Below are 57,671 nucleotides of genomic sequence, written 5' to 3'. Positions count from 1 at the left end.
GTTACATGTTCTATTCCAAGTTCACTGACTAACTGTGAAAGTCTTCTGAATGCTTCCTCAGTAAAAACCTCCAGATGAATTTCTGCTATAGGTAAAGGACCGGGCTGCCCATTACGTGCAAGAAACTCAAATATTTTGGTAGACGGGATGCCCACCTTTGAAGCGTACATCAGAATTTGTTCAAGAGTCATTGCTGTCTTTCCTCTTTCCCAGCGCGAGATTCGACTCGAACTAACTTTCAGAATAACAGACAGATACTCCTGCGAATAACCATTTTTCACTCTTGCTGACTTCAGCATTTCCAATAACTTTTTCATACTTATAAAGTTACTAAAGCACCGTTACAAGAGCAACCCGCCACATGCAAATGTTTGCACACTATGCAATCCGTCTTGCAGACGGTGCAAGTTTGTTTGTTAGTAGCGGAATACACAGTGTACCAATAAATATAACGAACTAAATCTAAAACATTTTATTACTCTTATATCTTTGTATAATTATTATTGTTTTGTAAAACTCCAGTGCAAGGTGCAAGTCCCTTTATATATAAGGGCTTGCACCTTGCACTGGAAAATGTAGCAGTAAAATCTCTAAATATTTATGGCACAAAGATTTGGAGATATAAACAAAAAGATCTAACTTTGTACTCCGAGAATGGGAATGAGCGTGCTTTCAACAGATAGTCAAAATAGCGGTCATAAACCAGTCAGTTTGCTGCTACATTTCTGCTACAGAGACTGTCAGTACAAAAAGGTAAATATTTAGCTAACAGCGATAAGGACATATTGTGGATTAGTTCAGGCTGGTCCACAAAGGGAAAAGAAGAGCTTTACACTATGCTGTAAGGCTCTTTTTTATTGGTAATCAAGTAGTTTCATCAGTAGGTTATGATGACTATAACGATTCATTTGTTGTAAAATCCCTCTATCTTCTCCTTAGTTTAGAACGCACATATCACGCTATTTTGAGCAAAATTTCAGCTAATTTACCCACTTGTTGACCTCCTGTTGACCTATTGTTGACCCGAGGTTGACCTCAAAACGAGAGATTATGCTGACAATTAAAGCAGAGATTCAGAGAGACAAGTTAAGGCAGGATGGCAGTTACAACGTCCGCATCAGGTTTACGAAAGACCGTAAGGTAAAACGTATTTCCACAAGTCTGTTTGCAACAAAAGCCGATTTAACTGACAGGTTTACTATCAAGGAAGATTCTCTTATCAAGCAGGAAGCGGACATACTTATCCTTCATTACCGTAAGATGTTTAACGAAATGCACTTAGAAACAGAGACGCTTGATGTAAACGAGATTGTAGATCGACTGAACAGCAGGGACAAAAGCGACAAACCAGTAGATTTTATCCAGTTCGCTAAGGAATGGATTGCCAATTCCACGTTAAAGGGAGCAGTCAACTACACCTCCGCACTTAACAGCCTCATCCGATTCAACAAAAGTGAGAAGCTGTACACGCATCAAATTACAAGTGAATTCCTGCAAGAGTTTATGGCATTCTTACTCCATGAAAGTAAGGAACGAGCGGAACAACTGAAGAAGAAAGGCAAGCGTGTTCCCTCTACTCGCAGCACCTCCCTTTACTTGATGAGCATTCGTAGATTGTTTAAGGAGGCTGTAAAGCAATACAACAAGCCAGACCAAGGGCTAATCCGTATCAAGAATACCCCATTTGCTTATTTCCAAATCCCCAAACAGGAATCAACACGAAAAAGAGCTATCACAGCAGAATTAATCCGTAAGATAGAGCAGTTACCGTATCAGACTGTTTATAAAGGCATACACCACACCAACCGCTTCAATCTCGCAAAGGATTGTTTTATCCTCTCATTTTGCATGATGGGAATAAACTCTGTGGATTTATTTAACGCAACCGAATATGATGGTAATACGCTTACTTACTATCGTACTAAGACGAGAGACAGGAGAATGGATAAAGCTAAGATGATAGTAACAGTTCCTAAGATATTGCATCCTTTATTTGAGAAGTACAAGGATACAACAGGCAAACGGATATTCAATTTCTACCAGAATTATGTCAATGAGAAAGCCTTTAACAAAGCCATCAACAAGGGATTGAAAGAGATTGGTAGTATTCTTAAAATTGAGGATTTAGAATATTATGCTGCACGCCATTCTTGGGCTACCATTGCCCTTAACAAGGTCGGAGTAAGCAAATACGTGGTACACGAAGCCCTCAATCATATTGACGAATCTATGCGAGTAACCGACATTTATATTGAACGTGACTTCTCAAATGAGAACAAGGCAAATGCAAAAGTCGTAAAATACGTGTTTGGGAAATAATGTGACAGAATATAACGAAAAAAAGTTTTATACCCCTTGTTTAGAAAATGTCACCCAAAGAAAACTCCATCGGCTCTAATGCAGGTGGAGTCTTTTTATTACCTTTGCAGGGTATCAAAAGATAAAGGATATGACATTTGAGATTAATAAAACAGAATATATTGCTGTTATAGCAGGAATGGACTGTTTACCACGTACCAATGAGGACGAAATTATAGATCCCTCATATATCGAACTGGCTCAAAAGGCAGCGACAGATCATTTTGCTAATAGATTTTCCAAGTTATTCAAGGATAATCAAGAAAAGTACGAATTATTCCTTGGAAATAATCATATTCAAAAGCAACTTTCGAAATGGCAACTTGACCCTATCAAATTCTGGTATCTACATTTGTTTATCATCGATTATGCAACAGATGCCTTTAGAAGTGTCACCATATTTGAGGAACTAAGCACAAAGCAGTATATTGAAAAACTTATCAAATCCTTAGAAAAAACAGATATAGAGAAATTCTGTCTCGATATAAGGATTAATAAAGAGAAGTTGTCAACTCGAAATCCTTGGGTAGGTGTAGCCTTACTTTCTGCTCTAAAACAAGATTTCCCATTTGACTGGGTAAATAATAATACGTTTGTTTCTAAAGATATCAAAGAGGATATAGAACGCTACACAACTGCAAGAATGAAATTTTCCACAGAATTATACAGCCACTTCTTTGATCAATATCTTCACAAATCACAACGAGGTAGAAAGTCCTTTATAGGTAAATTCCTTTACTTGGCTGATTTGACAAGGGATGAACGTTATTGGTATGGATGTAAACCAACATTAGAGAAATACTGTAAGAAATACGAAATTGCCCAATATCAAAAGATTATGGTTGAGGGAGTAGAATATATTGCCATACCATTTGATGTGGGAAAGGATTTATCAGACCACATAAAGAAATGTACCATGATTCCCCAATTACGCCATTCTTTCTACTTTTCTCCAGTTGACGAGTAAGTAACTATCATCCATTATTTTAGGTTTTAGGGAATTTTCCATTGTAAAAAATTCCCTAAAGCCCTCAAGCCTTCTTTACTTTCTTTCCCCTTAATTTCCCCTTACCTTTGCATCGCAATTACGAGACAAGCGCGCTGTCTAAGTGATTGTGAGGTAACTGGCTCACCTCTTAATGTAAGAGCCGTAATATAATAAAAAAATGAAGAATAACAATGCTAATAAGAAGGTTAAGAACGCAGAGGTATCTGCAAGTACAGGAACTCAAAACAAAGAAAGCATGAGAGAAGGTACATTCACGTTACCAACTTTACAGGAAGCACAAAACCAGTATGACAACATCGGAGCTTACAACCAGCTCCAAGCAATGATGAAAGCAGGGCAGAAGTTATCTGTCAAATTCTATACAGGAAAGGACAACAAGCCATGTGCTTGGATTGAGAGTAAGCAAGTGGCAGGATTTAGGTACGAACTTAAAGACACAAGTTTTAAAGGTTTGATGAACTACCTCATATCAGGTGAGGTTACTGATTTTGACTCTTCGCCTATGAAAGTTCAGCCTTTGAAAGAGGGAACCAATTATGCCCTCTTTGTGTTGAAGCTGATGCTGGAACAGCATTGGGGTATCCAGTTCACACCTCTTTTCAGAGGAAGGTCTAACTACATTACAGCTCAAAAAGTGTTGTGGAAAGGAAAAATATATTTCCAAATTCCAAGGACGGAAGAAAATATAGAATTACTACGAGATTACAATGTAGCCATCTAAACAGGAATAGAAGGAGGGCTTAAATTCCCTCCTCCATAATAAAAAATTAAATATGGAGAAGAAATTTGAAATCTCAGTGAGTTACGGCAAGGTACAACATCTTTCAGAAGTCCTGCCATTGATTCCAACAAATACAATCCTTTGCAAGACACTTACTGGCATAGGAGCAACTTACGGAGAAATTCGGTCTGCCAGAAACTCTATCATCATAGAGCCGAACAGACCTGTTATATATGGGAAGTGTCGTGCCCCAAAACATAAAAATGACAATCTGTTTGGAGTTTACGAGGGCATCTATACCCAAGACATTGTTAACTACATCATAAAATCTCAAGACATGAACAAGAAGATAAAGATACTGACCACTCCCGAGAGCTTCTACAAGGTGAGAACAGCATTTGAACAGATGGGGATAGATATTCGGACAGACGGTTATTTCCTATTGTTCGATGAGTGCCAGAAGATTGTTAAAGACTGTGGCTATCGTAAAAACATATCACTGCCAATGGATTTCTTCTTTGAGTGTCAAGACAAAGCTATGGTTTCTGCTACACCTCCATCAGAGTTTGCAGACTCACGGTTTGAGAATTTTGATATTCTCATCATCCATCCCGACTTCAACTACAAAAAAACGATAACGGTTTGTACCACCAACAATGTACTGGAGAGAACACGGCAGTTGTTACTACAACTGGACGAGCGACCAGTTTTCTTTTTCGTAAACTCCACGGACATTATCCTTGCTATGATGGAACAACTTGGATTAAGGGATCAATCAGCGGTGTTCTGTTCTGCCGACAGTGTGGATAAACTGAAATCACAGAAGTTTAGCAACGCACACGAAAACTGGGAGAAGAAATACATGGCAAAATACAACTGGATGACAAGCCGTTTTTACAATGCTATGGATATAGAGTTGAATGAAAATCCAAATGTTGTGATGATTACCGATTGTTACACCGCTGATTACACAATGATAGACCCTTATATGGATGCAGTGCAGATAACAGGGAGATTTCGTAATGGAACTAACGCCATCTACCATATCAGTAATTTCGATAAAAGAATCCCAATAAAAGACAAGAAGAGCATTATCATACGGTATCAATGCGATAAGGAAATATATGAGAACTTTAGAACATTCAAGAACTGTGAAACAGATATCAACCGAAGGGCGGCTTTCAATGATGCTATGAATGTGTTGCCTTACAATAGATTCCTTAACGATTACAGCAAAGAGGATGCTTTCAAGATAGACAACTATATCCACGAAGAATTGGTAAGGGTGATGTACCATGATTATACACGTCTCTATCAAGGATATAATGAATGTGGATATTTTGAAGTAACCACCTCAAACATAACTTATAGATACGGTGATTATGATCGATTGAAAATTACAAATAATACTTTGCCTATCAAAGATATACGGAAACGAATTGTAGACCAGTTGGAAGCTCTAAAAGAAGACGAGACAGAAATGGCAATGCAATTCCGAGATGAACTTCGTCACATAGATTCTTTCATAGTAAAAGCATGGGAGGTGTTAGGGAAACAGACGATTGAGGAACTTAATTATAATTCTAAATTAATTAGGGAGAAGATAATACTTACCTTACATGAGAAGAAGGCTAAATCTTCAGATGTAATTAGAATGGTCTATAATTCGTTTACTTCAAGGCATTGGTATGCTTCTTCTTTTATAAAGCAAGAGCTGAAGCGGATACACAATTCATTAGGAGTTCCCAAGAGTAAAGCTATCACTGCAAAAGATATATGTCAATACTTCGAAGCTACAGAGAAACGGAAAGCAAAAGAAAGAGGTTATTACCTCATCAGTCTGAAATTTACTACAGAATGAAAACTATTAGATTAAGATTACTCTTTATAAAGAAACTATCATCCAAATACAATGTGCTCCCTCACATTAAGGATAGATAGAATCACATTGAACAAGAAGAGATTATTACAAAGATTATGGTAGAGCCTATTATAGGTTTTGAAACATCTGAATTTACAGAATTTGCCAGAGAATACAACTCAAAAGGTTAACATAGAAAATAGGTGATAAAATGTCTAAAAGTGTACAAAGAGATTAGTAAAGTCAAGATAAGGAGAAATACACAGAGGTAGTTCAAAAAGGCGTAAGTAGCCAACAAGTGAACAGATATAGATCAGATTCAAAAAGGACTTTTATGATCTTGCAAACCAAGTTCGTTACTAAATCTATATATAGCTAACAAACGAAAACACCCCTCCTTATCCTCTAAAATATAGATGCTGCAATAAAGGGGATATCCCACTATATACGCCATCTTAAAATACCTCTCCATCAATCGCTAAGTTCTTTCCTATTATCGAAATACGAGAGAATTATTCACCAGTCAATTCTAATGAGAAGATACGCACAAGGGCATACCCACTTTGCATCCCCTCCACACAATACAAAGGGAAAAGAAAAATAGCAGAGGTCTCTACAGTGAAAAATAGGCTATGAATAAACCTCTATATAATCTTAGGGGATTTAGATGTGTAACAGGCTGGAAGTTGGAGTAATCCGCTTTCGGTCTGTTCTCATTTATACCTATTTTCAATCAATATTCACTTAATCATTTACAGTTATGAACAACGTAACATTAATGCCTGATGTTGTGGCACAGAACAACAGAAACTTTGATTTCAGTAACATTGAAGATGCTGTAATCGTTGATGAAACATCAACTAACAACAGTAGTGTTTCTTTCCTTGAAGCCAATACCAATGCTATCTCACTTGATGAACTTGTCAGTACATGTGTCGTACCAACTTGGGGTAATCAAGAACTGACCATTGCACATCAAGACTTTATTAACTGTGTACATGATGCTGCCAAAGACTTCTATCATGGCGAGCAGATAAATAATCCTGCTATCCGTGTTTCTCATATAGTAAGAGGTAGAACACCTAACGCATTAGGCAAGAAAGCATCTGAACTTTTAGAATGTGAAAAGACACAGTTCTATCAGCGTATGGCGTTTGCTTTTACTATCCCAACTATTTATGAAACCTTGAATGGTCAGAAACTTGAACTTTGTGTGGGTGGAGTGCGTAATTACAACGACCTCAACCTTTATAGGGCAAGTAAAGGTGTAGAGAAGTTCTCTATTTTTATAGGCTGGAGAGTAAACGTGTGCAGTAACCAAGTGCTAACAGGTGATGGTGTCAAACTATCTATCGAGGTCATGAGTATTCGTGACTTATATAAGAATGTGATGGAGTTACTCTATCAATTTAATCCAGCTAAGGATATACACCTAATGCAGACTCTCTCAAATACTTCTCTCACAGAAACACAGTTTGCACAGATAATAGGCAGAATGAGAATGTACCAAGCCTTACCGCAAGGATATACCAAACAGATACCACGCTTGCTGATTACGGACAGCCAAGTGAACAGCGTATGTCGTGGCTATTACAGCAATCCTGATTTTGGTGCCAACGACGACAGTCTGTCTATGTGGGACTTCCACAATCTGCTTACGGAATCCAACAAGGGAAGTTATATTGACACCTACTTGCAGAGAGCGGTAAATGCCACGGAGGTAGTGGTTGGCATCAACAATGCCCTACATGGTGATGAGAAATATAAATGGTTCATTGGATAAGTGAACTGTTGATTGAGAGCAGGGAGACATTCTGCAATGGGTGTCTCCCTTTTTAATTGGTAAACTATACACACAACACGATGAATAAAGAGATAGACAAGGCTCTACACCTTATATATACTTTACAGGAGCAGTTATGCAATATGCCACACAGAGAGGGCTGCCTTAAAATGCTATACCAGATAAGAAGCCTTATGGAGGATTTCGACAGTATGCTGACACCAGACCAACGCAAATACGGTATATACAGTAATGCTTATAAGGAGATATTCGCTAATGGCACAGGTCTTTCGCAATACGACAAGGTTTGTGCAACCATCTGCGAGGAAGAATATGCAGAACTGCCATTTTAACAACAACTTATTCATACATTACAACTATGGACATGGATTTCAAGGTAGCAGAGGTAACGCTACAATACAAACCGACCTGCAAAAAACAAAGCAAGGTTTTTGGTTCAGAGGAAGCATATAATATCTTACTTCCTACATTCAAAGAGGGAACAATAGAGTACAGGGAATATGCTAAGGTGTTATATCTCAACCAAGTAAATGAAGTTATTGCTTATAACACGATTTCAGAGGGAGGACGGACAGAAACTGCCGTTGACCTGAGGATAATACTACAAGGGGCTTTACTGACCAATGCCACGCAAATAATATTTGCTCACAACCATCCAACTGGTAACTTAAGGCCCAGCCCACAGGATGATATGCTTACAAGAGAACTGCAGAAAGTTTGTCAGATTATGAGGATACGTTTTACTGACCATATAATCATATCAGTAGATAGCTATTACAGCTATCGTGAAGAAGGGAGGATATTGTGATGGAAACTAATTATGTCGTAATTCTTGATCTCAGTACAGCAACTGTGATTAAGATACACCTATCGAAAGAGCAGATTGAAGAATCCTACAAATATAATGACTTTGAAGAGTTCCTCTTTACACTTGAACCCAAATATGGCTTTCAAGTAAAAGACTGCTGTTGGATGACGTGTGAGACATTGAAAGAGGAAAACTACCTCTGATTATATTCACTAATAGAGAAAGTGAATGTTGTTCTGATAATCAACCACTTAATAAAAATACTGTCAGAATAATGTTCACTTTCCTTATAAACCCAACATAAAAGAATATTATTATGAGTTTGAAATATAGCAACACAACGGCAGACTACCTTGAATGGTCAGAAGCCATGAACTTAATACATAAGCTGACAAAAGACAAGAACTATAAGATTTCGCTTCTTATAGCGATTGGTTGTTTTACAGGATTAAGAATATCTGATATTCTAACCTTACGATGGAAGCAGATACTTGGTGTTTCAGAGTTTACTATAACCGAACGTAAGACAGGTAAGCAACGAACTATACGCCTTAACAAAGAACTGCAATTGCATATTAAAGACTGTTACGAGCATATCAATCCTCTTGGCATTGCAGCTCCTGTCCTTGTTAGTCAGAAAGGTACAGTTTTCACCGTGCAACGCATCAACGTAATACTCAAAGAACTCAAACAGAGGTACAGACTGAAAATAAAACATTTCAGCTGTCATAGTTTGAGAAAGACATTTGGAAGACAAGTTTATAACATGAATAGTGACAATGCAGAACTGGCACTGATCAAGCTAATGGAGCTTTTCAACCATTCATCTGTAGCTATTACCAAACGGTATCTTGGATTACGTAAGGAAGAAATCTTGGAAACCTACGACTGTCTTACATTCTAAGCAATGACATTTTTTAGAGAATAATTCTTTTATACACCCCATACTAAAAATGTCATCACATGCTGAATAACAAACAAAACACCTTAAAAATAAAAAATCACTCTGTTATACAAACTTTTTGCAAGAAAGAAACATTTAATAAGAAAATTTATCTATCTTTGCAGTGGACTTTCAGTACATCTGTGTGCAGATGTGCGTTATAAAGAGTTCAACTTTTAAAAGAGCGTTTTGATATTATCCTGTTGAGAAATCTGGACAATTTCTGTAACTGGGGATAGTGGCAATAACGCTCACGCTTGGGATTATTGTACCCTTAACTAAGGGAATAATATACCTCAATGCGTGGGCTATTGTTTATTATTCAGTTACAGGCAGTCCAGAGCCTCTCGACAATAATAACAATAGTTCCCACGCTTTTTCCATTTACCTAAATATTAACCGCTTACTTCTGGGAAACAGTGAGCACAAGATACAAAATTATGAAGTGGTTGACTACCATTATTGTTGTAGCTATCATTGCTGGAATCTTAGGTGCACTAAACTCCAAGGATGGAGAAAAAGGAGAAGGATTCTTTTCTGGTGCTCTTGCTGGAGGAATGGGCTGTGGTTATGTTATCTTCGAAATATTTTTAGTCGTAGGTGGATTGATACTTTTATTTAAACTCTTCGGCTTTTTATTTGGATAAACAAATACAACAATTTCCTGCTATGAAAAAAGGGATATTTAACTTACTATCTATGAGTATATTATTCTTTGCCAACCAAGGGTATGCTCAACAGATTAATTCACATTTACAAGCTAAATCCACCTTACAAAATCATGTCAGTTCCATTTTAAAGGAGAATATCAAAAAGATAGATGCTATTAATGGACAGATAATAATAATGGATTGTAAGTCTGGAGAGATTAAGGCAATGGTAAACTTGATGAATACTAAATCAGGAATCAAGCCAGCAATAAGACAATTGTCAGAACCAACTGCCTTAATGCGTACAGTTTCATTATTAGCAGTATTAGAACAAGGTAAGGTAAACCTGAATGATAGTATTGATACTAAAGCAGGAATGCTTGATATAAACGGCTATCTGCTAAAAGATTACAACTGGCTTAGAGGAGGAAATGGAAAGACAAGCGTACAGCAAGGCTTTTTGTTATCATCAAACATCGCTACATACTTAACAGTTAAGCAAGCATTTGGCAAGGAGTATGACAGGTTCTATAAAGCCATTACTAATATGGGCTATGGTTTACCACAAAATAGCTTCAAAGCAATCTTACCAAGTCCCTACAATGACATTTCTCTTGCCGAGTTTGTAAATGGAAAGAATCAGCAGATATTACCTTTACAGATACTTACATTTTATAATGCCATAGCCAATAATGGTAAGATGGTAAAGCCCACTTTTCATAAGAGGGATACTACCATTATAAAAGAACAAATAGCAAGCAAGGAGAATATTGCCACTATCCAGCAATTACTTATACAAAAAAGACTTACTACCAAAGTCTTCTCTGATAAAATCCCCATTGTGGGAGAACAAGGAGTTGCCATTGTAAAGGAAGATGGAGATAACACAGTTTACTGCTTACAGTTCTGTGGCTACTATCCATCAGACAATCCACAATACAGCATCATCGTTTCTTTGAATAAGAAAGGATTATCAGCAAGTGGTGGAATGGCAGGAGAAATAACAAAACAAATAGTAGAAACAAACAACTTTTTTTGATAGTATGAATATCTATTTAATAAACCCTAAGTGGATTGATTCCACTAAATTTCATAGTTTTCTTGAGATATTAAAGGTAAAAACAATAATCAGTTTTATAAACGAGGAAGATTGCACTAAAAATTTACTGCCCAAATATACAGCAATAAAAGTTCTTGATTTCGCTAAGACTCCATTAAGGATGTATGGTAATAACTTTGAGTATAACAAAAAAATAGTTGATGAGTTCTTACAGCAGGCTGTATATGAGTTTATTAGCCCATTCTCCCAATTAGCGAAAGATACTAAAGGGAAGATTTCAATATGCAAAGTAAACGATGCATATAAGCAAAGCACATTTAATAACCCTATCTACAATATTGAAAAACTTAATGATCCTAATATGTTGATTCTTTATAATAGTTATAAAAATGCGCATCCTTTGTATCGTGCTGTAGCAAGATTCAAAAGATATGCTTTTAGCATACTTAACAAATATTGTCCACAATTTGATTATAAACATAGAATCGCATTCGTCAGTTTTGATGAGTTCTTATTTTCTAATAGTGTATTCTCTAATAGTGTAGGAAATTCAGATTATTTCTTTAGGACAAAGTATTATTCTATATATTCAGCAAATAAAATAGATGATTTATTCTGTCCAATGCTTGTTTATCTAAATCTGAAGGCAAATCAAACCCACTATAAAGAACAAACACTACAAGAACTTTTCTTGCGGGATGGTGCGAAACGAGCTATGGAGAAATTTGTTATTGAAAGCCGTGATGCAGAATTACTAAGCAAAAGTTGTAGTTATGATTGCGATGATTCTAACGATTGGGGACAAGAGGGTGAGTTAGAATATATATATGAGAATGGCGGAGATTGGATATTAGATTAACAAATAATATAAAATATATGAAAAAGATAGAAACGCAAGAAGGTGTTTACATCATTCAAGAGAGGGAACACTATGGCATCATCAACGAAAATAATACCATAATAATTCCTTGCATATATGAGTCTATAGAATATATTCCTACTGACAACATATATCTTATAAGATTAAATAAAAAGTATGGTGTTCTGAATACCAATTTTAAGACTATAGTTCCACCTGTTTACTCTGGATTATACCTATGGGGGAAAAAGTTTATTGCAATCATTGCTGATGGACTTTCTGAAAACTTCAACTGGCTTTGGATTTATCAAAAAAGAAAAAGTTACAACGCTTTTTATAATCCTAAATATTCACTGTTAGATAAAGATGGACAAGAAATCTTCCATCCACGCTATGACGCAATTACTCCTGTTGACGAATCATTTGCTACAGTAACACTTGGAGATTATATTGGCTTGATAAATAGTTGTGGAATAGAAATTATCCCTCCTATATATGATATGGAGAAAGATTCTATGATAGAAAAAATAGCAAATGGAATCGAAGAACTAAAGGGTCGAATTCATAATAAAAGCAATAGATATTATCGCTGGGAACTTACCGATGGAAAAATAAGAGAAAAGAGAATATTTTGTTTTTCCCAAGGGAATACTTTATACGTCATGGATGAAGAAGGCACTGTTTTTGGTAGTCAACAATACTTAATCATCCCAAGGTTTGATAAGACTGATAGTATTTGTAATAAAGACATCATAAATTTGTTAAGTAACAATGATACAGAAAAAATACGCAAACAGGATTTTGATTTTAGCAACATAGAACTATTCCGATAAGGATCTCCCAATTAAGAGGGTTATTTGCACCATTTGAGCAATCATTTGGTGCTTTTTATTTTATTCTCTTGCAACTCTCAAAAGAAAAGATTATATTTGCAATATAAACGAAAAAAAAGAGGACTAGTAATGAGTACAAATAACACCACAACAAGCACATCCTCTTTGGAAATCTCAAAGTGGTATCTTGCTTTAACTCACTCATGAAGAGCTCATAACCTACAAATATGTACTTGAAGCCAATAAGCAACAGCGTGTCAAAAATATGATAATGTTGATAAATTATTTGCTTCCTTATAATGGAATATAGGTTTAACACAATTCTAGTTTTGCCAACCTATTATTTCAACATAAAAGGAAATAAGGTAACACAAATATTGTTGGGAATGTTTTAATATAAACCTTTAGAGAAAAATGTCTAAGCAAAGAGTTTCAATTACAGATAATAGTATCAAAAATGGAGTGACGAATGATGCTAAAAAAGCTATATGTGAATTTATATGGAATGGTTTTGATGCAAAAGCTATTCATATTAATATTGAATACCAATCCACCGAATTAGGTGCAATAACTCATCTCTATATAATAGATGATGGCGAAGGAATAAATCGCAGTCAACTGAATGAGACATTTGGAAAATATCAAGACTCAATTAAAAAGCGTTCTTTCCAATGGAGTTCACAAGTAAAAGGACATAAAGGAAAGGGAAGATATGCTTTCAACTGTTTTGCAACTCGTGCTGATTGGACAAGTATTTATAGTGATGGTAAGAATTTGATTAAACACACAATATCAATCAATGCTGGAGACAATCATCATTTTAATGATCATAGCGACTCAGATAAAAATTATATTGTTCATAATGAAAAAACAGGAACCATTGTTTCATTTGCAAATGTTTCATTAAACCAATCCTTTTTTGAGTCAAAAGAATTTGTTGATTATTTAAAAAAAGAATATGCCGTTTTCCTAAAATTGAATGGAAACAAAGGTAAATCTATCATCATAAACGGTAAAGAATTAGATTATAATACAATTATTGCAGATACGGATAATAAGGAAATACAAATTAAGGATGAAACAAATAATAAAAACTATCATTTTGAATTAACTTTTATACGTTGGAAAGAAAAAATAAAAGAGAATTATAGTTATTATTTGGCTCTTCCGTTAAATGCGTAGACTCCTATCATGCAGTGCATATAGTCTTAATTTGAAGTATTCTTCATTTCTGAACCCATATATCTGTCTTTTCAAAACTTTTATTTTGTTGTTAATTCCTTCTATTGTTCCGTTTGTTATATAATGGTCATACCATGCTAATATGTATGTCTTGTATGCTCTAATAGTTGACGCCATTTTCATTAATGGTTGTATTTTGGATTCTATAGCTTGCTTTACCCATTCATCCAACACAGCTTTAGCCTTTTGCTTACTACACTGATTCCATATTTCCTTAAGATCTTCTTTGAGATAATAGGCAATCATTAGCGGACGGTTTAGGCTTAGTGCGTTCTCCAGTCTATTTCTGTGTGCATGATCAAAGATATCATTTCCATTTCTGAGTAACAACCAACGTGTTCCTTTGATTACTTTACGCTTGTTGATGTCCTTTTCCTCATGCCATAACTGTCTCCTTAGCAAGTCCAGCTTTTCGTTCATAAGCTTGGTTACATGAAAGTGGTCTACTACAAGTGCTGCATTGGGAAGATGCTCACTTACAGCTCGTGTATATGCGGCAGAAAGGTCTGTACATACTGCTTGTATATGCTCTTTGTCTTTGCCGAGCCGTTCCCAAAATCCATCAAGAGCATTCTTGCCATTACCATCACCGACATAAACAATATGACCATTATCCAAATCTACAACTATGGTCTTGTATACATGCCCCTTATGAGTGGCAAACTCATCAATGGAAATACGCCTTAACATGGAAAGGTCTGGGTTAGAGTAATTTGACTGTAGAAACTCCATCTGTATATTACGTACTACATCCCAGGATACCTGTAGGAACCATGATATATCTTGAATTGTTGCAAAGCGAGACAGGTCAAACACCATATTTGCAAAAGCTATAGTGTGCCGACGTTTTCCTTTCGCAAAGTCGATGTTTTCTTGTTTGATACAGCCGCAGTCGTGACATTGAATACGATGTACACGCATGTCCAGATAGGTCTTGCTCAGACCTATGGGAACACTTACAAAGCGACGAATATGACTGCCGTTACGATTAATATTATGACTTCCACATACAGGACAACAAAGTTTTTCCTTTGGAGTTTGGATTTCTAAAACTAAGTTATTACCTTCGTAGCGCAGATTCTGACAATCTTGTTGGGAGACGCCTAAGGCGTTTTGCATTATGCTGGTATTCATGTTCTTGAAGTTTGGTCACTACAAAGATACATAATACCAGCTTTTTATATATAACTAATCAGAGATATCTATCCATTTAACGGAAGAACCTATTATTTTCTAGATAATGGGCAGATTGAGCGCTTCGAAAAAACAACATCCCTTAATAGAAAAGATGTTGGTTTTCATCATAGTGTCTATATAATTTCATCGTATTTTGATGAATTTCATCCAACTTCGAGAAAAAGCCAAGATATAGATGAGGAATACTCACAACAGGAAATTACCTTTGATGAAACAAAATTTTCTAAGTCAGAAAAAGATAAAGTTTTTAAGCAGTTAATTAAAATAGCTGGTGTTTGGCTAAATGAAAAACAGAAAGAATATATTTCGTTAGTAGCAGGTGAGGAACTATGGCATAGATTTGAAAAGAAAGGGATTGTTGCTTATCCAAAAAATGAATATGAGCTTCCTCTCTATTTAGAATTAAAGAATACGGTAACAGGAATTTACTCTGTCCAACCAAAAATATTCGAAAATATTAGAGAGAAGCCAGCTAAAACACTGGTAGGCTGTTTAAAACTATTGTTACAGACAGATAAACGCGAAGATTTGATTTCTATAATAGATAGTGTTGTTAAAATGTCCGATGATGAGCGACATAAGTTAGCAGGTATTCTCAAAGTAACAGAGTTGTCGCATATTACTAGTACAATTGGACTCTTAGAAGATCGATTAAAAACAGTGTCTGCATTAAAAGCTATGCTTTTTGACAAAAGACTAAAGGCTTATGAAGTTAAAGATATTCAAAAGATAGTTTCGAGTGCCTTCTGGTTATTCGGTGAACAATACAATATAGTTACGGAAGCAGAGCCAGATTTTCAGCAGGCTTTAGAGGCATATTTAAATGCATTACACAATACTACAGCTGGCGTTGGAAAAAGTAAAGTTAGTGTGGATAAAATGCGTAGTCCAGATGTAAATAAAGAAATGGATATATTTGCTTTCCGCCAAACAAGAAACAGTAATACGGTAGAAAATATCATTATAGAATTGAAGAGACCATCAGTAAAACTAGGGGAGCTTGAATTGAGCCAAATAAAAACTTATATGAGGACTATATATCAAGAGCCACAGTTTTGTTCTGCAAGTGCAAAATGGACGTTCATTCTCGTAGGAAATGAATTAGATAATAGCGGAAGCATTGAAACAGAATACGATTCTAACAAGACATGGGGGAAGAGGGATTTAGTTTTACATGTTGATAAAAACTCTCAAAGATATGAGATTTTCGTTAAAACATGGAGCACTATTTTCGATGACTTTGAAATAAGACATGATTTTCTATTAAGGAGGTTAAATTTTCGACGTCAGGAACTGTCTGCACAATACTCTAATAAAGAAGATTTGCACAACATCGTAGATTCTGCCAAGGAGAAATAAAAAGACAACATCCTATGAATAAAATCATTTAGTGCTTTTTCGTTGATGACATTTTTACTCTGAAAATTATTATATATACCCAAATGTAAAAATGTCACTCCAAACGAGAAATTCTGATTTTAAGTACACTTTTACTCGATTTTTCAGAAAAGTGCGAAGCAGTTTGGATTTACAGAATAAGATACCTATATTTGTTTTAGATATTCAGGTAATCCCAACGATATAAAGGAAATATGGAGGTGCAACAATGTACCTCTTTATTTATTGCTTGAAGTGTCGATTTTTTATTTATAAGCCACTACAGATAAAATTGAAGTACAGATATACCTAATGAAAGAAAAACACATTGCCAATGAGAGCCGTATGAGAATTGCCAATGAGAGCAATAGATACTATTAATAAAAAAACTATTACTCATACAGCTCAAATCTTTCAGATTTTCGCTTATCTAAACTTATTGATTTAACAATGGGACATGATTATAAAAGTAACAACAGGAGAACAATTTGAAACCCGAAAAGAAGCCAAAGAACGTGTTGGAGGTAAATGGGCATTTGAAAAATTAGTAAAAAACGGAGAGATAAGATTTATAAAGGATGGTAATAACATAGCAAGCGATGGATTACACTACCCTAAGCAAGGAAATCGGAGCTTGTCTTAATCCACTTCAAGCATACATATACTTGGGATTATGCCTACATACAGATTTTAAGAATGATATTTCAAATATTAACCAAGATACCTTGGCAAAGTTCCTACAATGTGATGTCGGTGCTATACAAAGAGCCTTACGAGTGTTTCAAGAGAACAACTTGCTTACCATTCATCAAGACAGATATGGCTGGAGAGAGAAGAACAGATATAAGCTAATTAGAACTAACTGGTTTGGCGTTAAAAGAAAGATACTGGAAGAAAACATAACAAGAGAACAGATAGGCTTTCTCTTATTGTTGAAAAGTCTTTGCTACAACCACTGTAATTACACTGATTACTATGGAAAGGGCTTACAGGAAATAATGACTCTTAAACGGAGCATGATTGACAATTATTTGAGGGCATTAGAAGTCAGACAATATATCAAGAGAGATAAGAAGAAGAAACGGATAACAATACTCCGAGATGATTTATTCCTAACAACAAAAGAATCAGAGAAAGAGAAAATTATGAAACTATGCCCAGAGGTTATGGGTGATAATGATTACATTGATGAATATGGACAATACCATTTTGTAGACTAAAATCAAGGAAGCCTTACACCATATTTATAAGACAGGAGAAAGGGCTACTAACAAAGATATAAAAGCTACCCTACAAACAATTTACACTAAGTTTGGTTGCAAGAGAAAGGCTAAAGGAACACAGATTACTGAATATGGCTTTGCCACACAAAGATGTAAAATCCCTACAGATAAGGGGAGAAAAGATGGAATGATATTATTCACAACATAACTACAGGCAATGATAACAAAAGAACACTTATAGGCACTCGTCAACGAGGCTAAAAGTCTTGTTGACATATTGAAGATACTGAATAAGAGGCAGAGTAAAACTAACATAGAAGAGCTTACTACTTTATTAGATAAATACGGCATAGCTTATCATACTCTTCCCATTAGACTGATACAAGAGAAAATTCCCTTAAAAGACATACTTGTAGAAAACAGTACTTATCAATCTTCTAAACTAAAGAAGAGACTGATTGAAGAGGGTATCAAGCAGGAACATTGCGAAATATGCGGACAAGGTAACACATGGAATGACAAACTACTTGTCTTGCAATTAGACCATATCAATGGTATACACACTGATAACCGATTGGAGAACCTGCGCATCGTCTGCCCAAACTGTCATACACAAACAGATACGTTCTGTACTCGAAAACTTAGACAACACAACTACTGTAAAGACTGTGGAAAAGAGATTACTCCTAAGTCTACTTGGTGTCCCGAATGTGCATTGAAACATAACCGTGTACACAAGGTTTCACCCTCTGATAAGCCCTCCAAGGAAGAGCTACTGCAGCTAATAAAAGAGAAACCATTTACCGAAATCGGTAGAATATACGGAGTAACTGACAATGCTATCCGTAAATGGTGTAAAAAGATGGGACTACCCTCCACGAAAAGAGAGTTAAACGCATTATATAAGAAAAACACAGATAGAGGATAAACAGCCATACTTCCTATTTCAAACTGTGAGATTATTTTCACACAACTGACCTAAATTTGTTAGTTTAGTACAGTATTATTCAAGATATTTTTGTAACTTTGTGATACGATAGAGCGTTGACCTATAGTTGACCTCTTATTCGCACAGAGTTCATTAACAAGCTGATAAATAAGCTCATATATAGTTTGTGTGGCGAGACTCATAATCTGGAGGTCCCTGGTTCAAGCCCAGGCTGGTCCACAAAGGAGTATTAAAGAGTTGTAGAGGTTTCTGCAACTCTTTTTTATGTGGTCATTTTCGAAGGTGGGGGTGGACGGTTGTCGCCTGTGTAAGGATGAAAGATACGAGCGTTTTTGATGTTGTTTACTCCGTATGTTGGATGGATAGACAAATTGACATGCTGAGTCGTTAACTGAAAGGGCTTCATCGGGCGTTGAGTATAGGCTTGTCATGGGAAGGAAATGTTTAGAATTAAGATACTACCAACTGAAAAATATTCTTTTAAAAGGGGCGTTTTTCTCTGATTTTATTTGTATTTTTGTCATGCTAATCGTACCGTTTCGGACGCTTTTATCCAATAATAAATAAGGTGACTTTTACGATGTAGCAAAGTGCTCATGATAGAACTCTGTGCTATTCACGTCTGTTGAGGCGCTACTGAGGCTCTATAAAGTCGATTCATTCATGGCTTTATATGAGGAAAAATCAAATGAAAAAGAACAAGTATGGCAATAATTTATCTACTTCTCGGTATCATCATCGGTGCAAGTATCATGTTCCTCTGGATGAAGAACAAATCAACACAGGAACAAAAGAATGCTGGTGAGCAATTAGCGGTCCTCCGTAGTCAACTTGAAACAGAACGAAAGAATGTTGACGAACGTATTGCGGTGGTGAAAGAGAATGCTTTACAGCAACTTGAGGCAGAGCGAAAGCATGGCGAACAGCTACGCAACGAACTCCAGAAGCAGGCTGAAGCGAAGAACCGACTCCTGCAGGAAGAGGTGCGCAATATGGCTGCTCAGATGTTGGATGAGAGTCGGGAGAAGATGAATACGGCTGATAAAGAACGTTTGGACGCTCTCCTCTCGCCACTAAAAGAGCGTTTAGAGGCTTTTAATCAGACTGTTACAAACAACAGTAAGGAGAATACTGCCAATAAAACAGAGATTAAAACGACCTTCGAGGAGGCGATGAAACGTCTTCATGCGGAGCAGGAACTGACCATCAAGGCGATGCGCGAGAATCAAGAACGGGCGGTGAAGGAACTGCGTGAACAAACGGAACGTATCGGTAATGATGCTGCTTCGCTCACACAAGCCCTTAAAGGTGACTCTAAGATGCAGGGCGATTGGGGTGAGATGATTCTCGATAAGACGTTGGAAGACTGCGGTCTTATTCAGGGGCAACAGTATTTTCTGCAAGAGAACTACAAAGATAAGGACGGTAATAACTTCCGACCAGATGCCGTGATTGTCTTCCCGAACGAAGAACGTGCCGTGATAGATGCTAAGGTTTCATTGACGGCTTATCAGGCAGCAATCAGAGAAGAAGATGCTACGGAGCGTGAACGCTATTTGAAGGAACATGTTTCCTCTATCAAGAAGCATGTCGACGAACTGTCGGCTAAGAACTACGAGAAACTTGTACCGGGCTGTATTGGTTTTGTACTGATGTTCGTCCCTTACGAAAGTGGCTATTCTGCAGCCTTGAAGACCGACCCATCTATCTTGCAATACGCTTATCGTAAGCATATTATCATTCTGAGTCCAAGCAATCTTCTCATGGCTCTGCAGCTGACACACACGATGTGGCAGAACTTCCGTATGACAAAGAATGTAGAGGAAATCCTACACCAATCAAACGAACTCTTCGATAAGTTCGTCACCTTTGCAGAGACTTTCGTAAAGTTAGGTGCCGACATCGAACGCCTACAGCAGGATTTCAGCAGGGCGAAGGGTCAGCTAAACGAGGGTAAGGGAAACATTGTCCGTCGATTAGAAGGATTAAAAACATTAGGTATCAGTCCGAAGAAACAGATTCCAGAGAGCCTGTAATAAGTGGAAATCGAGCTATAAATAGCTTCCTAAAATCATATAAAACGTCCTCAACAATCTGCTTTCAGATTACTGAGGACGTTTTGTTGTTTCTGAATTTCCTTTACATTATCTTATGCTTTTATACCGAAAAAAGCCTAAAGAGTGGCGTTTTTGTCTACCTTTGTAAGCCTCTCGCTATAAAGAAGTTACGAAACGGTGTTTTAAAAGGTGCTTAATCGGACTCCAAAAGGGCGTTAGTAAGGGTCTTAAAGGGCACCTTTTGCAAGCTTAAAGGGCGTCTTTACGAACCTAAAAGAGCATGTGTTGAATTTTTAGTATTATTTTTTTTATTACAAAATAGATAGTTGTTTTTTGTTCTGGCGTGTTCTTTTCTGTATTCCTATGTTCCATTTGTTTTTTCATTCACAAGGAATACAAGTTTGATTTGGTCCTAAGGTAGACGCTTTTATTTTGTATGAGAAGACGGAATGTATTGTATTTGATAGAAGTGTTTAAGACGATGCCAAATAAAATAAATAAACCTTAGCAGAAGCATAGGTTATGAGAAATAATGATTCATGATAAAAAAAGTGTAAAAAGTCATAGGTTATTAAGTTTGTTTTATAGGAAATGTGTAACTTTGTAAATCAAACTTTATAAAAATAGATACTTCTTATTAAATGTAGTTTATATGGGTGTTAGTAAAGATGTCATCAAACAGTGCCTGATTAGTAAACAGCGCGAAGTGGATGAGGCGGTACTTGTGAACCGTCCTACAGACTTTGAAGAGAATGGCAATTATGTGATAGTTGGCGTGAGACATGCGGGTAAGTCGTATCTGCTGTATCAGCGTGTGCGACAACTGCAGGCAGCAGGAAAGGGATGGGATGAGATTCTGTTTGTGGATTTTGAAGATGAACGTCTGGCGGAATTCCAACCGGAAGACTTTAACAGTTTGCTGGAAGCCCATCTGGAACTGTATGGTAAAAAGCCAGTGGTATTTTTGGACGAGGTGCAGAACATTCCGTATTGGGATAAGTTCGTGCGCAGGTTGGCTGATGCGAAATACAGGGTGTATGTGACGGGCAGCAATGCGAAGATGCTGAGTAAAGAGGTGGCAACTACGTTGGGCGGACGGTTCTTTATTTACGATGCGTACCCATATTCTTTCAAAGAGTATCTGACAGCGCAGCAGGTGGAACTGAGGGAGCATTGGGAGTATGATACAATTCAGCGAAGTGAAGTGAAGCGACATCTGAATGAGTACTTCTATTACGGTGGTCTGCCAGAGATCCTTTCGTTTAAGAACAAGCGGGCTATGCTTTCGAGTTTGTACCAGAAGATCTACTTGGGTGACATCTGTGCCCGAAATAATATTAAGAATGATAGGGTGTTGAATATTCTGATTAAGAAGATGGCAGAAAGCGTAAAGCAACCGCTGTCGTATAACAGGCTGAAGAATGTGATAGTGGCAACGGGATCGCCCATCAGTGTGCCCACTACGATAGACTATGCGGATTATGCCGCTGACAGTTGGCTGATATTGCCCATGGAGAATGAGATAGGGAAACTGACGGAGAAGGAGACGCAGAAGAAGTACTACTTTGTTGATAACGGTTTACTGAACCTGTTCCTGATGAATTCAGAGACATCGCTATTGGAGAATATGGTGGCGGTGGAACTGTGTAGGCGGTATGGCAAAAAGAATGTGTTTTACCTGAATGCGGAGAAGGAGATAGACTTCATTGTACCCGACGAGAAGTTGGCTATACAAGTGTCTTACAGCATCAAGGATGCGACCACCTACAATAGGGAGGTGCCGCCACTGGTGAAGTATGCCAAGGCGCACCAGGACTGGAAGTGCCTATTGATTACGTATGATGAGGAGGGCACGGAAGAGGGAATACCCGTGGTGTCAGTGTGGAAGTGGCTGATGGAGGTGTGAGGATTGAGAAGTTTAGGGAAATACTGGAATTGGAGGAGAAGTATAAGCATGTGAACCAATATAAGTGAAAGGATTTATGAGAATTATCATTCTTCCGGCATTCAATGGAGATTGTATTCTGGTGGAATTCCAGCTATCTCATTATATGCTCATTGATGGAGGATACGTAGATACATACGAGAACTATCTTTTACCTACTTTAAAAGAAATTGCAGCGCGAGGAGGTGAACTTGATGTAGTAGTTGTGACCCATATAGACGGTGACCATATCTCTGGCATCATCAGGATGATGGAAGATATGCCTATTGGGATAAGAGAAATATGGTATAATGGTTACAGACATATTCAGTCTGTGGCTGTCACTGTGGCAGAAAAAGAAACGTTTGTTCATAGAAATATATCCAAAGAGTGTCAAGCGGAGAGAGCAAAAACAATTAGTGCAAAACAGGGGTGTACCTTGTCTGCACTTATAGCAAAAAACGGGATTTCATGGAATACACCGTCGAAAGGTTATACCATTATGGCCCCAATGACCTTCCCGTTAGGAGATGCTATCATTCACGTTCTTTCTCCAAATAATGAGGATATAGAAGCCCTTGAAAGTTTTTGGAAGAAAAGACTGATTAAGGATGGATTGCTTAAAAAGGCTCACAGTGAAGAGTACTGGGATGATGCTTATGAGTTTAGTATTAGCAAAGATATGCCTGGATTTCATTTTCATGAGAAAAAGGTATCTAAGAGTTATGATTTGCTTATGTTGTGTAAAGAGGCTTACGAACCTGACAGCTCAGCAAGTAAGGGCAGCTCCATTTCATTCGTGCTTGAGACAGAAGGAAAGAGATTACTGTTTTTAGGTGATTCACATGCGGAAACTGTGGTAGCTTCTCTGAGGACCCTTTACTGTGAAGAGAAAGCACCCTATAAATTTGATGCGGTGAAACTATCTCATCATGGTTCCTATAACAACAATTCGCCAGAGTTGTTTAGTTTGATAGTTTCAGACAAATGGTTGATATCTACGAAGGGTGATAAGTATAACCATCCTGATATGCCTACTTTGGCACATATCATAACATCTGGAGTGAACAATCAATTATATTTCAACTATCCATTACCTGTATGTCAAGAGCTATTGAAGCCTGATTATCACGAGGGACATGATTTCGATGTGATTATGCCTGAAGGCGATAAAGGTATCACAATAACAATATAATGTCATGATAGAAAACTTAGTAGTACAGAGTATCTGTGGAAACGAGGCCGGAACTGCATTTTATGTGGCTCCCAATCTCATATTGACCGCCTTTCACACAGTTTCTTCCTTTGAAGAGGTAGGTGTGCATATTATAAAAGATGAAACTGACGGCGATATGACCTTTACCATTGTCAAAAACTATGAAGATTTGGATATCTCGGTCTTGAAAGTAGAAGGTCGCACAACATCAGAGAGTTTGCCGCTTTTCCTGCATACCCTCAGGGTAAAGGAATTGGTCAGCTCATTTGGGTACCCCTATGCTGCGAAGCATGGGGGTATGAGAATTGATGGCAGTGTGAGGCAAAAGAACCAACAGGGTACTGGCGACATCAATATTCAAGTAAACAATGTGGATGATGCTTTCGACTACGACGGTATGTCAGGAGCGCCTGTGTTGCAAGAGGGAAAAGTGGTTGGTGTTGTGATTGAACAATCGGGCAATAACCTAACCTTTATTAGTGTTAGAAAACTGATTAATGCCCTACATGAAAATGGCATCTCCGTGGAAGAGGAAACAATACTAACCGATATACCAGAATCAATTGCCCATGACGTTGCATTGTCTAAACCCAACCACACTGTTATGGGAATATTGGATGAAAGGATCGGGGAAAAGAACAGTAACTGGTTGCTTTTATTCGGTTCGCCGGGATGTGGTAAAACGATACTAGCTGCAGGTTATGAACCAGATAACGATAATGTAGAAGTCATTGGCCGGTTTTTCTTTAAAGTACCTAATGACCCGCTGAGTCGAGCCGTCAGATGTTCAGAGAGTCACTTCGCAGAGTTTCTTGAAACGGTATATATCAACAAGACGGGAGAAGAGATAGAAAAACTATCATTTGAGGAAAGAAGAAAAAGAATACCCAGATGGATTAATATTATTGGGAATGAGCTTTCCCTAGATGCCAAACAGGGTATCCTCTTTATAGACGGTCTGGATGAGCTCGCAGATGACAATCGGAACCGAGTTGGTGAATTCTTAGCATTGCTGCCAGAAACTATGCCGCAGAATATTAGCGTCGTACTCTCGTGTATCAGCAAGGAGATACTACCTGCAACAGTTGTAGAGAAGATAGCGCCAGACAACTACATAGAAGTTACCCCTTTGGACATAGCTGCCTGTGAATTGTATATCCAAGCAAACAGTGGCGAGTGGAACAAGCCCTACTCATTTGTTCAGGCTGTGGCGAATAAGACGGAGGGGCATCCACTGTATATGAATTATCTATGCCGCTATATAGCTGACACATTTGACGACGAGACACGTGAGAGCCAATTGAACGAATGGTTGGATAGCTTGCCAACCATCAACGGTAACATCCGTTCCTATTATGAAGCAATTTGGAAAAGGGCAGAGACTAACGCTATCGTGACGGAGGTGATGGCGATATTATCACAGACCCGTGGGCTGGTTGACGAAACCCAGTTGTTAGGAATGATGAAGCAATTGACCCCCTATGAATTCAAGTCGGTCACTAAGGAGTTCCGCCACCTGATGAAAGAGAAAGACGAGGATGTGTATGAGATCTACCATAGTTCGTTCAGACTCTTCGTGACAGATAAGTTGATGTCAGTCATCATTTACACCAACGACCAAATAGCTGCATATTGTGAGGCACATCCTGAGTCCAGATATACAATTGATAACCACTTGCATCATGTGGTTAACGGCAGTGATGTGAAGAAAGGGCTTGCAATGTGCAACCAAGTATGGGCGGATCAATGCGCTAGGCATGACGTGTCGCCAGATTTGGTAATGCACGATATTAAAGAGTGTCTGTCATTTGCTGTTGACCAAGGTCTTGCCGTGGAAGTTATCAGACTGATGCTGCTTGCTCAGCGAATAGAAAACCGCTATGACTCTATCATGGTGGACAATGTTGATGAAATTGCAGAATTGGCTTTCCTCTTGGGTAAGCCAGATGTCGCCATGAAATATATTGTAAGGGACCATACACTCTTAGTAAGTTTACAGGCGGCTATCCATTATCTTCGAGTAATGTTTGAGAAAGATTATCAAGATCAAGCATTTACGCTATCAGACGCCATTGAGGCCTGTATCAGAAAGGATCTCAGCGATACATCGAAAAAAGGAGCAGACCCATTTGTTTTTGCTGCAAAGGGTTTTTTGATAGTTGAAGGTATCTTGGCGGGCGTAGAAGAACCGTCAGATTTAGTTCGCTATTTTAAGACACTTCAAAAACTTGTGGACAAAAAAGATGAAGACTCTGTTAAAGCTATCTATACAGTACAGGATGTTATTATTGCCTATCAGTTGTCTAATCAGTTGCGTTCGGAAAAGAAAATTCCTATTGAAAAATATCTGAAGTCATTCAAGGTGGGGTGGGACGAAAGGATCTTGATGCTTTTCGTTAAAGTATTAGCCCTGTACGATGAAAGAGAACTTGGACTAAACAAGATAGGACGCAACAGTGCATACCAAGATTGTTTGAAACAGGTTGAAACAGTATTGGCAAGCCATACGTTTGTATTCTCAGAGAATGATTTACATATTCTGCTAATGGTTTTGGTAGACCAATCTAGCCAAGTGGACGTTGTTAAGAAACTGTTGAACCAATACAATCCCCAACCCGGAAAGTTAGTTTTTCGGGATGGTAATGGTGTAGATCTTGATTCAAAAGCATTAGCTACTTTCTATAAAGAGAGTCTATACAAGGCTTATTTAGATGATAGCCTCGTTTGCCCAGACGTGAACAGAGATTATTATGGCGATACAATATGGGAAGGCTATATTGAGCACTTGATAGCGAGAATTGCTTATCTTGACGGAATGCTATGCAGGAAACGTGCTGCAAGTGAAGACTATAGCATGTTATACGGCCTGTTGAATGAGGTGCTGCAATGCATTGATTTCCCATTTGAGGTTAGGATTCATTGGCTACGGAGTTATCTCCTGCCCGAAGATTTATTCCTGTTTATTTATGATAAACTGGCAGAATTGTACTGCAAGTTCTTTGATGACAAATTGAACGATTTTATAGATCATCTGAAAAGCAGGATGCCTAATCAGTTATGTCTTTATAGAGAAGGCTACTGTGCTTCACTTATCAGATTGACAGGCATATTCAATGGTAATACAAGGACAAAAGATATAGCTCTTTTCCTAGCAGAGGAGGTTTTTAAATATATTAAGTATGCTGTACAGAACAGGGGTGAGCGTTGTACAAATCTGCTCAGGCTGTGTCAGGAATACGCACGTATGGGCGAACAGGAGAAAGTTGCAGTTGCCTATCAGGAAATGTTGAATAGTTCTATGGGGCCAGATTGGTACAAGGAAGCCCAGATAGGGCTAATCAATGAGTACAGAAAAAATAGTATTCAACTCACTGGTGACCAGATAGGTCATTTGGCGGCGATATTTGAAGAAGCCTCAGGCGAGATGACCTTCCAACGTTATGTTCAACAGGAAAAGAACGAGTTTGTTGCAACCATTGCAAATGCATCCTCATTGGCAGATGCTATTGCCTATTATAAGTTTGAGACATTGCCAGAGTCAGAAAGAATTATATCGAATGCAGAAGATTGGAAAGTGGACATGCCAAGAAGGGAGATGGCTATGACCTCGGATGTAACCATCTGATAGAGGCCAGTGCCATGTGCCAGTTGTTGCGGGAATGTAAGGATGTATCACCATACATTAGATATGCGTTAAGCGAATTATTCTGGTATAACTGGGATAAGATGCATAATGACCATCAATATGCCAAACTTCATTCAGAGATTATAGCAGCGCTTGGTGATGAAAGGGCAAAGTCGGATTTGATTCAGCGAATGGCTTTGTATTTCGTACATGACTATTATTATGATAAGAAAGGTACCTATCTGACAGATTTGGAAGAAACAAACGTCTCAGCCAACATCCTAAACGATTTTGAACAAGCGTTGAAGGAGGTGGGCTATATTTGGAAAAGAAGAGCTAAGAAGAGAGGCCGATACGAAAGAGAAGATGCCTTAGCTGGTATGATTTCATGCAAGCGAATTCTTGAAGAGAAAAGAAAGGATATAGTATCACCTATAGGAAGTTACTGGTATTCGCTAAGCGAATTTATTACTCCGCTTATTAGCATGCCCGATTTTGAAAAAAATCAGTTGTTTGATGTTATAGTAGGACATTATGATATTAACGTGCAGCCATCACCGTATCAAATAGATAAATTCACTTGGTTTGTAGGACCGCACGAAGAACAGAATAAAGATGAGCAGATGATACATTTCCTTATCTGGTTCTTGATTCATCCGGATAGGAATATATCGAGACGAGCAGAAGAAAGTATAATATGGTTGTGAGGATATGATGACAGGGTGGTTAAATGCTTGACTGCGGAAATACTCCGAACTGATGAGACAGGGCTGGATGTCGCTGCATCAGCGATTTTACATGAAATCACCAAGGATTATTCGAAAATTGTATGCAGCTATCTACAGAATGGTGACATTCAAGAAAACTTATGTCACATCCCGAACTTCTCTATTTCTAGAAATCTTTATATGATAGGTTCTCTTCTATCTGGACAATGTGACGAGAGTAGTCTACTTGAAAGAATTAAGACTATTATACCGGCATCTATGCCAGATCGAGATGATGTGATGATTGACATTGAAGACATGCCTCTTATCAGCCATAAGATTGATAAACTCAATAACCTTCAGGTGACCGGTGGAAAGGATTTCGCCAAGCCGTATATAGAGGCTGTTAGGACGTTACGAAAAGAAGGTACACTTGATTGTCTGAATCAGTCGGATAAGTATGTCAGGAGGAGTTTTTACCTAAGCAGTGCACCAAAAGGAAGATACGGAAGGGTAATGGAGGCTGTTCTGAACAAAGTTCTCTATGGAAAAGTTGACATGAAGAGAGCAGACAGGGTTTATTATGCAATTAATGACTAGTAGCAATGGCAAAGAATCTGAGGTCATCATATCCGGGAAGGCGAGATTTTGAGCGAGGCGCAAACTTGCTGAAAGAGTGTATAGAAGGACAACGTATTAATTTTGCCGCCCAAATGGAGCATATGTTTGATTCTTTAACAAGAGTAAAGATGCTGCCTAATGGACGATTGAATCTGGATACTGTGGATGAATTTGTGCGTTCCACTTTCCACATGTTGGTTATGAATCCTTTTAAAGAATTTGATGAAACAAAGAAGTAAATACGGTATGCCGCCACCTGATTCAAGAGCGGCCTTTGAGCATAATGTGTTTTTACTGATTGACGAGTTAGAGCAGCATGCCGGAGATAAAGCCTTCATGGCAAACCGTGCATGGGCTTTGGGTGACTCGTTGGAACATGCACGGTATCTTCCCAACCGAAGAATAGAAATAGCCAATATAGACGAAAGAATGCGCAATTTAGCCAACATGATGGACTGGATGAAATATTTACCTCCGATACAATTTGAAAAAAATCACAATAATGACTGAAATAAAAGAACTGTTAGCAGAAGAGTTAACCCTGCTGAAGAAGATTCAAAAGTACGGGAAAGGACATTCACAGGGTGAACTGGAACGGGTTGAGAAGGTTAAGCTACTCCTGTTATACCGTATCTACTCAAATCTGTATTCATCACTGCTGTTAACTGCGCAGGTCATGAAAACTGGAAAGATTTCATTTTTTCAGTTACCGATAGGATTGTTGTTGCGTTGTTGCTTTACCGATTGTTTGTTCGCCCTATACATACAGCGTGCCGGCAAGAAACGAGCTTACGAGGAACTTGATCTGAGAACAATAGAGTATGCCAACTCTATGTTGGAGCGCAAAGAGGTATACAGAGATCAGGTGAAAAGTACGAGAAAGATATTTGATGGTGCCTTTATAGACCATTTGTGGGAGTTAACTATGGAAGATAAATTCTTGGGACTGCTAACACTGGAAGATAATCTGGAGGAGTTGACGGTAAAAAAGCAATCGAAACAACAATTGAAAGATGAGGGCTTTTCGAGAGTGAAGAGTATTACGACCAAAGATGTTGCAAACTTCTTGATTAGGATTCCTGAACTCGAAAAAGTGGCAACACGATTGTATCACTATTACAAGTATTTCTCGCAATATGAACACTTCTCGGAGAACGGACAAGGGGATGTACTTGCGTCGTTGGAAAAGGACGGTAATGATAATATCCATCTACCTTCAGCCATCAAATCCTTAAGTGCCGGAGTGGAGATTGTAATGAATAAACGTGACAAATAACGAGTGAAATGCGGTATACAAATGGAAAAATAAAGGGAGTGATAGATACAAAAGCAATTAGAAAAAAGCGTTGAATCAGTTCAAAACTTTATTGCAAATAAGTTCGGTATAAGCAAACCTATAAAAAGTTGTGTGAGTAGGATGTTTTTGTAATTTTGTGTTTGTAAATCAAATAGTTGTAAAGAAATATTCACTCCTATGAGTGATACAAGTTTAGTAGAATGATTCTGTATATTTGACGATTTTGCAAGTATTTTACTTCCAAGTTTGAAAAGTACATGCTCCTAGTGTTCAGCAAGCTGCATCGTAACTACGCCTGCTGTATGTTGGACAGCGAGATTATAACTATTCTCGTACAGTTCCATACCCACTGTTTCCGCGATCTAAAGTTCTTCTATCTCAGCATATAATGGTTTTTTTTTACTCCAGATCTTAAAAGACAGAGATGAAACTTTACAAATTTTATCAATAATTCCAGATAAAGTCTGCTCTGTTTAATACTTTCTTTATATCTTTGTAGGATAGAAAATCGTTCACATAAAAGGAGGTGACACGGTGTTGCGTGGGTGAAGATAATCACTTGAGCATAAGCGTGTTCAGCAAAAAGAATCAGATAGTAATGCTTCGTTATATTAATACAGATATCGTCTTTCAGGAGTTTCCCGATGAGGTGACGCTTGCCATCAATATTTCGGGATGTCCGTGTTGCTGTCCGGGCTGCCATAGTCAGTTCTTGTGGGCAAATAGGGGAGATGAATTGACGGCTGAAGCACTGTCTGCACTGATTCATGATGCGAAAGATACCATTACCTGTGTGGGCTTTATGGGGGGCGATGGCGACCCAGCGGAAGTCGACCTGCTTGCGAAATATGTCCAAGAACGTTACAACGGTTTGAAGGTTGGTTGGTACACTGGGCGCACGGCAATCTCTCCGCTCATCGATCAACAGCATTTCGACTATATCAAAGTGGGCCCCTACCTCCGCCATTTGGGTGGACTCGATTCCCCACGTACTAACCAACGAATGTACCGCCGCTGCACAGATGGAAGCTTTGAGGATATCACTTCTCGCTTTTGGAAACATCAGTCAGAGAGTAGCTTATAAGAAGAAGTCTGCTCCGCTTGACATTCTGCTTTAGAATCATTACCTTTGCAATCGCTTTACGGCTACTCCTAAGTAACGGAAAATGTATTTTTAGAGTCCTTGTAAGTCAAAGAATAACAGAATAATAATGAAAAAGTTTAAGACAATAATCATGTTGCTATTGGTTGCTATTGCATTATATGCGCAGCGAACTCCAAGAGTGACGAATGATTTTAAGGAGGGAGACTTAATCTTTCAAGTATCGCAAAGTCGTCAGTCGCCTTTTATTCAATTAGCAACTAATTCTCCGTGGTCACATTGTGGTGTGGTTGTAGAGAAGGAAGGCAAACTCTATGTGCTTGAAGCTTCTAATGTTGTCAAGGTCACTCCACTAAAAAAATGGATTGATAGGGGTAAGATGGGAAGGTATAAGAGAAGACGAGTACTGAACAAACCTGTCAAAATTAAGTACGCTAAATACCTTGGTAAGCGTTATGATTTAGCCTTTAAGTTTAATAATGATAAGTACTATTGTTCAGAACTTATATATGACATCTATAAGGATTAGTTTGGTATTCAACTCACTACGCCCAAGCCTATCAAGTCTTATTATATCTTCGGACTTGGTAAACTAATGAAAAGACGTGGTATGGACCCAAATCAGAAAGTCGTTGCTCCTTGTGACTTGTTATAGATTTAGCGGCATAACGGAAACCGAGTTCTCATGTTGCCTCGTACTCTCCACAAGCAACCTGTTAACCTGTCAACTCGTTCACTCGTTTAGCGTGCCACCCCCTCATGTCGCCTTGTTTTCTTAATACATTTCTATAAAACAAACTTTGCTGTCACTGCTATCACTCGAAAAGCTCGTCTAACTTGTTAGTTTACAGTGTGATTACTTGAAGTGTTAAAAGTGACAGCAAATAAAAACTAAACTCTTCTTGTAAGAAGTGTATTAGTCTCTTGCTTTTTTCAAGCCCTTCTCTCCCCATATATCGTAAGCCTTTACCCCCTGTTCCCCTGTTACTTTGTTTTCCTTCGCAATCAACTTGTTCACTTGTCTACTCGTCTAACTTGTCCACTCGTCCCCTTGTTACTCTGTCTTTCTTTACTATTAACTTGTTTACTCGTCTACTCGTTCACTTGTCCACTTGCCCCCTTGTTACTTTGTCTTCCTTCACAATTAACTTGTTTACTCGTCTACCCGTTCACTTGTCCACTCGCCCTCAAGAGTGTATTATTTACGTAATATCCTCCCTTTCTCATTGCTTATTTGTTTTTTTTTATTAACTTTGCCTACATTGATAAAAGAAGTGAGGTCTGCATGCTGAGTAACAACCTCATAGCGTCTTTGGAGAAACCTTGAAGAAGGCAGTCAGAGACAGATAAGACAGAATATAACTCCTAACTATTATGCATAAACAATTTTTAATCGGTTTATTATTATCGTCATTAACAGCTGCGCCTATACAGGCTGATGACTATCCTACTGGAGGCTATCTCTTCGGTCAGGCAACAGCACCAACTGGTAATGAATGGCAGTCACCTGGTGCACTGGGTTATAACAAGTTGCCAGCACGTGCGCTATTCTCTTCTTTCTCATCGGTTGATGAGGCAAGAAAAGTATTGCCAGAGTTTGCTAAGGATTACCTTTCTCTTAACGGAGAATGGAGTTTCCACTTCTCAAAGAACCCCGATGAACGTCCAAAAGACTTCTTCACAAAGGGTTATGATGACAGCAAGTGGGACCGTCTGCAGGTGCCAGTAAGCTGGAATATGGCAGGTATTCAGAAAGATGGAACACTGAAGTATGGTGTGCCTATCTATGTGAATCAGTGGGTTATCTTCAAATATAACATCGAACCAGGCGACTGGAAGAAGGGTGTTATGCGTGAACCGCCAAAGAACTATACCACTTACGAATATCGTAATGAGGTAGGTTCGTTCAGAAGAAGCTTTGATATTCCAACTACTTGGGACGGTAAGGAAGTCTACCTCAACTTTGATGGTGTAGACTCATTCTTCTATTTGTGGATCAACGGTCGTTACGTGGGCTTCTCAAAGAACTCACGCAATACGGCACAATTTGATATTACCCCTTATATCACTAAGGGAAAGAATGAGGTAGCAGTAGAGGTTTACCGTTCGTCAGACGGTAGTTTCCTCGAGGCACAGGATATGTTCCGCTTGCCTGGTATCTTCCGTAATGTCAGCGTAACAGCTACTCCGAAGGTACATATTGCTGATGTGAAGGCTATCCCTTCTTATACTGACGGCAAGGGTACTGTAAATCTCAATACAACACTGCAGAACCTCACAGCTAAGAATGCGAAGGATCTCCACCTTCGTTGGAGCATTTATAAAAACAGACTCTTTGCTGATGACAACGAGTTGGTGGCAACCTTCGAGGATGCAAAGGCAAAGACCGTTTGTAACAGTAAGGGACAGGCTGACGTTCGACAGACACTCACTGTGAACAATGCGGCAGCATGGACAGCAGAAGAGCCAAATGTCTATGTTCTCGTTGGTGAGTTGATGCAGGGAAAGAGGGTAGTCGAAACGATAAGTTTCCAAACTGGTTTCCGTACAGTTGAGATTAAGAATACACCAGCAAGTCAGGACGAGTTCGGATTGGCTGGAAGATATTACTATATCAATGGTAAGCCAGTGAAACTCAAGGGTGTGAACCGCCACGATACCAACCCATTGACAGGTAAGGTTATCTCTCGTGAGCAGATGGAACATGAGATTATGCTGATGAAGCGTGCGAATATCAACCACATACGTACCTCTCATTATCCTAACGACCCTTACTTCTATTATCTCTGCAACAAATATGGTATCTACTTGGAGAGCGAGGCAAACATTGAGAGTCATGAGTACTTCTATGGCAAGGCATCGCTTTCACACGTACCAGAGTTCCAAGCAGCACACGTTGATCGTGTAATGGCAATGACTCACCAGCTTGTTAATCAGCCTTCAATCGTTATCTGGAGTTTGGGTAATGAGGCAGGACCGGGTCATAACTTTGTTGTAGCCTACGACTCTCTGAAGGCTTACGATGCTTCAAGACCAGTACAGTATGAGCGCAACAACGACATCGTGGACATGGGTTCTAACCAGTATCCAAGTATTGCTTGGACTCGCGATGCAGTGAAGGGTAAGATGGGTATCAAGTATCCTTTCCATATCTCAGAGTATGCCCATTCAATGGGTAACGCTGTAGGTAACCTCGTTGACTATTGGGAAGCAATGGAGTCTACGAACTTCTTTATGGGTGGTGCTATCTGGGACTGGATTGACCAGAGTATGTACAACTACACAAAGGACGGCAAGCGTTACCTCGCTTATGGTGGTGACTTCGGTGATACGCCTAACGATGGACAGTTTGTTATGAACGGTGTTATCTTCGGTGATGAGACACCAAAGCCACAGTATTATGAGGTGAAGAAGGTGTATCAGTATATTGGAACAAGCTGGAAGGACGCTAAGACAGCTACTTTGGATGTATTCAATAAGAACTACTACTCTGATGATCTCAGTGGTTATGCAATGTCTTATAGCCTGACAGCTGATGGTGTAATCGTTAAGAAGGGCGACCTTGAGCTTGGTAGTGTACCAGCAAGAAGTCATAAGAGCATTACAATCGCAGGACTCAACGAGGGTCTTGACCCAAATAAGGAGTACCTCCTCCACATTACCTATCGCCTCAAGCATGACATGCCATGGGCAAAGGCAGGATATGTTCAGGCTGAAGAGCAGTTGCCTGTACAGGTAGCAGCGGCTCGTCCAGCTATCGCTGCAGCAGGTAAGGTGAATATGTCTGCCGTAAAGGACAATAAGATAGTCTTCTCTGGCAAGACCTTCACAACGACATTCGACCTCACAAAGGGTACGATTTATAACCTCCAGTACGATGGTAAGACTATCATTGCAGACGGTTGTGGACCAGAGTTGAACGCTTTCCGTGCATGGGTTAACAATGATAACTGGGCTTACGAAGGATGGTATGCAAATGGTTTGAACAACCTGCAGCATAAGTGTACTAACTATACAACCCACGCAAATGCTGACGGTTCTGTTTCTGTTGTGTTCAATGTTGAGTCACAGGCACCTTATGGTTATCGCCTTGAGGGTGGTAATGCCAACTGGAAGAAGCTCATCGAATACAAGGAAAAGCCATTCGGTAAGGATGATTTCCGCTTCAATACGCAGGTGGTTTATACCATCTTCCCTGACGGTAGCATCGAGAGCGAGAGCGCAATAACAAGCAATAAGCCTAATCTCACACTCGCTAAGTTAGGTTATACAGTTCGTGTTCCAAAGGCTCTCAGCCTGTTGAATTACTATGGTCGTGGTACTGTTGACAACTATCCAGACCGCAAGACAGGTCAGATGATTGGTCTCTACGAGCAGCAGGAAGTTGAGGATGAGTTCGTTGCCTTCCCTAAACCACAGGATACGGGTAACCATCAGGATACTCGTTGGCTCTCACTCACTGGTAATACTGGTAACAATGGCCTCTATGGTGCTGTCTTCGTGGCTAAGGATAAGATGAGTTTCTCTGCACTTCCTTGGTCGGATAATACCATCGCAATGGCTAACCATCCACACGAGTTGCCACAGAGTGAATACACTCATTTGCACCTTGATATGGCTATCACTGGTCTTGGTGGTAACAGTTGTGGACAGGGTGGTCCGTTATTGCGCGATCGTGTCATGGCAACGCCACACACCTTTGGTTATATGATTCGTCCTATGAACTCTGTTAAGACTAATGACCTCGTTAGCAATGCGAATGTAAGTCTTAACGGTGCTACGCCACTTACTATCATCCGTGATGGTGAGGGCAATGTGACGATCAATGCAAACGGTGCGAAGGGCGATATCTACTATCGTGTTAATGGCAACAAGAAGGCAGTGAAGTACACTGGTCCTGTTAACTTGCGCGATGGCGGTACTATCTCAGCTTGGGCGCAGGAGAATGATTGGCTTGTAGCTTCTCAGACCTTCTCACGCATCGAGAGCATCCCATTGTCAGTGGTCTTCGCTTCAAGTCAGGAGAGTGGTGAGGGTGATGCAAGTCATCTTACCGATGGCAACCCAAGCAGTTACTGGCACACAATGTACTCTGTTACAGTGGCTAATCACCCACACTGGGTTGACTTCGACTGTGGCGGTATGAAGACTATCAAGGGCTTCACCTACCTTCCACGTCAGGACAGCAACAATGGTAACATCAAGAAGTACAGCATTCAGGTTAGCAACGACGGCAAGACATGGGGTAAGGCTGTTGCTGAAGGTGAGTTTGAGAACAACAGAAAGGAAAAGACTATCCTCCTCACCACACCGGTTAAGGCCCGCTTCGTCCGTCTGACAGCCCTCAGTGAGCAGTCTGGTCAGGACTTTGCAACAGGTGCTGAGTTCAAAGTGTTGGAGAAGTAAAGGCTTTCTATCAGTTGTAGGGCATCCCTGTAATTGCTACCCCTGCTTCTGATAGAGCTACATAAAATGAATGAGGAGTGGAAGAAACGATATTTTCTTTCACTCCTTTTCGTTTTGTAGAAGCCTGAAATGTCACTAAATACAATGTTACACCTTGTTTGAACTATAGCCTTAGAGATGGGGAAACGTTCTTCTCACACCAAGCGATGAGCATTGAAATGAGTGGAAAGAGTTCTTTCCCAATGTTTGAAAGGACGTATTGTTTGTCGCTTTCAACAATAATCCGATCTTCTTTTAATATATTTAGCGAGGCGGATAGGGGAGAGTCGGGCAGGTCATGCCTTAACTCTTCGTAAGTTGCTCTGCCTTTCCTACCAAGCGTTTGGATAAGGCAAAGCGTGTCCGCCACGCATATCCGTGAGAGGATATTACGTATCGGGCACGTAGGGAATAGTGGGTCAATTACCATTTCAGTTCTTCATTCAGTATCACACCGTCGGTCATAGGTGCATCATTCTCAGCAAAGCTGTTTGCCTTATACTGAATGCAGAGCATCAGCATCTCATCTTTGCCCATGTTCTTCAACGCACGTTTTCCCTCTGGTGCAACGCGGATAATACTACCTTCAGTTACAGGGAAGACCTCGCCATCAACCTGATACTCACCTTCGCCTTTGAGGATAAAGTAAAGTTCCTCGTGTGTCTTGTGTGTATGAAGGAAACCACTATCCTGACCAGGTACAAGAGTCTGGAATGAAAGTTCGCTACCTGTCGTCTGTAATGCCTGACCAACGAATACCTTACCCGGAATCTCTATCTCTCCGAATGGGAGTACATAATCCTTAATATCGCTGAGCTTACCAACGTTTACTGCTGTGAAGTTCTTACCATTCTTGATCGTTTCAACTGTTTTCATAATTCTTTTTGTTTTATTGTATTGTTTGTTTTGATGATGCAAAGGTATTGACTTTCAGTCTGTTCTGCAAGTAGGCACGCAAATGTCAGCCAGTTACCTTGAGGTAAGTAATACTGATAATAAAGCATTTAAAGGATACTTGTTTTACATAGTTTAACACTAAAAGATACGAGCCTTAGCTTATAATAGTTACTTTTGTGCAATAATATGACTTAAAGAACTTATAAGTATGAATAGAAACGAAGTCAGAGATGCCCTCTATCCTAACTGTCCTATAAGAAATGTACTATCAAGAGTTGGGGACAAGTGGTCGATGTTGGTGCTTTTCACGTTGGAGAACAACGATTGCCAACGCTTTAAGGAACTGCAACGTAATATACCCGATATTTCTCAAAAGATGCTGACTGCAACGCTGAAGATGTTGGAGGGTGACGGACTTATTCATCGGGAAGTCTTTCCAGAGATACCTCCCCGCGTTGAATATTCGCTTACGGAGAAAGGAAAAAGTCTACTGCCGCTTATCGACAACCTCCTTTCATGGGCGAGTGAGAACATGGAAGATATTATTGAGTCGAGAAAACAGTATCTTTTAAAGTAGGTTTTTTAGAGGTCTTGGAGGTTAATAGTTCAACTGTTAGTAATCTTCTTTGTAAGTATTTTTCATCTACTCGATTTTTATTAAGGCTTAATTGCATTCGAATTAACGCCTTTTTGCCTTGCAAAAGGTGCTCTTTAAGACCCTTACTAACGCCCTTTTGAAGTCCAATTAAGCACCTTTTGAAAAGCGGTTTTGTAACTTATTTATAACGAATGAGTTACAAAGGCTGTAAGGAAAGCGTTTTTTTGGCTGTTTTTGGTAAATAAATCAATGGTGGATGTAAAGAAAATTCAGAACTATGGGTTTCTTATAGGATATGAATTAATAAAGTTTACCGTAGCTATAGAATTCATGTAGTAACCATTGGTAGGAACAAAAAGCAACTAAAACTGATAAGAAGACATACTAAAAGATGCCGAAAAGAATAATCAAAAAGGCTTAGTTAGCCCGCTAACCAAGCCTTAAACCCCAATCAATCATTAGACCACAATATGTTTGTATCATATTATGGTATTGTTTCCTAACATCTTTCATTTTCTTATCGGCATCTTGTTTGTCTTTGTAACTTGACGTAGCCCGCTACGCCTGCGTTCCAAAGCCAAGCAATCTACTCGATAATAAAATAAAATATGTTTAGGCTCTAATAACCGATTGGGGTTAAAAAAATAACGTTACAAGAGTTTTGTTGAAGGCTAACGATATAGCCCTCCCTATTATTAGGCTGATGAAAAGAGAGGACAACAGGATGTGTAAGGACTGAGAAGATTCTTTTCAGCCACGCTACACATCAGTTGTCATTCTCTAAAGTGTGTTAGTTACTACTTGGATTTTGTTCCAGATTGCCCTTATAGGCATTGATAGCCGACTGTGGAATGAAGTAAATCACACGGTAGTCGGTTGCTGGAATGTCAACCATTGGCTGATGAGGACCAGGGAAACGACGTGTAAGGGTGTCGCCATTGCGGAACACATCGTAGCTGCGCTCTGCCTCAAACGCCAACTCTAACTGACGTTCTTTATCCACCAAAGTCTTTGCTGTGGCAGCAGTAAACTGAGCACTCGTATAGCTTCCACCCACGATAGCACGCTCACGGATTGTGTTCACGTCAGCCATCGCACTGGCGATATTACCCAATTTCACATTTGCTTCAGCACGATTGAGATACATTTCGTCAAGACGAGAGATGATAGGCGAATACAACTGATTCTCCTTGCCACCCTGACGAGAGCACTTCACCACATAGAACATAGGATAAACGCGGTTGAGCTTCATCTGATAATCAAGCACACCGCGATAGGTATGCCCCTGATAATTAATCGAGTAAAGACGCTGTGCAGGGTCGATTGGTGTGAGAACAAGCGGAGTAGTGTGTCCCGTTCCAGTGGTATCGCAAGTCAAACTATTGTCTGGCTGACGGGTATAACGCAGCTGTACGTAGTTGAAATTCACCTGATTACCCTTGGCATCATAGACATTCTTGATGAAGCGGAAGACAGGAACATACTTGTCTGTCTTGTCTTTTACATACTGTGGCTCAATGAATTGCGCACGAATATCGGTGTACTTCTTATTAAACCAGTCGTTCTGTCCAGTCTCGTTCAGCAAATCAAGGTATTTACCAGACGCATACATTTCGCCCCAACCCATACCGCCGATATTTGAATACATACCGCCGATGGTGTAATAATAGTCCCAACCAGGGAACTCAGAGTCTACTCTTTTCACCACGAAGATGTTTTCAGGGTTGTTTTCTGGCTCAAGCGTGTTGCTAACGCCATAGTCCTTACGGCTCAACAGACTAAACTTACCAGAGTCGATTACCTTTGTTGCGTACTCAACACTCTTCTGTGCATAGGCAGTGTTAGGCGTTTCGTAAGTTCCACTCATATAGAGATAGATTCTACTCAGCATAGCCCAAGCAGCCTCTTTAGAAGCAAAGATACAACGTTCTTCGCCGTGCAGGTCTTCTGTCATCAGCGAAGCCGCCTTCTCCAAGTCCTTAATTGCCTGTTCGTAGGTCTCTTTCACAGTAGAACGATTAGGCAACATAGCGTGTACTGGGTCGTCAGGTGTACCGTTAACGATAGGCATACCGAGGTTTGTATCAGGGTTTTGCGCGTATGGTCTACCGTATGCACGACAGAGATAGAAGTAAATCATGCCACGCAGATAGTAGCATTCTCCTAACTGTGTATCGGTAATCGTACTCTTACCTTCAGGAATATCCTTGATGATATTAGATGCCTGCGCAACCACCTTATAGCTATAATCCCAGAAGTTCTGCAATCGGTAGTTATTAGGAGTGCGCGAATAAGAGATAAACTCATAGAAAGCATCGGTGGAAGTACCACGAATCATGATGTTATCTCCAGCATACTCGCCACAGCGATACATAGGGTCCGACCACGTTTTTAGGAATCCATAGCATCCATTCAGTAGCGATGGAAAACTCTCATCAATGTTTTTAGTCATGGTATCATCATCCATCATGTATTCAGGATGACGCTCTACGCTACACGATACCATTGCAATAGCTGCTAAGAGCAGCACATATACTTTTTTCATAGGGCAGATTCTTTATTTAGAATGTGACGTTAACGCCAAGCATAAACTTACGAACAGAAGGATAAACACCAGCGCCTGTTGAGATTGAAAGGGCTGTTGAGCGTTCGCCAGAAGCATTGCGACCACCATCAGCAGCAGGCAATTCTGGGTCTACACCAGAATAATTGGTGATGCAGAAGAGGTTTTCACCACTGAGATAAACGCGCAGTGCCTTCACAATATCACTCTTAAGATTGAAGTTGTAACCCAAAGTAATTGAGCGAAGCTTCAAGAAGTCAGAGCTCTCTAAGTAGCGAGTTGACGCCTTGTTAGAGTTAGATGGATTATTATAGGCAGCAACTGGGTGTGTTGCAACATCTCCCTTCTGTGCCCATCTCTTCCAACCTTTCTGCAAGCTGAACTGGTTACGATCGGTATATGCACCATCTGAGTCATACTCCTGTCGTGAGTAGTTATAGATGTAAGCTCCCATTGAGTAGCCGAAGACAGCGTTGAAGTCGAAATTCTTATAGGTAAGTGTGGTAGAGAAGCTACCGAATACACTTGGAGTGGCACGCTTGTCAAGGGCTACTTGGTCTGCCTTGGCATAGTTGTGGGTAATAACACGATTGCCATTCGCATCCGTTGTGTACCATTGTGGCGCACCATTCTCTGGGTCAACACCTGCCCATTCACGCAAATAATACGTATCTGCACTCAGACCTGGACGTAACAATGTGTTGGTTGAACCAGCTATACCATCACCTTCGATAATCTGGTCTCTACCGCTATACAGCTTCTTAATCTTGTTTGAGTTGGTAGAAAGGTTGGCATCAACCGTCCAAGTGAGGTCCTTACTCTTGATGATATCAGCCGAAAGGGTGGTCTCAAAGCCTGTGTTGGTAAGCTCACCAATGTTCTGCCAGATGCTTGTCACACCGATAACACCAGATATAGGCACGGCAAAGAGGAGGTTGCTTGTACGCTTGCTATAGAAGTCGAAGGTCATACGCAGGCGTTTAAACATATTCAAGTCGATACCTACGCCAGTGGTATAGCTCTTCTCCCAAGTCAGTTTCTTATTGGCAAGCTGAGCGATAACAGCACCAGGAACCTCGTTATAGCTTGCACGTAAGCTGTAAAGTCCGTATTGAGGATAGAGGCTGTTAGGGCGACTTCCTACTGAACCAAACGATGCACGCACCTTCAAATAGTCAATACAAGGTACCTTAAACCACTTCTCAGCCGTAGCAACCCAGCCACCACTGACTGAGAAGAACGTACCATAAGCAGCATCAGAACCAAAGTTACTTGCACCATCCGTTCTCAATGAGAGCTGAAGCAAATACTTATTGGCATAGTCAGCATTGAGGTTGGCGAAGAAAGACTGCACTGCCCACTCGAATTTATTACCTCCAACAGATTCTGGTGTAGAGGTGATGTCAAGTTGAGCAAAGCCCGGAACCAAACCTGTTCCATCGCTACTATGATAACGATATTCACCATCATTAAACTCATAACCGAGCATTAAGAAGCCGTGATAATCACCGAAACTACGTGTCGCTTTGAGCAGTTGGTTGGTATAACGACGTGTGTTCGTACTCGTGCTTTCACTCACACGACCCTTACCCTCTGCACCTGATGTACGAGGGTCAGCGTAACTCTTATCGAGGTGGGTACTCCAACGATAGCTATTCACAGAAGAGAACGTAAGCCAATCAGTGAGATAGATGTCAAAGTCGAAGTTGCCATTAAAGGCATAAGAATCGTACTTGCTCCAATTATACTGCAATTCGTAAAGGTAATTGGTAGAGTTGCTATTCACCCATGATGATGATCTATTGCCAACAATCTTGCCAGTTTCATCGTAAGGGCTATCCCATGGCAGCATAGAATACATAGAATAGGTAGAGCGTTGGCGGTCATCAATCACTCCCTTACTACCATTGAAGGATGGACGGATAGCAATCCAAGAATAAGGTTTGAAGTTCAGCTTCATCATCGTGTTGTATCGAGTGAAGTCGTATCCACGCACAGCACCATTCTCTTTATAGACACCACCTGTGAAGACAGCACTCAACTTCTCACCACCACTGTTAATAGTAAGGTCGTAATTCTGAACGTTTCCTGTGTGTGTAGCCAACTTCCACCAATCGAAATTACTATCACGGAGCTTATCATTCCAGCGTGGGAAAGCAATCTCAGCAGCATTAGTAAACGACTTATAATAGTCGTATAGCTCGGCTCCATCCATCATCTTCACTTTACCATTGTTCAGAGTTGAAACGCCCATCTTGGCAGAGAAGGTAATAGAAGTCTTACCAGACTTTGCTCCTTTGGTTGTAACAACGATGACACCATTGGCACCCTGCGAACCATAGATAGCTGTTGAGGCTGCATCTTTGAGTACGGTAAGAGTCTCGATGTCGTTAGGATTGATGTCACCTGGGTCTTTACCGACGATTACTCCATCAATAACCCACAGCGGAGCAGTACTACCGTTGATAGTAGACTTACCACGAACGATGATGGCACCGAACGAACCTGGCTTACCAGAACCCGGCATAACGTTCATTCCAGGTACTTTACCCGTCAACATATTGGTGACATTAGCTGTCGTAATGTTAGTAAGTTCTTTATTATCAATACTCTGCAACGAACCCGTCAGACTGTTTCGTTTCTGTGTGCTATAGCCCACAACCACTGTTTCGCTAAGCATCGTAGAGGAAGAAACCATGCTTACGGTCATGTTGTTTTCAGCTCGCACCGTCGTTTTCTCATAGCCTAAGGACGTAATCACCAGCTCCTCACCAGCTTTTGCGTCGATAGAGAACTCACCATCAATGTTGGTAAGAGCGATTTTCTTCGTACCACTTACGGTGACACTGGCACTTATAACCGGTTCGCCCGTACGTGAATCGATAACTTTTCCTTTGATAACAGAGGCTTGTGCCTGTATGGTTACTGTCGGAGTGGCGTATGCCTTATGTGCAGTATAAGGACAACACACAAGGGGCACTACCAGTAGCAGCGACCTTCCAAGGTTAGATTTTCTCATAGCTTTCATGCTTAAAAGGTTTTTATTTATATTTTGTTTAGGTCTTGTGACATTAGAAATGACACTTAGGTTGTCGATAGCTTAGATGTGTGCAAAATTATAGTATTTTTTTTAATTCATGCATGTTTTATCTTCTTTAACATAATATTACGTGCGTTTTTATTTCCAACTTGTATCTTGGACACATAATAGTGCATGTTTTGCGGTGTTTACCTTATATAAAAAGCAGTACGGAAAGGGTAGGTTGCTTTTGAAAACAAACGCGAAAAGACAGGTTGATAAGTAGGTAAGAAAGCAAGGGAAAGAAGGAAAGTATTTGATTAGTTGTAATAAAAAAGTTCTGTGTTTTGATAAAAGTACTAAGGTATGTTAATTTCAATATAGCTCCATTGTAAAAATCTGAAAATCAATTATATTTGTCACAAATATGAGACCTATGTTATTGAAAGACTTCTTCCAGATGTTCCCTGATGAGGATAGCTGCGAGAACTACCTTAGAGCTGTTCGAGAGGAAATAGGTGTTGTGTGTCCTAAGTGTGGAGCTACAAAGTATAAATGGCTGCCTGGAAGGAAATCCTTTCAATGTGAGAACTGTGGCAACAGAATCTCGTTGACAAAGGGTACCGTTATGGAACATAGCAAACTACCGCTGTATGATTGGTTCTCTACTGCGCACATGATGACATCCATCAAGCAGGTACTGTCGGCTAAGGAGATCCAGCATCAGCTTGAACTCGAATATTACTCTCCCGCATGGTTGATGATGATGAAATTGCGAGAGATTATGGGGCAGAGGGACAGCATCTATACACTCTCTGATGACTATGAGGCATACTTTGAAAGTGTTTAAGGTTTGTTAGTACTTTTATCAAAACACAGAATAAAAAAGTCACTAATCAAAAATCAATAGACGCTTAATTGGCTTTGAAAAGACGCCCTTTTGGCTTGTTAAAGATGCCCTTTAAGAGGCTAAGTAACGCCCTTTTGAATCCTTATTAAGCACCTTTTAGAATACGACTTTATAACTCTTTGATTATCTGTTGGTTATAACAGTCTGCTTTTAAGCCCTTTTTTAGCTAAAATAAGGGCTAAAAGCGTATTCGAAATGTAAGGATATTTCTAAGTCTCTGTTGCTCAAAAACAGAAGATAAGAGGGCATAAGAAATGCAAATATTAGATAGAATTCCTTATTTCAATATAGTTCTTAAACAGCCATGAGTGTCCCTCTGATAAGAGTTTCACGGCCTCTGCACAGACGAAAAGTCCTATAAAGACCGAGAGGAGGAAGATAAAACTGAAGCCAAAGAATATCCAAAGGTCGCCATCTGTGTATTTCTCTTGAAAACGACGAAGCCATGAAGACGATTTATTTACAAACTCAGTGGTACTTTCTGTCGCATTCTTCAAGGTCTCACCGGCTTGCTTAGAAACGTGAAGGGCACGCTGAGAAGCCTCCATTAGCTTACTTCTCATCTCGGCAAGCTTCTCTTTTGAAGGCGAACTAACGAGATGGGTTGAGACAGTAGGGAGATTCTTGGCTTTCTTTACCTCAATAGGTGAGGCGTCAGCCAATGGAATAACGGAACGAGCACGTGTGCGGAAAGACTTAGGGGCATCAAACCTACAGTTCAACACATTACCACAATAAGGGCAACGATATTTCATTGTCCCATATTGCTCAGTCTCAGCTACAAAGTCGCGACCGCAGTTATTGCATTTGACAGTATATCTCATGATGGTGGCAAAATTATAAAAAAATGTTGAAATGTGAGCAGAAAACTATGTTAATTCAGATTTTATCATTTAGAATTATTCGAACGGTGTTCTTGTTAGGGTGTTATAATTCTGATTATTCGTATGGTATTTTCATTGGCATGATGTGTAAGATGTTTTGTCTATGGATTAATGATAAAGTCTTATGTCGATACTGATTTTTCAAGTTTTTTTAGTATCTTTGCACTTGAATCATTGTGAGATGCAAGGATTCAACAGCTTTACACCGCTTTATTAGAATGGTAAGAAGTGAGGATAAGAAGTTCAATAATCATTAAAAAACAGGATAAAACAATGAGAAAAATAATTCTTGCGGTATCTATAGTATTACTCTGTGCAGCTTGTGGAGGCGACGGAGGTTCGTCGGATCCAATACAACCAACCCCATCTACTGAGCAAAATGCGGCAGAAGTAACGACTGATGATATTGTGAAGTTCCTCAATCTTGATAAGCAACAGAATGTTTATCAAGCATTGGAAACGGCAAAGGCAAGATTAGGAAATAAAACTGTCAATGGTAAGGTGCTGAATGTTACGGCTGTAGATGTACTGAATAGCGATGAAGAGAAGGGTACTTTTACGTTAAGAGTAATGGGTAATAGCGGTGGTAAAACCTTTACGAAGGACGTTAAATATGCTGGTTTTGCACAGAAACCAAATGATTATGAGATGGTTTCACGTGCTGTTGCAGCATGGAAAACGGACGTTAACTATCTGAAAGACTTCGATTTCGATTCACTTTATCGTCTTAAGGATAATAGTAAGTTTACTGCAGCGTATTTACAGAAGTTTATTAATCTGTCTTCTTCAAGCGTTGGTGGTAGCAAGCATTACACCTTTACGCCAGCTGATTGGGCAAATACGACGGTTAGCGATGTGCGTTACGTTGGTGGCAGTACGTCTGGTCAGATTGCGTTTACGATTACTTATAAGGGTCGAAAGAACAGTTCTGTTGGTGTTGAGATGAATAAGAATGAGTATTATCGCAACCAAATCAGCGTAAATACAGCGGAGGTTAGCAAGTTATATATGCGTGGTGTGTATGAGCATACAGATTTACTTCATACCTCTTTACTTAATTATGATAGAGATAAGTTTGTGACTTACCCTACAGGTAAGCAGAAAAACGATGGTTCAAACTCGATGACTCTCTCTATCCAACTTGTTGCAAAGGATGGTCACGACACAGAGTTGGCTAATTTCAATGTGGAACTTACAGGTTTTAAACCACTTTCTGCGCTTGATAAAGAACTTCTTATTGCCAACAGTACAGACGTAGGAAAGTTCTTTGGTAAGTATTTTAGAAGCAAGGCTGATGGTGACTATTCTGCAGCAGTGAAGTCATTTGACCCACGAGTATGGTTTAAGAAAGTTCAGATGTCATTAATGCGTGATGGCGAAAACATTGACTTGTATGCAAATGAGGTGCAAGGTGATAATGGAAATTCTAACCTTACCGCATGGATTCCTGGTAGTGGATTGGCGAAATATTTGGATATCTATCTCTTAGATCCACGTATCGAGGTGATAAGTGCGCAGAAAACTGGCAACTTTCTTGATATCAAGTATAAGCTTGTTTATGTCAATGAGGTGTCTGTAGCGGGTAAGGAAAAAACTTTGCATGTGCATCTATTGGCACCATAAAGAGGCTCAGCAGCGTAAGCCGATTTGGGCAATTGGAAAGTTTTTTGTATTTTTGTGCGACAAAAGATAGTATATCCTTTCACACCTTATAGTATATAAGGAGGGTAGGGAGGGTAAAGAAAGACTATCATATGCAGTAATGTAGAAATTACATGAAACAAAAACTATGGCAAAATTAACAGTAAACAATTACGATGAGCTTGCTGCCCGACTGGGTGAGAAGCTTGGTGAGAGCGAGTGGTTACTCGTTGACCAGGAGAGAATTAACCTCTTTGCTGATGCTACCCTCGACCATCAGTGGATTCATGTTGACACAGAGCGTGCAGCTGTGGAAAGCCAATTCAAGAGTACTATCGCACATGGCTATCTTACACTTTCACTGCTCCCACACATGTGGCAGGAGATTATTGAGGTGAACAACCTTAAGATGATGGTCAACTACGGTATGGATAAGATGCGCTTTGGTCGTCCAGTCCTCGTGAACTCACGCATTCGTCTTGTTGCCACACTCGATAGTATTGAGAATATCCGTGGTATCTGCAAGGCTGGTATCAAGTTCCAGATTGAGATTGAAGGCGAACGCAAGCCAGCACTTGAGGGTGTTGCTACCTTCCTTTATTACTTTGAATAAGTAGAAATAAACCCTTATAAATACGCATAAGCGGACATAAACGATCTGTATTGTTTATGTCCGCTTATTATTGTTTTATGTTATCAAAACACGACTTTAGCTATACAATTAATGTTAAAAGTAGGCTTATGTCATTAACGATAAATATAAATTGTTGTACCTTTGCAGCACGAACAGATTATTTTCAGGTAACAATATAGTTTAAAGTTTACTTCAGGAGTTTAAAGTTATCAAAACATTTAAGGGAAAAAGTATGGTATACGACCAACTAAAACTGCAGAGCCAGCTCTGCTTCAGATTGTACACAGCAAGCCGCCTTGTTACTCAAACTTATTATCCATTGCTTGAGAATTTAGGTATTACCTATCCTCAATATCTTGTATTGATGGCTCTTTGGGAAGAAGACAATCAAAAGGTGATGGAACTTGCACACCGGCTTTATCTTGACTCAAACACAATGACCCCACTTGTTCAGCGTATGGATCAACTTGGATTGGTTAACCGTGTCAAGGGTGAAAAGGATGGAAGAGAAACCTATGTTTCGCTTACTGAGCATGGAATGCAATTGCAAGAGAAGGCGAAGGATATCCCATCTTGCATGGTAGGGAAGTTGTTTGAGAATGAAGAGGAGTTCGTTCAGTTCAAGGAGATAGCTGCTGATCTTGATCGTCTTATTGCTCGTCTCTCAGGACAACGCTCTAAGGAGAAGGAGGAAGCAATGGCTAAGATGCGTGAAGAGCGCTTGGCTTCTAAAAGAAAAAGAAAGTAATTGCATATAAACTTTATCACATAAAGTAATGAAGGTGTATCAATAATAGGATGACTATTAGGGTACACCTTTATTAATTTATAATTCATAATTCAAAATGCATAATTATGATTACCGATATTAAGTGTGGTTTATCGCTACAAGTAATGTGCTAACTCATCAACTACGAATTACGCAAATGACACGAATTACATTGCAATAAGCATTAGCGTAATTAGTGAAATTCGTAGTCGGTAAAAGTGAGATAGAGGGCTAAAGCACATATCATAAAGTTCAATGTTCAAACCTCAATGTTCAAAGTTTAAAGTAAATTTTCTCCTTTTCTTGCTCATTTTCCATATTTTTCATAATTTTGTAACGTGTCATAATATCATTGTTTTAAAATGATAAGGACAGATGAAGACACGGAATAAATGAAAGAAGAAGAATGAAGAAAATACTACTATTATTGACAGTGCTTCTCTTTGCAATGGGAGCAAGTGCGCAAAAAGATATTGTTTCGATGGCTGATGCTATTAAAATCTTTCAAGCAAAGACACTACAAGTGGGTAAACAGGTGCTTGAAAAGCAAGGCTATAGCTATAAAGGAGTCTCGTCGGACGAGTTTGGAAAGGACTATAACTGGGTAAAGAATATGAACCTAACCAGCGACTTCCTGCCAACTGCCATGGGACGTGGTAACTCCAGTATGGTACTCTTGGCACAAAATGGCAAGACGGTTTATATCTATGTCTTTAATCGCACTGCCTTCGCTGGCTTACAGGCACAGGTGAAAGTGATGGGTTATGACATGGGTAATGCTGTGAAGGGAGACAAGACGACGCTGATTTGTACGAAGGATAATCAGCCAACAATTAGCTTTCTGACTCTCCAGCAGCCACTTCCTTACTGTGTGCAGATTACCGAGTAAGCGAAAAAGGCAATAAGATAAAAGGATAGAAAACGAAGATAATGAAGAAGAAACCAACCTATAAGGTACCCGTATCCGTCTGTGCTATTGTGCTTGTGGTGGGTACTATAGTACTTGCTGTTCTCATGGAAACACGTGAGATGGCTCCTCCTCGTAAGTACGAAGTGGATATGTCGGGTGAAGTTATCGGTATTGATAATGGTCCGAAGATTCCTGTATTGACAAAGGAAGAGGAGAAAGACGAAGAGGTGAAGGAGGAGAAGAAGACAGAAGCTCCAAAGAAGGAATCTTCTGAGTCGGAAGAGACAGTAGATCCAGAGAACCCTGTCATTGTTCCTAATGTTCCAGAAGGTCAGACAGAACCAGTTGTAAAGGCTCCAGTGCCTGAGATTAAAAAGCCTACGATTGACCAGATTGAGAATTAACGTGGGTGGTAGGTGTTAAATGTTGGGTGTTGATGGTTTGTGAAAAGGGCAGCTGACATATATAACATCTCTCATAGAATATCAAGTTATATATACTTGGTATTTTTAAAAATAAGTTGCTGTCACTTTTAACATTTCGTGTAAATGGATGAAATGTTGGCACTTATGAGTCTAAAATGGCTGACAGGAGTGACAGCAAGTTTAATTTTACCAGCCATTAGCCCCAATATAAAGCATATTGTTTTTGAATAGTCTTGTTTTATTGTCGGTATTTTGTCAGTCTTTCTATCTTGGAGTTATTTGCTACAACGCTAATATAAAGACAATTGTTTCACTCGACAATAAAACAAAACTTGTTTAAGTGCCAATAACTTATTTATCTTAAAAGGGAAAACCTATTACCAATTAATATGGGTTATTCTGCCGTTTTTGATTGTTGCAGAGATAACATAACTGCGTTTTGACTTACCTCCCTTGCGCTCGATATCCAATGTAGCTGGTATCTTTATGCGAATATCTGCACCAGCTTCATCACCCTTTTTAGTTACTTCAGCAGGCGAACCAAGGTGCCAGTTGATTGTCTTGACATCAGCTTGATAAAGTCGGTCGGTCATATAACGGCGAATATCCTTCACCGTAGCACCACCTGAACCAAGGAAGTTTAATGATGGCGCAACAGCACCTGAGATCTTATCCGTGCTTTTACTGTTGATACCTTGTAAGAGTTGGCGCACTGCAGCAACCGCCTTTGCTCTCTCACCATCCGTTACCTTTGCAACAGCTGACTCTTCAGCCATTTCTGGTGTCAGAATATTCTTCAACTTTTCATCGGCTTCCTTACTATGAATGCCATTTGGATGCTGCGCCTTATAGCCAAGATAAGCATTCTCATTGTTTTTAGCGACAGCTTGTGCCCAGTCTATCTCGTCAATCTTTGCTTCCAACTCACCACGATGTTTTGAGTCTGGATACTTAGCAATAAACTGCTGCAACACTTCTTTTGAGTTGCTGGTCAATGCCACTGAAAGGTCATTATCAGACTGTTGCATATTCTGAGTGGTAGTTGTCAGCACCTTCAAACGGGCTGATATACTATCACGATGTGCCTTAGAAGCAGATGGATTCTCTTTGAGATAATTCTTTAGTACGGTTGGCTCGCTACTACTCATTGCTTGTGCGAAAGCCTCTTGCTCATTGTTAGCTTTGCTTGCGCCCACCCCTTGGTTGTAGAGGAATAGCAATACGGCTGCAGTGATAGCAGCGATGAGCAGTGAGACTGCCAATGACAGATGATTATTCTTATCTGGAGTGCTTTCCTCCTCGTCCTCAGCTATAGCCTCGGCATTAGCAATCACCTCCTCGTCAGCATTATCATCCATGATGAAGTCGGCATCGACAGCCTCTTCCTCCGTGTTTGGCTCGTTGATCGTGTCTTGTGTCTTATCGTCGTAATTATCCGTTTCGTGTTCTTCCGTATCCTCTACTGGGATGATAACATCATCGTTTCCTGTTGCTGCCTCCTTGTCAACTGACATGAGAACAACAGGCTCTTGCACCTTACTATCGTTCGTAGCTTCACTTGTGTGATGCTCTGCAGCCGTTACAGAACTCTCTACATGGTGTTCCGTATGATGACAGTTTGGACATGATGATTCTTCTTTGAGGTATAATTCACCGCAATGAGAACATTTAATGATATGTCCGGCAATCTCTACACCGCAGCTTGGGCATACGGGAGCCTTGTCGCTCACTTGATGGCCACATTCAGGGCATTTGATGATCATTTATCTAACGTAAGATTATAGTAGTGTGGATAATTATCTATTTCCTTTTCTCTTGGTGTTGAAGCTAACGCTTTCGTCGGAATCGCAACTCACGCATACTGTGGTTACCCATCAGTCGAGACTTATCAACATATCCTCTCACACCGTTGATACGTCCCTTGCCAGTGTACTGCCAAGCAAAGATGTCTCTTCCATCGTTCAGCTCTGGCTCGCGTCCGTTATACTGTGCAATGAAAAGTTTATAGCCGTTGAGTGCACCGCTGAGATATCTGTTATAGAAGTTTGTATATGTGTAAACCAATGGTTTAACACCATATTCCTGTGTCATAAGTACGAGGAACCTCTGTAAACTATCGCGTAAAGCCTCCGTACTCAGTCCGCCAGTAGTCTCAATATCTACCATTGGGATGAGGTCTTGGTCTTGTGGACGACACTGCATACGGAAATTACGTAGCTGCTCCTCTTGTGGAACGGCAGGGCGATAGAAGTGGTAAGAACCGACATTCATACCATAACGTTGTGCTGCCTCAATATTATCAAGATAGCGTTGGTCAATACGTGAACCGCCCTCAGTGGCTTTTAAGTAAACGTAATTGAGCTTATGATTGCTGTTTTCAGCTACTGTCTCCCACCACACATCGCCTTGGTAATGGCTCATGTCAAGCCCATGAACATGGCTGCAGGTGTCTTCGCATTGGATAGTATATTGTGCCTTCAGACCTGCAAAAGAGAATATGCAGGCGATGAGCAATATTATCTTTTTTAACTTCATAGATGCAAAGATAACATTTTAAGTTGAGATAGCAGTCTGAACAAAGTATAATTCTGTTGATTTTAGTATTTCTTAATTCATAAATCTTAGATTTATTGTGTCTTAATGTTAGTGCGTAGAGCGAAAAGAGGCGTAAGATTTATAAATTTATAGGGCATGATGAATAAATCAAAATCGGCTTATGAAAGGGGGAAATAGCCAGACGAAACTGTGGGAAAAGCGGTTTGTTACTATGCTTTCATTCAGTGTTTTCTGTCGTTCAATACAATCTGATAGTTTTCTTGTGATAGGAACTTTGTCAATTATTTTCTAACGGTTCGAACGCAGTACATGCTCTTTTAGCTTCTTAAAGACGCCCTTTTGGCTTGCAAAAGATGCCCTTTAAGACTCTTACTAACGCCCTTTAGATGTCCAATTAAACACCTTTTGTTTTACTTCTTTATAACTGTTTGATTTACTGATGGTTGTAAACGTGGTTTTCTTAGGTGTTTTTTGTCTTTTTAGGAGTTGTTTTCAATGAAATTATGTAAGGTTTTTTCAGGCTCTTGTTGTTGTTTTTGCGATGTCAAGATAGAGTGGTTTTTAGGGTGAAAGGGTGGGGCGAGATAGAGTTTTGGCAGTATTTTGGATAGCTTTGGATAGTAAAAAAACAGGTCCTTTCGTTAAAGTGGTATGATAAACGTACGCACATTTAACGAAAGGACCTGAAAAGATAAGCCTTTTGTTAGCTTATTATGCTTCTGCAGTCTTTAGATACTGGTTGTAAAGCCACTGCTTTTGCTCGGCAATTGTGAGCTGACTGTTGTCGAGTTCGAGGGCATCATCAGCCTTGCGAAGCGGTGATGTCTCACGATGAGAGTCGATATAGTCACGCTCTTGCACATTCTTAAGGATGTCGGCAAAGTCTGCTTCCATTCCCTTCGCCTTCAACTCGTCGTAACGACGTTGCGCACGTACCTCTGCTGAGGCGGTAACGAAGATTTTAAGTTCGGCATTCGGGAATACCACCGTACCGATGTCGCGACCGTCCATAACGATACCTTTCTCTGCTCCCATGCGCTGCTGCTGTTCGACAAGTGCCTTACGCACAAAAGCGAGTGTGGCGATAGGGCTAACATGAGATGATACCTCCATCGTACGGATTTCATTCTCAACGTTCTCACCATTGAGATATGTGTCTGGACGCCCTGTCTCCTTATTGATTTTGAAACTGATATTGATATCCTTCATCTGTGCCTGCAACTCCTTTTCGCGGATGGTTCCGTCTGCATTGAAGAGGTTATGACGTAGCGCATAGAGTGTAACGGAGCGATACATAGCACCCGTGTCTACATAGATATAGCCAATCTCTTTGGCAAGGTCTTTTGCCATTGTGCTCTTTCCGCATGATGAAAAGCCGTCGATGGCGATAGTTATTTTCTTCATATACTGTATTAATTCAGAATTCAGAATTCACAATTCATAATTATGATTACCGTAAGTTGCTGTGTTTATTAATATACGCAGTTTGTTAATTCATTATCACCCATAACTTAACAAATCATCAACACCCAACATCTAACACCCATTATTCAACAAATCATCAACACCCAACATCTAACACCCATCACCCAATACCAAACACTCTACGTACATTTTCATTGGTTTGGCGGGCAAATTCTGCCTCGTCAACACCATAGCTAAGGGCAAGTGTGCGCATAACTTCAACGATGAAAGCACTCTCGTTGCGCTTACCACGATGAGGAACGGGAGCCATGTAGGGGCTATCGGTCTCAAGAACGATGCGGTCAAGGGGTACTGCGGCAGGGAGATCTTCGCGCAGATGACTGCTCTTAAAGGTTGATACACCACCCACTCCAAGTACGAAGCGGTCGAAACGAAGGAATGCCTCTGCCTCCTTCTGATTACCGGTAAAGCAGTGGAAGACACCACCCGGCAGTTCTTTTGCGTACGGGCGCATGATATGTAGCATCTCGTTCTGTGCCTTACGACAGTGAATCATCAGCGGAAGATGTGTCTCAACGCTCCATTTCACAGCCTCCTCAAAGGCTGCAAGCTGCTGTTTTTCGTATTCACGTGTCCAATAGAAATCAAGTCCTACCTCACCAATCGCAATCACTGTCTCACCCGGTTTGGCTGTTCCTTCTGCCTTCTGGCGAAGCGAGAGTAGGATTCGTTCGTGCATAGCGTCCAACACTTCACGCCAATCATCGCGCACCTCCTCTGGCTGCAGTCCTATCATTGGATAGCAGGTGTCAGGAAACTGTCGGCAAACAGCCAATACAGTATCCACTGACTTGAGGTTGATAGCTGGTAGGAAAATCTTTCCTACATCTGCCTCGTGAGCACGACTGATAACCTCTGGGAGGTCGTCAGCAAAGTCTTCTACATCTAAATGGGCGTGAGTGTCTATTATCATTGGGTGTTGGGTGTTGAATGTTGGGTGTTGATGAAGTGTTTATTGGGTAGTGGGTGATGGGTGTTAACTGTTGAGTATTAATGAAGTGTTCCTAAGAAAGTTATTCTAAGAGATACACATCCCCCCAGTCTCCCCAGCCTTTCCTATTTGGGCTCCCCTCCTTTCGGAGGGGTCGGGGGAGGCTTCACCACTTCCTATGCAGCATCTTCTGTGCATACGCTAACAGTTCTGCCTTGCGTTCATCAGGAAGGTTTACTGCCGCAATATATTTGTTTGCTTCATCAAAATAATAGTTGATGCGCTCAATAGCTAACTTGTCAACGCCGATACTGTTATACAACTCAGTGACAGCGGCAACCTTCTCCTCATGATTGAAGTTCTCACAGCCAATCCACTTCTCTAACTCCTTACGTTGACGAGCATTCGCCTTGTTGAAAGCATTGATGAGCATGTAGGTCTTTTTGTTGCAAATAATATCGCCACCTATCTTCTTGCCAAATACCTTTGGGTCGCCATAGACGTCAAGATAATCGTCTTGTAGCTGGAAAGCAAGACCAATCTGCTCGCCAAACTTGTAGAGGTTCTCCACATCTTCAGCAGGAGCATCGGCAAGGATAGCACCAATCTTCATCGCACAAGCCAACAGAACACTGGTCTTCAGACGAATCATCTCGATGTATTCTTCCTCCTTTACGTCATTACGATTCTCAAACTCCATGTCGTACTGCTGACCCTCACCAATTTCAAGTGCCGTAACGGTGAAGAGTCGAAGCACTTCACTGAGGTGTCTGCTGTCGCACTGTGCCATTCTTTCGAAAGCCAAAACAAGCATTGAGTCACCCGATAAGATAGCCGTATTGGCATCCCAACGCACATGAACAGTCTGCTGTCCACGGCGAAGCGGAGCATCATCCATCAAGTCATCGTGCAAGAGTGTATAGTTATGATAGGTCTCAAGGGCGCAAGCCGGTGAGAGAATCGTCTCTGGATCGTCCTTAAAAAGATTGTAAGAAAGCAGCATCAGCGTAGGACGTATGCGCTTTCCTCCCAATGAGAGGACGTATTTTATCGGTTCGTACAAGCTTTGTGGCTTGCGGTCATAAGTAAGGTTGTTTATATACTCGTTTACTTTACTCAGAATTTCATCAGCAGTGTACATATAGAGTTGGAGTTAAAAGTTATTTTCAAAATAAGCATTGAAGACTTTTTGGCGGGTCAAAAGTCTTATGCAAGTTGGAAGACAAACGGAATCTCTATCAGCGAACGGCATGGTTTATTCTTCTCAATGCCTGGCTTCCACTTACCCATTGTCTTGAGAACGCGCAGTACTTCGTCGTTGAGGACAGGTACCTTACCACTCTTGATTCTGACATCATCAACCGTACCATCAGCATTGATGATGAACGTAATATTCACCGTTCCCTGCAGTTTGTTCTCCTTTGCTGCAGCAGGGTATTGCAATGTCTTTGTAAGCCACTTCATAAACTCCACCCATCCGCCTGGTGGTGTTGGTGTCTCAGAGAGGATTCGCTTGCTAACCTTGTCGTCATAGCGTTCTACAACCTTGTCGGAATAGTCATCGGTCATCTTTTCCATCTCCTTCTTAGCCTCTTCCTTTATCTTCGGAGGTTCAGGAGTTGTGGTCACCATCGGCATAACAATCGGTTCGTTACTCACCTGTGGAGCACCCGTCTTCTTATCGTTCGAGTTCATACTGCCCGCATCATGCGGCGTAACCTTATTCGGAATATCACGGCGTTTAAGGTTGAGCAGGTCCTCCATCGTAGGCTTCTTGTCTTCTTGTGTCTTGGCAAGATCCTGCTGGTCAATGGCAGGCAGCATGTCCATATCGTGGAGTGTGACATTCTTGATGGCTTTAGTATTAGCCGAATCATCGTCACTCCCCGTTGCATTATACTCCATGGCAACAAAGAAGAAAGACAGTGCAACGATGATTCCCAAGAGGAAACCAATCCACCGCTTATTCTCTAAATCTGCTCTATTTGACTTCTTTATTTCCAAGATAAGATATACTAAACACCTTTTTCTGCCGTTATACAAACCATAATGGGCACAAAAACGCCTCATTATAAGTTGCAACGACAAAAGTAATAAGATATTCGGAAAAAGATGTAACTTTGCCGAGAAATTAATTTAGATTAAATGAAAAAAATCGTTTTCACCCTCCTGTTAACCCTTTTTGCGGTTGTAATACGAGCGCAGGAGAGTCAAACTGAATACAACTTCCTACGTCTTCCAGTGAGTGCGCATGCTGCTGCATTGGGTGGAGAGAATATTACTATCATTGAAGACGACCCTTCACTGATGTTCTCTAACCCTGCTTTGGCTTCTTCCGTAAGCGATAAAACCGTGGGACTTAGTTACATGAATTATATGCGTGGAGCTCATTATATGGGTGCTTCTTATACGAAAGCATTGGGTGAGAAAGCTACGCTTGCAGGTGGTGTGCAGTATATGAACTACGGAAAGATGAAGGAAGTTGATGCTAACAACGTACAAACTGGTACTTTCAATGCCAGCGAAATTGCTGTTGAAGGTATCTTTTCCTACGAATTAGC

At 40.0% G+C, this 57,671-nt stretch carries 49 protein-coding genes and 2 pseudogenes (2 of these 51 only partly in view); 39 read left to right on the top strand and 12 right to left on the bottom strand.

What is annotated here, in order from left to right:
- Window positions 1–317, bottom strand: partial view of a helix-turn-helix transcriptional regulator gene (locus tag J4861_RS00435; protein WP_211816253.1) — the 5' portion only. It extends 25 nt beyond the left edge of the window; the window shows 317 of its 342 coding nt (coding positions 1–317); its start codon is at window positions 315–317; the stop codon falls past the left edge of the window.
- A gap of 733 nt (window positions 318–1,050) precedes the next feature.
- On the opposite strand from J4861_RS00435, the gene J4861_RS00430 reads away from it, so the two are divergent.
- The 14 genes from J4861_RS00430 (at window position 1,051) to J4861_RS00365 (ending at window position 14,088) form a co-directional block, all read left to right on the top strand.
- Entirely contained in the window at window positions 1,051–2,319 is a 1,269-nt protein-coding gene (locus J4861_RS00430) for a phage integrase SAM-like domain-containing protein (protein ID WP_211816251.1), read from the top strand.
- Between the two features lie 130 nt (window positions 2,320–2,449).
- Entirely contained in the window at window positions 2,450–3,325 is an 876-nt protein-coding gene (locus J4861_RS00425) for a hypothetical protein (protein ID WP_211816249.1), read from the top strand.
- A 199-nt stretch (window positions 3,326–3,524) separates the two neighbouring features.
- On the top strand, window positions 3,525–4,088 hold the full coding sequence (locus tag J4861_RS00420) for a hypothetical protein (protein WP_249110753.1): 564 nt from the start codon (window positions 3,525–3,527) through the stop codon (window positions 4,086–4,088).
- A gap of 52 nt (window positions 4,089–4,140) precedes the next feature.
- The gene (locus tag J4861_RS00415) at window positions 4,141–5,949 is read left to right on the top strand and encodes a DEAD/DEAH box helicase family protein (protein WP_211816247.1); all 1,809 of its coding nucleotides are present in this window, start codon (window positions 4,141–4,143) and stop codon (window positions 5,947–5,949) included.
- Window positions 5,950–6,709: 760 nt separating this feature from the next.
- Complete coding sequence (locus J4861_RS00410) at window positions 6,710–7,732, top strand: DUF3871 family protein (protein ID WP_211816245.1); 1,023 nt, start codon at window positions 6,710–6,712, stop codon at window positions 7,730–7,732.
- Window positions 7,733–7,812: 80 nt separating this feature from the next.
- Window positions 7,813–8,085 (top strand): hypothetical protein, encoded by a 273-nt coding sequence (locus J4861_RS00405; RefSeq protein WP_044046118.1) that lies wholly within the window; start codon window positions 7,813–7,815, stop codon window positions 8,083–8,085.
- 26 nt (window positions 8,086–8,111) lie between these two features.
- Window positions 8,112–8,561, top strand: a complete 450-nt coding sequence (locus tag J4861_RS00400) for a JAB domain-containing protein (RefSeq protein WP_211816243.1) — start codon at window positions 8,112–8,114, stop codon at window positions 8,559–8,561.
- Window positions 8,561–8,764, top strand: a complete 204-nt coding sequence (locus tag J4861_RS00395) for a hypothetical protein (protein WP_211816242.1) — start codon at window positions 8,561–8,563, stop codon at window positions 8,762–8,764. The genes J4861_RS00400 and J4861_RS00395 overlap by 1 nt, the downstream gene beginning before the upstream one ends.
- Window positions 8,765–8,877: 113 nt before the next feature.
- On the top strand, window positions 8,878–9,465 hold the full coding sequence (locus J4861_RS00390; RefSeq protein WP_211816241.1) for a tyrosine-type recombinase/integrase: 588 nt from the start codon (window positions 8,878–8,880) through the stop codon (window positions 9,463–9,465).
- Between the two features lie 479 nt (window positions 9,466–9,944).
- Window positions 9,945–10,151: a hypothetical protein gene (locus tag J4861_RS00385; RefSeq protein WP_013265808.1), complete on the top strand. Its 207-nt coding sequence runs from the start codon at window positions 9,945–9,947 to the stop codon at window positions 10,149–10,151.
- Between the two features lie 22 nt (window positions 10,152–10,173).
- Window positions 10,174–11,193, top strand: a complete 1,020-nt coding sequence (locus J4861_RS00380; RefSeq protein WP_249110752.1) for a penicillin-binding transpeptidase domain-containing protein — start codon at window positions 10,174–10,176, stop codon at window positions 11,191–11,193.
- A gap of 4 nt (window positions 11,194–11,197) precedes the next feature.
- On the top strand, window positions 11,198–12,073 hold the full coding sequence (locus tag J4861_RS00375; protein ID WP_211816240.1) for a hypothetical protein: 876 nt from the start codon (window positions 11,198–11,200) through the stop codon (window positions 12,071–12,073).
- 17 nt (window positions 12,074–12,090) lie between these two features.
- Window positions 12,091–12,906 (top strand): WG repeat-containing protein, encoded by an 816-nt coding sequence (locus J4861_RS00370; RefSeq protein ID WP_211816239.1) that lies wholly within the window; start codon window positions 12,091–12,093, stop codon window positions 12,904–12,906.
- A 414-nt stretch (window positions 12,907–13,320) separates the two neighbouring features.
- Complete coding sequence (locus J4861_RS00365) at window positions 13,321–14,088, top strand: ATP-binding protein (RefSeq protein WP_211816238.1); 768 nt, start codon at window positions 13,321–13,323, stop codon at window positions 14,086–14,088.
- On the opposite strand, the gene J4861_RS00360 is transcribed toward J4861_RS00365, so the two are convergent.
- Window positions 14,077–15,282: an ISL3 family transposase gene (locus tag J4861_RS00360; protein WP_211815863.1), complete on the bottom strand. Its 1,206-nt coding sequence runs from the start codon at window positions 15,280–15,282 to the stop codon at window positions 14,077–14,079. The two genes, J4861_RS00365 and J4861_RS00360, sit on opposite strands and share 12 nt — an antisense overlap.
- Window positions 15,283–15,846: 564 nt before the next feature.
- On the opposite strand from J4861_RS00360, the gene J4861_RS00355 reads away from it, so the two are divergent.
- The 17 genes and pseudogenes from J4861_RS00355 (at window position 15,847) to J4861_RS00280 (ending at window position 36,849) form a co-directional block, all read left to right on the top strand.
- The gene (locus tag J4861_RS00355; protein ID WP_211816237.1) at window positions 15,847–16,704 is read left to right on the top strand and encodes a hypothetical protein; all 858 of its coding nucleotides are present in this window, start codon (window positions 15,847–15,849) and stop codon (window positions 16,702–16,704) included.
- A 475-nt stretch (window positions 16,705–17,179) separates the two neighbouring features.
- Window positions 17,180–17,365, top strand: coding sequence for a hypothetical protein (locus J4861_RS00350; RefSeq protein ID WP_211816235.1), 186 nt, complete (start codon window positions 17,180–17,182; stop codon window positions 17,363–17,365).
- Window positions 17,322–17,942: a hypothetical protein gene (locus tag J4861_RS00345; protein ID WP_211816233.1), complete on the top strand. Its 621-nt coding sequence runs from the start codon at window positions 17,322–17,324 to the stop codon at window positions 17,940–17,942. The genes J4861_RS00350 and J4861_RS00345 overlap by 44 nt, the downstream gene beginning before the upstream one ends.
- 280 nt (window positions 17,943–18,222) lie before the next feature.
- Window positions 18,223–18,873: an HNH endonuclease gene (locus tag J4861_RS00340; protein WP_211816231.1), complete on the top strand. Its 651-nt coding sequence runs from the start codon at window positions 18,223–18,225 to the stop codon at window positions 18,871–18,873.
- 725 nt (window positions 18,874–19,598) lie between these two features.
- Complete coding sequence (locus J4861_RS00335; RefSeq protein WP_211816229.1) at window positions 19,599–20,930, top strand: DNA recombination protein RmuC; 1,332 nt, start codon at window positions 19,599–19,601, stop codon at window positions 20,928–20,930.
- A 673-nt stretch (window positions 20,931–21,603) separates the two neighbouring features.
- Window positions 21,604–22,857, top strand: a complete 1,254-nt coding sequence (locus tag J4861_RS00330) for an ATP-binding protein (RefSeq protein ID WP_211816228.1) — start codon at window positions 21,604–21,606, stop codon at window positions 22,855–22,857.
- A gap of 76 nt (window positions 22,858–22,933) precedes the next feature.
- Window positions 22,934–24,070 (top strand): ComEC/Rec2 family competence protein, encoded by a 1,137-nt coding sequence (locus J4861_RS00325; RefSeq protein ID WP_211816226.1) that lies wholly within the window; start codon window positions 22,934–22,936, stop codon window positions 24,068–24,070.
- A 4-nt stretch (window positions 24,071–24,074) separates the two neighbouring features.
- Entirely contained in the window at window positions 24,075–27,716 is a 3,642-nt protein-coding gene (locus J4861_RS00320) for a serine protease (protein ID WP_211816225.1), read from the top strand.
- Window positions 27,659–28,423: a hypothetical protein gene (locus J4861_RS00315; protein WP_211816224.1), complete on the top strand. Its 765-nt coding sequence runs from the start codon at window positions 27,659–27,661 to the stop codon at window positions 28,421–28,423. Before J4861_RS00320 ends, J4861_RS00315 begins: the two co-directional genes overlap by 58 nt.
- Before the next feature lie 279 nt (window positions 28,424–28,702).
- Window positions 28,703–29,023: a hypothetical protein gene (locus J4861_RS00310; protein ID WP_211816223.1), complete on the top strand. Its 321-nt coding sequence runs from the start codon at window positions 28,703–28,705 to the stop codon at window positions 29,021–29,023.
- A 5-nt stretch (window positions 29,024–29,028) separates the two neighbouring features.
- Window positions 29,029–29,283 (top strand): hypothetical protein, encoded by a 255-nt coding sequence (locus tag J4861_RS00305; protein ID WP_211816222.1) that lies wholly within the window; start codon window positions 29,029–29,031, stop codon window positions 29,281–29,283.
- Window positions 29,264–29,554, top strand: coding sequence for a hypothetical protein (locus J4861_RS00300; RefSeq protein WP_211816221.1), 291 nt, complete (start codon window positions 29,264–29,266; stop codon window positions 29,552–29,554). Before J4861_RS00305 ends, J4861_RS00300 begins: the two co-directional genes overlap by 20 nt.
- The gene (locus J4861_RS00295; protein WP_211816220.1) at window positions 29,547–30,320 is read left to right on the top strand and encodes a hypothetical protein; all 774 of its coding nucleotides are present in this window, start codon (window positions 29,547–29,549) and stop codon (window positions 30,318–30,320) included. The genes J4861_RS00300 and J4861_RS00295 overlap by 8 nt, the downstream gene beginning before the upstream one ends.
- A gap of 231 nt (window positions 30,321–30,551) precedes the next feature.
- Window positions 30,552–30,721, top strand: a pseudogene (locus J4861_RS13535) (IS982 family transposase); the annotation flags it as partial.
- A 218-nt stretch (window positions 30,722–30,939) separates the two neighbouring features.
- The gene (nrdG, locus tag J4861_RS00290; protein ID WP_211816219.1) at window positions 30,940–31,425 is read left to right on the top strand and encodes an anaerobic ribonucleoside-triphosphate reductase activating protein; all 486 of its coding nucleotides are present in this window, start codon (window positions 30,940–30,942) and stop codon (window positions 31,423–31,425) included.
- Between the two features lie 127 nt (window positions 31,426–31,552).
- Window positions 31,553–31,972 (top strand): YiiX/YebB-like N1pC/P60 family cysteine hydrolase, encoded by a 420-nt coding sequence (locus J4861_RS00285; protein WP_249110751.1) that lies wholly within the window; start codon window positions 31,553–31,555, stop codon window positions 31,970–31,972.
- 845 nt (window positions 31,973–32,817) lie between these two features.
- A complete protein-coding gene (locus J4861_RS00280; RefSeq protein WP_211816218.1) occupies window positions 32,818–36,849 on the top strand; it encodes a glycoside hydrolase family 2 TIM barrel-domain containing protein in 4,032 nt (1,343 codons plus the stop codon).
- A 462-nt stretch (window positions 36,850–37,311) separates the two neighbouring features.
- Here J4861_RS00280 and J4861_RS00275 read toward each other — a convergent pair whose 3' ends face one another.
- Window positions 37,312–37,764, bottom strand: a complete 453-nt coding sequence (locus J4861_RS00275) for a cupin domain-containing protein (RefSeq protein WP_211816216.1) — start codon at window positions 37,762–37,764, stop codon at window positions 37,312–37,314.
- Window positions 37,765–37,993: 229 nt separating this feature from the next.
- Between J4861_RS00275 and J4861_RS00270 the strand changes: the two genes are divergently transcribed.
- Window positions 37,994–38,362 carry a winged helix-turn-helix transcriptional regulator gene (locus tag J4861_RS00270; RefSeq protein WP_004359338.1) on the top strand — a complete coding sequence of 123 codons (369 nt, stop codon included), beginning with the start codon at window positions 37,994–37,996 and terminating at the stop codon, window positions 38,360–38,362.
- Between the two features lie 811 nt (window positions 38,363–39,173).
- Here the strand turns inward: J4861_RS00270 and J4861_RS00265 are convergent.
- Window positions 39,174–40,928 carry a RagB/SusD family nutrient uptake outer membrane protein gene (locus J4861_RS00265; protein WP_211816214.1) on the bottom strand — a complete coding sequence of 585 codons (1,755 nt, stop codon included), beginning with the start codon at window positions 40,926–40,928 and terminating at the stop codon, window positions 39,174–39,176.
- 16 nt (window positions 40,929–40,944) lie between these two features.
- Window positions 40,945–43,974: a SusC/RagA family TonB-linked outer membrane protein gene (locus J4861_RS00260; protein WP_211816212.1), complete on the bottom strand. Its 3,030-nt coding sequence runs from the start codon at window positions 43,972–43,974 to the stop codon at window positions 40,945–40,947.
- Between the two features lie 427 nt (window positions 43,975–44,401).
- On the opposite strand from J4861_RS00260, the pseudogene J4861_RS00255 reads away from it, so the two are divergent.
- A pseudogene (locus tag J4861_RS00255) lies at window positions 44,402–44,809 on the top strand (transposase); the annotation flags it as partial.
- 329 nt (window positions 44,810–45,138) lie between these two features.
- On the opposite strand, the gene J4861_RS00250 reads toward J4861_RS00255, so the two are convergent.
- A complete protein-coding gene (locus tag J4861_RS00250; RefSeq protein ID WP_211816211.1) occupies window positions 45,139–45,699 on the bottom strand; it encodes a TFIIB-type zinc ribbon-containing protein in 561 nt (186 codons plus the stop codon).
- A gap of 333 nt (window positions 45,700–46,032) precedes the next feature.
- On the opposite strand from J4861_RS00250, the gene J4861_RS00245 reads away from it, so the two are divergent.
- The 5 genes from J4861_RS00245 (at window position 46,033) to J4861_RS00225 (ending at window position 50,117) form a co-directional block, all read left to right on the top strand.
- Window positions 46,033–47,382, top strand: coding sequence for a hypothetical protein (locus J4861_RS00245; RefSeq protein ID WP_211816209.1), 1,350 nt, complete (start codon window positions 46,033–46,035; stop codon window positions 47,380–47,382).
- A gap of 166 nt (window positions 47,383–47,548) precedes the next feature.
- Window positions 47,549–48,013, top strand: coding sequence for a MaoC family dehydratase (locus J4861_RS00240; RefSeq protein WP_004359353.1), 465 nt, complete (start codon window positions 47,549–47,551; stop codon window positions 48,011–48,013).
- Between the two features lie 253 nt (window positions 48,014–48,266).
- Window positions 48,267–48,782 (top strand): MarR family winged helix-turn-helix transcriptional regulator, encoded by a 516-nt coding sequence (locus J4861_RS00235; protein ID WP_211816207.1) that lies wholly within the window; start codon window positions 48,267–48,269, stop codon window positions 48,780–48,782.
- A gap of 427 nt (window positions 48,783–49,209) precedes the next feature.
- Window positions 49,210–49,692 carry a hypothetical protein gene (locus J4861_RS00230; protein WP_211816205.1) on the top strand — a complete coding sequence of 161 codons (483 nt, stop codon included), beginning with the start codon at window positions 49,210–49,212 and terminating at the stop codon, window positions 49,690–49,692.
- A gap of 41 nt (window positions 49,693–49,733) precedes the next feature.
- Window positions 49,734–50,117 (top strand): hypothetical protein, encoded by a 384-nt coding sequence (locus J4861_RS00225; RefSeq protein WP_211816203.1) that lies wholly within the window; start codon window positions 49,734–49,736, stop codon window positions 50,115–50,117.
- Between the two features lie 398 nt (window positions 50,118–50,515).
- Here J4861_RS00225 and J4861_RS00220 read toward each other — a convergent pair whose 3' ends face one another.
- The 6 genes from J4861_RS00220 to J4861_RS00195 form a co-directional block, all read right to left on the bottom strand.
- Entirely contained in the window at window positions 50,516–51,901 is a 1,386-nt protein-coding gene (locus J4861_RS00220) for a zinc ribbon domain-containing protein (protein WP_211816201.1), read from the bottom strand.
- Between the two features lie 64 nt (window positions 51,902–51,965).
- Window positions 51,966–52,673 carry a glycoside hydrolase family 25 protein gene (locus tag J4861_RS00215; RefSeq protein WP_211816199.1) on the bottom strand — a complete coding sequence of 236 codons (708 nt, stop codon included), beginning with the start codon at window positions 52,671–52,673 and terminating at the stop codon, window positions 51,966–51,968.
- Between the two features lie 732 nt (window positions 52,674–53,405).
- A complete protein-coding gene (gene cmk / locus J4861_RS00210) occupies window positions 53,406–54,098 on the bottom strand; it encodes a (d)CMP kinase (protein WP_211816197.1) in 693 nt (230 codons plus the stop codon).
- Window positions 54,099–54,279: 181 nt separating this feature from the next.
- A complete protein-coding gene (locus J4861_RS00205; RefSeq protein WP_211816195.1) occupies window positions 54,280–55,092 on the bottom strand; it encodes a TatD family hydrolase in 813 nt (270 codons plus the stop codon).
- A 184-nt stretch (window positions 55,093–55,276) separates the two neighbouring features.
- Window positions 55,277–56,251: a polyprenyl synthetase family protein gene (locus J4861_RS00200; RefSeq protein WP_211794992.1), complete on the bottom strand. Its 975-nt coding sequence runs from the start codon at window positions 56,249–56,251 to the stop codon at window positions 55,277–55,279.
- Between the two features lie 65 nt (window positions 56,252–56,316).
- Window positions 56,317–57,114 (bottom strand): energy transducer TonB, encoded by a 798-nt coding sequence (locus J4861_RS00195; RefSeq protein ID WP_211816193.1) that lies wholly within the window; start codon window positions 57,112–57,114, stop codon window positions 56,317–56,319.
- 141 nt (window positions 57,115–57,255) lie between these two features.
- Between J4861_RS00195 and porQ the strand changes: the two genes are divergently transcribed.
- Window positions 57,256–57,671 carry the 5' end (the start) of a type IX secretion system protein PorQ gene (porQ, locus tag J4861_RS00190; RefSeq protein WP_211816192.1) on the top strand. Its footprint extends 529 nt past the window's final position, so the window shows 416 of its 945 coding nt (coding positions 1–416); the start codon lies at window positions 57,256–57,258; its stop codon lies beyond the right edge, outside the window.

The sequence above is a fragment of the Prevotella melaninogenica genome (assembly GCF_018127925.1).
Taxonomy (GTDB): domain Bacteria; phylum Bacteroidota; class Bacteroidia; order Bacteroidales; family Bacteroidaceae; genus Prevotella; species Prevotella melaninogenica_C.
Note: the sequence above shows the minus strand (reverse complement) of the source record. Positions and strands in the feature narration are given on the sequence as shown.

Excerpts from the sequence above, each read along its gene's own strand:
- J4861_RS00430 (WP_211816251.1), top strand. The coding sequence starts at position 1,051 with ATGCTGACAATTAAAGCAGAGATTCAGAGAGACAAGTTAAGGCAGGAT.
- J4861_RS00425 (WP_211816249.1), top strand. The coding sequence starts at position 2,450 with ATGACATTTGAGATTAATAAAACAGAATATATTGCTGTTATAGCAGGA.
- J4861_RS00420 (WP_249110753.1), top strand. The coding sequence starts at position 3,525 with ATGAAGAATAACAATGCTAATAAGAAGGTTAAGAACGCAGAGGTATCT.
- J4861_RS00415 (WP_211816247.1), top strand. The coding sequence starts at position 4,141 with ATGGAGAAGAAATTTGAAATCTCAGTGAGTTACGGCAAGGTACAACAT.
- J4861_RS00410 (WP_211816245.1), top strand. The coding sequence starts at position 6,710 with ATGAACAACGTAACATTAATGCCTGATGTTGTGGCACAGAACAACAGA.
- J4861_RS00405 (WP_044046118.1), top strand. The coding sequence starts at position 7,813 with ATGAATAAAGAGATAGACAAGGCTCTACACCTTATATATACTTTACAG.
- J4861_RS00400 (WP_211816243.1), top strand. The coding sequence starts at position 8,112 with ATGGACATGGATTTCAAGGTAGCAGAGGTAACGCTACAATACAAACCG.
- J4861_RS00395 (WP_211816242.1), top strand. The coding sequence starts at position 8,561 with ATGGAAACTAATTATGTCGTAATTCTTGATCTCAGTACAGCAACTGTG.
- J4861_RS00390 (WP_211816241.1), top strand. The coding sequence starts at position 8,878 with ATGAGTTTGAAATATAGCAACACAACGGCAGACTACCTTGAATGGTCA.
- J4861_RS00385 (WP_013265808.1), top strand. The coding sequence starts at position 9,945 with ATGAAGTGGTTGACTACCATTATTGTTGTAGCTATCATTGCTGGAATC.
- J4861_RS00380 (WP_249110752.1), top strand. The coding sequence starts at position 10,174 with ATGAAAAAAGGGATATTTAACTTACTATCTATGAGTATATTATTCTTT.
- J4861_RS00375 (WP_211816240.1), top strand. The coding sequence starts at position 11,198 with ATGAATATCTATTTAATAAACCCTAAGTGGATTGATTCCACTAAATTT.
- J4861_RS00370 (WP_211816239.1), top strand. The coding sequence starts at position 12,091 with ATGAAAAAGATAGAAACGCAAGAAGGTGTTTACATCATTCAAGAGAGG.
- J4861_RS00365 (WP_211816238.1), top strand. The coding sequence starts at position 13,321 with ATGTCTAAGCAAAGAGTTTCAATTACAGATAATAGTATCAAAAATGGA.
- J4861_RS00360 (WP_211815863.1), bottom strand. The coding sequence starts at position 15,282 with ATGAATACCAGCATAATGCAAAACGCCTTAGGCGTCTCCCAACAAGAT.
- J4861_RS00350 (WP_211816235.1), top strand. The coding sequence starts at position 17,180 with ATGATTATAAAAGTAACAACAGGAGAACAATTTGAAACCCGAAAAGAA.
- J4861_RS00345 (WP_211816233.1), top strand. The coding sequence starts at position 17,322 with ATGGATTACACTACCCTAAGCAAGGAAATCGGAGCTTGTCTTAATCCA.
- J4861_RS00335 (WP_211816229.1), top strand. The coding sequence starts at position 19,599 with ATGGCAATAATTTATCTACTTCTCGGTATCATCATCGGTGCAAGTATC.
- J4861_RS00330 (WP_211816228.1), top strand. The coding sequence starts at position 21,604 with ATGGGTGTTAGTAAAGATGTCATCAAACAGTGCCTGATTAGTAAACAG.
- J4861_RS00325 (WP_211816226.1), top strand. The coding sequence starts at position 22,934 with ATGAGAATTATCATTCTTCCGGCATTCAATGGAGATTGTATTCTGGTG.
- J4861_RS00320 (WP_211816225.1), top strand. The coding sequence starts at position 24,075 with ATGATAGAAAACTTAGTAGTACAGAGTATCTGTGGAAACGAGGCCGGA.
- J4861_RS00310 (WP_211816223.1), top strand. The coding sequence starts at position 28,703 with ATGCCAGATCGAGATGATGTGATGATTGACATTGAAGACATGCCTCTT.
- J4861_RS00305 (WP_211816222.1), top strand. The coding sequence starts at position 29,029 with ATGGCAAAGAATCTGAGGTCATCATATCCGGGAAGGCGAGATTTTGAG.
- J4861_RS00295 (WP_211816220.1), top strand. The coding sequence starts at position 29,547 with ATGACTGAAATAAAAGAACTGTTAGCAGAAGAGTTAACCCTGCTGAAG.
- nrdG (WP_211816219.1), top strand. The coding sequence starts at position 30,940 with ATGCTTCGTTATATTAATACAGATATCGTCTTTCAGGAGTTTCCCGAT.
- J4861_RS00285 (WP_249110751.1), top strand. The coding sequence starts at position 31,553 with ATGAAAAAGTTTAAGACAATAATCATGTTGCTATTGGTTGCTATTGCA.
- J4861_RS00280 (WP_211816218.1), top strand. The coding sequence starts at position 32,818 with ATGCATAAACAATTTTTAATCGGTTTATTATTATCGTCATTAACAGCT.
- J4861_RS00275 (WP_211816216.1), bottom strand. The coding sequence starts at position 37,764 with ATGAAAACAGTTGAAACGATCAAGAATGGTAAGAACTTCACAGCAGTA.
- J4861_RS00270 (WP_004359338.1), top strand. The coding sequence starts at position 37,994 with ATGAATAGAAACGAAGTCAGAGATGCCCTCTATCCTAACTGTCCTATA.
- J4861_RS00265 (WP_211816214.1), bottom strand. The coding sequence starts at position 40,928 with ATGAAAAAAGTATATGTGCTGCTCTTAGCAGCTATTGCAATGGTATCG.
- J4861_RS00260 (WP_211816212.1), bottom strand. The coding sequence starts at position 43,974 with ATGAAAGCTATGAGAAAATCTAACCTTGGAAGGTCGCTGCTACTGGTA.
- J4861_RS00250 (WP_211816211.1), bottom strand. The coding sequence starts at position 45,699 with ATGAGATATACTGTCAAATGCAATAACTGCGGTCGCGACTTTGTAGCT.
- J4861_RS00245 (WP_211816209.1), top strand. The coding sequence starts at position 46,033 with ATGAGAAAAATAATTCTTGCGGTATCTATAGTATTACTCTGTGCAGCT.
- J4861_RS00240 (WP_004359353.1), top strand. The coding sequence starts at position 47,549 with ATGGCAAAATTAACAGTAAACAATTACGATGAGCTTGCTGCCCGACTG.
- J4861_RS00235 (WP_211816207.1), top strand. The coding sequence starts at position 48,267 with ATGGTATACGACCAACTAAAACTGCAGAGCCAGCTCTGCTTCAGATTG.
- J4861_RS00230 (WP_211816205.1), top strand. The coding sequence starts at position 49,210 with ATGAAGAAAATACTACTATTATTGACAGTGCTTCTCTTTGCAATGGGA.
- J4861_RS00225 (WP_211816203.1), top strand. The coding sequence starts at position 49,734 with ATGAAGAAGAAACCAACCTATAAGGTACCCGTATCCGTCTGTGCTATT.
- J4861_RS00220 (WP_211816201.1), bottom strand. The coding sequence starts at position 51,901 with ATGATCATCAAATGCCCTGAATGTGGCCATCAAGTGAGCGACAAGGCT.
- J4861_RS00215 (WP_211816199.1), bottom strand. The coding sequence starts at position 52,673 with ATGAAGTTAAAAAAGATAATATTGCTCATCGCCTGCATATTCTCTTTT.
- cmk (WP_211816197.1), bottom strand. The coding sequence starts at position 54,098 with ATGAAGAAAATAACTATCGCCATCGACGGCTTTTCATCATGCGGAAAG.
- J4861_RS00205 (WP_211816195.1), bottom strand. The coding sequence starts at position 55,092 with ATGATAATAGACACTCACGCCCATTTAGATGTAGAAGACTTTGCTGAC.
- J4861_RS00200 (WP_211794992.1), bottom strand. The coding sequence starts at position 56,251 with ATGTACACTGCTGATGAAATTCTGAGTAAAGTAAACGAGTATATAAAC.